The sequence below is a fragment of the Pseudomonas sp. AD21 genome, from assembly GCF_002878485.1.
GTDB lineage: Bacteria > Pseudomonadota > Gammaproteobacteria > Pseudomonadales > Pseudomonadaceae > Aquipseudomonas.
The window spans coordinates 113,250-169,617 of sequence record NZ_NQYG01000001.1; the positions used below are offsets into that span (position 1 = coordinate 113,250).

The window sequence follows — 56,368 nt, forward strand, 5'->3', positions numbered from 1 at the left end:
TGCATCACTAACGGTGCGTACAGACCGAGGTCAGTGGCATACAGCATCGAACGAATCATATGACCTCCTCGCGTGCCAACATGGCGGAGATTTGATTCAGCTTAGCAGTGCCTTGGCGAGTACGACGTGCGACCCAACGTCTTGAAGCACTGGGGCTTTAGATCGACGGTTCGTTGCTGATGCCGTGCGGCACGTGGCCGGTGGCGACCACTTCGCGGGCGAGCTCGCAGTGACCGGCCTGATCGTCGAAAAACACATCGGCAGCGAAGGCTTCAAGGAACGCCGATTTGGTCAGCCCGCCGAGGAACAACGACTCGTCGAGACGAATGTCCCACTCGCGCAAGGTGCGGATCACCCGCTCATGGGCTGGCGCCGAACGTGCGGTCACCAGCGCCGTGCGGATCGGGCAATCGTCCTCGGGGAACTCGCGCTGCAGCGCATTGAGCGCCGCCAGAAAGCCTTTGAACGGCCCGCCGTGCAATGGCTCGCGCGCCGCCTCACGCTCCTTGGCCTGAAACGCCTCCAGCCCGCCAGACTGATAAATGCGCTCGGACTCATCGGAGAACAACACCGCGTCGCCGTCGAAGGCGATACGCAGCTCATCGCTGGCGGCACGACTGGCACCACCGGACAAGATCGTCGCCGCAGCGAATCCGGCGTCCAGTGCGGCGCGCACATCTTCGGCGTGCGTGGACAGAAACAGATCACAGCCAAAGGCCTTGAGGTACGGATACGGACTGCGCCCGCCGACGAATGCCGCCCGGGAGATGTCCAGCCCATAGTGATGAATCGAGTTGAAAGCGCGCAGGCCGGTGTCGGCACTGTTACGCGAGACCAGAATCACCTCGACCCGGGCGCGGTCGAGGCGACTGTTGAGGCTCAGGAGTTTTTCCACCAGGGGAAAGGCATCGCCGGGAGCCAGAATCTCGTCTTCGTGTTCGATCTGATATTGCCGGTAGGCTTCGACGCCGCTCGACAGATAGATCTTGTGACTCTCGCTCAGGTCGAACAAGGCGCGAGACGAAATCGCCAGCACCAGCTTGTCATCGATGTTCTTGGCCATGCCTTTCCCCACTCCCCCAAAAAACCGACTCAGGTGTTGCGTCGGTCGATGAAACTCAACGTTCGATACAGCGCTTCGATACGCGGCAGTTCACACCCTGCCGCTTTGGCCGCCGCCAATGGCCGGGCATAAATCGCCTCCAGCTCCAGCGGCCGCTTGTGCAGGAAATCGTGGTACATGCTCGGCCAATAGTCGGGCATTTTCTCGGTCATCATGAACAGGTACTCGGCGTAACCCGGCGGCATGTCGTAGCCACAGGCCCTGGCGCCCTGCACCACTTCGGCCATCAAGGCCTGGATCAGTGCGCGACTGTCGGCGTCGGCCATCAGCGGCGTGGTGCTGGCACCGAGCAACACCGAGAGGCCGTTGTAGGGAATATTCCAGACCAGTTTCTGCCAGCGCGCCTGATGCAGATTGGGCATTGCCTGTGAATCGATGCCGGCGGCACGGAACAGCCCGGCGCCCTCATCGACGATCGCCATGCGCACCGCGTCATCCGCCGCCGGGCCGCTGTGGTAGCCGACGTTCACCGCCCCCAACGCCTGATGAGTAATGTGCCCCGGGCCTTCGCGGTGCACACAGATCAGGCACAGACCGCCGAGCAGATGCAGGAAGTCGGGCAGCAACTCCCGCAAGCTGTCTTCGACGTCCAGACCGTTTTGCAGCACCAGCACTTTCGCGCCGGGTTTGGCCGCAGCAATGATCGCCGGTGCCAGCCCGGCGCTGCTGGTGGTCTTGGCGCCCACCAGCAACCAGTCGCAGGCCGGCATGTCGTCAGCCTTTGCGTAGGCTTGCACCGGGTTCAGCGTCAGGGTGCCGTGGACCGCACTGTCCACCTGTAAACCGCGCTCGGCCACCGCAACGAATTCGCTGCGCAGTAAAAAGTGCACATCGAAACCGGCCCGCGCCAGCATCAATCCGTAGAACCCGCCAATTGCACCGGTGCCGATAATCCCGATCACCGGTTTGTTGTCTGCTCTCACCATCTATGGCAACTCCTCTGCAATTCGACCCAGCGCCTGCGCCACTGCCGTATTCAGCGCAGCGGCTGTCAGGCGCGTGTGCAATGCACCAAAGAACTCGCCGTCGCGCACCACGAACAGCGCCGGCAAATGAAAGACCTGATAGCGCTCCACCAACCCGCCGTTGTCGCCGGCATCGATCCAGCACAGGCGATCGACCGCCAGCTCGAACCCGGGCAGCACCTCACGGGCAAACCGGCAACTGGAGCAGCCGACATTGGTGAAAATCACCAGCGAAACGCCGCTCATCGCCAGCAGCCGCTGGTCGGCGTCGAAATCGGTCAGCTGCGATTCGACCACTATACTGGGGGAAACAATGTCAAATGGCCGACACAGGGAGTCTGTGCTCATGGGACGTTTCATTCCTCATCCGGACGAAGTGCCTGTCGAATTAACGTTACTCAAGCCCGAGTGCATTTCCAGGCAACAGCTGCACACTATCAGCCTCGGCGGGATCGCTTGCAATTATCACCGTGCCTGGCGCCACGGCACCGCCCTGCAAGTGCGCATGCCGACGCTCAACACCGACATTTGTTACCCGGGCTATGTGGCGTGGTGCCTGCGGCGCAAAAAGGGCTATCTGCTGGGGATCGCGTTCACCGATGAGCAGACGCTGTTCAGCGCCCGGATGGGCGAACAGGTGTGCCAGATCGAACGCTATTGCCGCATGAACGAGGCCCACGACGACCTGCAGGATATTCAGGCGCTGGCCCTGCAATGGGTCGAACAACACGCCGACGAGTTCTCTCACGACAGCGTTCGCAAGGCTTTTGCCCAGCCAGTGCTGGATTAAAGCGGCGTTTGCCCATTGTCGAGCCGCGTCTGACGCGCTAAGGTTCGGCTCCCCGACGCGCTTAAATCTGCTGTGCTCCGCCGCGCGGGGATCGCTGGCGGCCGGCACCCGTGACCTGACGAGTAAACGATGGCTGATTTACCGATCAACGACCTAAACGTCGCCTCTAACGAGACCCTGATCACTCCTGATCAGCTCAAGCGTGATATCCCTCTGAGCGACACTGCCCTGCGCACCGTCACCAAGGGCCGCGAAGTCATTCGCAACATTCTTGATGGCACCGACCACCGTCTGTTCGTAGTGATCGGTCCGTGCTCGATCCACGACATCAAGGCTGCCCACGAATACGCTGACCGCCTCAAGGAATTGGCGGCGGAAGTCTCCGATACCCTGTATCTGGTCATGCGCGTGTATTTCGAGAAGCCACGGACCACCGTCGGCTGGAAAGGCCTGATCAACGATCCGTACCTGGACGACTCGTTCAAGATCCAGGACGGTCTGCACATCGGTCGCCAGTTGCTGCTGGACCTGGCCGAGAAAGGCCTGCCGACCGCCACCGAAGCCCTCGACCCGATCTCCCCGCAGTATCTGCAGGACCTGATCAGTTGGTCGGCCATCGGCGCGCGTACCACCGAATCCCAGACCCACCGTGAAATGGCTTCCGGTCTGTCCTCGGCTGTCGGCTTCAAGAACGGCACCGACGGCGGCCTGACCGTGGCGATCAACGCCCTGCAGTCGGTTTCCAGCCCGCACCGCTTCCTGGGTATCAACCAGGAAGGTGGCGTGTCGATCGTCACCACCAAGGGCAATGCCTACGGTCACGTGGTGCTGCGTGGCGGCAACGGCAAGCCGAACTACGATTCGGTCAGCGTCGCCCTGTGCGAACAGGCGCTGAACAAGGCGAAGATCAAGCCGAACATCATGGTCGATTGCAGCCACGCCAACTCCAACAAGGATCCGGCCCTGCAACCGCTGGTGATGGAAAACGTCGCCAACCAGATCCTCGAAGGCAACCAGTCGATCATCGGCCTGATGGTCGAGAGTCACCTGAACTGGGGCTGCCAGGCGATTCCGAAAGACCTCGCCGACCTGCAATACGGCGTGTCGATCACCGACGCCTGCATCGACTGGGCCGCCACCGAGAACACCCTGCGCAGCATGCACGCCAAGCTCAAGGATGTTCTGCCGAAGCGTCAACGCAGCTGATCAGCGTTTCGCAGGCATAAAAAAACGCCGGGCTCAGCCCGGCGTTTTTGTGTGTAGGGTTTTATCAGATTTTCGCGGCGCGCTTCTGATGGCGCTCCATGTAGCGCTCGACGTAGGAGCACGACGGAATCACCGTGTAGCCCATTTCTTCGGCGTATTGCAGCGCGCTTTCAGTCAGCGCCGCCGCGATGCCCCGGCCACGCAGGGCGTTGGGCACGAAGGTGCGATAGATATCCAGGGTCTGTTTCCCCAGATCCATATAGGTCAGGTAGGCACGATGACCGTCCACATTGGTCTCGAACTGATGACCAGCCTGGTCATGGTGGATGGACAACGCCTCGCTCATCACTACTCCTCGCGGGTCTTGAATTCTGACCCCTACCTTACCGATGTTTTTCCGGCGAAGGAACATCTACGCCACCCCGTGCCTGATGGACACCGAGAAGAGCCACACCGATCTCGCGCAATCGAGCACGTGATAAATAGTAGGCACCATTGGCGAAAATGCTCAAGGTGCGCTCGTCATCATGCTCGTTGACCGGGTGACATCGATGGGCGTAGTGGCAGGCGTGGGGAAGATCTTCCCGAAACGCTCACCTGAACATTGCCGAATGTCGAGACTTAAGACGCAGCGTCTTGTTTAAAGTCACCTCAAGAGGGACAAAGATATGTGAGGCGTCATGCAAAATCGGAACAAAAGTGTAGACGAATTCATCTAGACAGACTTGGTGCAAGACCGGAAAAACTACACAGGGCAACGGGAACTTTTTCTCATTAGCTGGCTCAAGCCGGGGCTTGTAGCTGGATATTTTTTAAACAGGCCAGTTAAAAGTTGCTCGAAAAAGAATCAACGCCTACAATTTTTTTTGCTTCTTGCGCTACGTCAGTTTACTTACTACAAGTAATGGGTAGTATGTACGCCGGCTATTTCCTCAATCGGAGGAGAAAGCCACTTAATTGAAAGTCCTTGAAGGGGAACACGATGAACAACGTTCTGAAATTCTCTGCTCTGGCTCTGGCCGCAGTTCTGGCTACCGGTTGCAGCAGCGCATCGAAAGAAACCGAAGCACGTCTGACCGCTACTGAAGACGCAGCTGCTCGCGCTCAAGCTCGTGCAGACGAAGCATACCGTAAAGCTGATGAAGCTCTGGCTGCTGCTCAAAAAGCACAACAGACTGCTGACGAAGCTAACGAGCGTGCTCTGCGTATGCTGGACAAAGCTAGCCGCAAGTAATAATCCCTCGGGATTGTTATCAAGCCGACCCAGTTTCTGGGTCGGCTTTTTTGTGCCTGCAGCTTTTGTCCAGGCAATAAAAAACCCGCCGACGCTGCACGCGTCGGCGGGTCCGAATCCGACCTTACTGTTGCAGATCGATCGGCGCAGTCGAGACAATCGGTGCCGAGGTATTCGGCGTGCCGATTTCGGTTGGCAAGCCATCCTCTGCCGCCACTACATCGCGCACCACATCCCAGTTCACGCGCAGGTTATTGGTGATGTCTTCACGCTTGAGCATCGCGTTGATCACCGCCGTGTGCTTGTCGACCACCGACGGGTTGCCCTTGTCGTCGATCGGCGTGTGCGCTTCCAGATAGACCTTGCCGCCACTGCTGCCGAATTTGTACGCGTCGTTGAGGATGCGCACCGAGGTACCGACCGGCACCATGCTGGCCATTTCCAGCACGTTGTTGTTGAACATGCGGAAGCAACCGTGGCTGGTGCGCATGCCGATGCCGAACTTCTTGTTCGAACCGTGGATCAGGTAGCCCGGAGTACCCAAGGTGAATTTGAACGGGCCCAGCGGGTTGTCAGGACCGGCCGGCACCACGTTCGGCAGCGGATCACCATCCGCGGCGTGCTCGGCCTTGATCGAGGCTGGAGGGGTCCAGGTCGGGTTCGGTGTCTTGGCAGTGATCGAGGTGTGCGCAATCGGCGACCCCCAGCCTTCACGGCCGATACCCAGCGGGAAGGTGTACACCACGTTCCGACCTTTCGGGTAGTAGTAGAGGCGGTATTCGGCGAGGTTGATCACGATGCCTTCACGCGGACCCGGCGGCAGGATGAACCGCGTCGGCAGCACGATTTCCGTGCCGGCGCCCGGCAGCCAGGCATCGACGCCCGGGTTGGCCGCGACCATTTCCGAATAGCCCAGATCGTAGGTGGTGCCCAGGTCAGCGAAGGTATCTTCGTACTTGGCCTTGATCACCTGCACCTGGCCGATGATGTCCTCACCGGGTGGTGGCAGGGGAAACTCCAATGCAGCAACGGGACCGGCCACACACAGGGCGGCAAGTGACAGGCAGCGGGTGACGGCAGGAAAGCGCGGCAACATCCGGAAAATCCTTCGCATGATCAACAAGGGTATAGGAGCGCGATTGTACACCGCACCTCGGGAATTCGGGGAGACCACCCTGCTGCAGGCGACAAGGTGCTTTGGGTGGGAGCGGGCTTGCTCGCGAATGCGGTGTGTCAGGCAAAGCATTCGTTGAATGAAACACCGCATTCGCGAGCAAGCCTGCTCCCACAAGGTCAGAGCTCGAAACGCAGCTCAGGCCAGATCGGCGAGGTGCCACGCTTCTGCGATTCAAGGATTGCCCGGCACAACGAACACAGGCGCTGATCCTGAAACACCCGGCGATCGACACTCGACCAGCGCGGTTGCGCCGGCAGCAGGCTGCCACACAACGTCCGGTCTGCCGAGCCACCGAGTTCGAGCTGACGGGTCACCAGATGCACCCGCACTTCCTGGCAGGCGAACAGATCCAGCTGCTCGTCAGGCTCGATCAGTTGGTAGGCAAACAGGGACCAGGCAGAACGCGGCATCGGGGGCTCCAAATAAGGGGGCGCCACATTAGCCGAAAGCCTGTCGCTAGAAAAGCCTCATAACAGCGGTTTTAGTGTCGGCCAGACATTTTCCAGCAACTTGCCCTGAGCCCCGACAGCCGGGTGCAGACCATCAGCCTGCATCAGATCGGGATGGCCGCCCACGCCGTCGAGGAAAAACGGTACCAGCGGGATCTTTTTCTCATCGGCGAGTTTGCCGTAGACCTCGGCAAAAGCATCGGTGTAACGCTTGCCGTAGTTGGGTGGCAGTTGCATGCCGAGCAACAGCACCTTGGCGCCGTTCTGGCGGGAGCTGTCGATCATCGCCGCAAGGTTTTGTTGCAATTGCGTTGGCGGCATTCCGCGCAAGCCATCATTGCCGCCCAATTCGAGGATCACCAGTTCCGGCTTATGCTCTGCAAGCAGCGCCGGCAGGCGCGCCTGGCCTCCGGCACTGGTGTCGCCGCTGATCGAGGCATTGACTACTTTATCGTCAAAACCCTCCTGCTTGAGCCGTTGCTCGAGCAGCGATACCCACCCCAACCGGGTATCCAGTCCGAAACCGGCGCTGATACTATCGCCAACGATCAGGACAGTACCCGCCGCTGCGTTCTGGGCCATGCACATCAAGGCCAGGCCAGCACTCAAAAACCACACACGCATCGGATTCTCCATGGGCGCAAGCATTCTCACCGCGAAGAACCTTAGCAAAGTGGTTCCCAGCGCGGAAGGTGAACTGACCATCCTGCACGAACTCAGCCTGGAACTGAACAAGGGCGACAGCCTGGCCATCGTCGGCGCATCGGGTTCCGGCAAATCCACCCTGCTCGGCCTGCTCGCCGGCCTCGACTTGCCGAGCAGCGGCGAAGTCATCCTCGCCGGGCAAGGCCTGAGCAATCTCGACGAGGACCAGCGTGCGCGCATCCGCGCCGAACATGTGGGTTTCGTCTTTCAGTCGTTCCAGTTGCTCGACAGCCTCAACGCGCTGGAAAACGTCATGCTGCCGCTGGAACTCGACGGCCGCAAAGACGCCCGCGAACGCGCCACCGAACTGTTGCAACGGGTCGGTCTTGGCCAGCGCCTGACGCACTCGCCACGCCAGCTCTCCGGCGGCGAGCAACAGCGCGTGGCAATTGCCCGGGCCTTCGCTGCCGAGCCGGACGTGCTGTTCGCCGACGAACCCACAGGCAACCTCGACAGCCACACCGGCGAGCGCATCAGCGATTTGCTGTTCGAGCTGAACATGGAGCGCGGCACAACGCTGGTGCTGGTGACCCACGACGAACGCCTGGCCCATCGCTGCCGGCGCCTGATCCGACTTGAAGCCGGGCTGCTGGTCGCCCCTCTGGAGCCTTGATGGCACGTCTGCCGCTGTTGCGCCTGTTCAGCCTCGCCCTCCGCCAATTGCTGCGCGATGCCCGCGCCGGTGAGTTGCGTGTGCTGTTCTTCGCTCTGGTCGTCGCAGTGGCGGCGAGTACCGCCATCGGCTATTTCGGCGCCCGCCTCAACGGCGCCATGATGCTGCGCGCCACCGAATTCCTCGGCGCCGACCTGGTGCTTGAAGGCAGCTCGCCGGCGCGGGCGGAACAGATCAAGAGCGGCACCGAGCTGCGTCTGGCTCATGCGCAGATCGTCGAGTTTTCCAGCGTCATTGCCACCGACAACGGCATTCAGTTATCGAGCATCAAAGCGGTTGACCGCGCGTATCCGCTGCGCGGCGAACTGAAAAGTGCCTCCGCCCCGTTTGCCACTGAAACCTCTGGCGGCGAACCGCAACCCGGCGAAGCCTGGGTCGAAGCGCGCCTGCTGACCGCACTGGACCTGAAGATCGGCGACAGTATCGACGTCGGCATGAAGACCCTGAAGCTGACCCGCGTGCTGACTTATGAGCCAGATCGCGCCGGCAACTTCTACAGCCTCACGCCCCGGGTGATGATCAACCTCGATGACCTCGCCGCCACTGGCGTGGTGCAGCCCGGCAGCCGGGTCAGCTACCGCGAACTGTGGCGCGGCGAACCGCAAGCACTGGAAACCTATCGACAACTGATCAAACCCGGCCTGGCCGCCAATCAGCGCATTCAGGATGCCCGCGATGGCAATCGGCAGATCGGTGGTGCGCTGGGCAAGGCCGAGCGCTACCTGAACATGGCCAGTCTGGTCGCGGTGTTGTTGGCCGGTGTGGCAGTGGCACTGTCGGCCAACCGCTTTGCCAGTCGCCGCTTCGATGCCAGTGCACTGCTGCGCTGCCTCGGCTTGTCGCGTCGGGAAACCATGCTGTTGTTCAGTATTCAACTGACGGTACTGGGCTTGGGCGCCGCCCTCAGTGGTGCGCTGCTCGGCTGGCTGGCTCAATTGGGATTGTTTGCCCTGCTGCATGATCTGCTGCCGGCAGATGTACCGCCGGGCGGGCTGTTTCCGGCGATGGCCGGAATCGGTACCGGATTGGTGGCGCTCGCCGGGTTCGCCTTGCCGCCGCTTGCTGCGCTGGGCCGGGTGCCACCGCTGCGGGTGCTGCGTCGTGACATGCTGCCGATTCCCTCCAGCACCTGGATGGTCTACGGCGCGGCGCTGGGCGCACTCGGCCTGATCATGTGGCGCCTGAGCCTCGACCTGCTGCTGACCTTCGCCCTGCTCGGTGGCGGCGTCGTCGCAGCGCTGATTCTTGGCGGACTGCTGCTGTTGCTGCTGAACAGCCTGCGTCGTCTGCTGGCCCGGGCATCGCTGCCGTGGCGCCTGGGTCTGGGCCAGTTGTTGCGTCACCCGCTGGCCGCCGCCGGGCAATCGCTGGCGTTCGGTCTGATCCTGCTGTCGATGGCGTTGATTGCCCTGCTGCGCGGCGAACTGCTCGACACCTGGCAAAACCAACTGCCGAAAAACGCCCCGAACTATTTCGCCCTGAACATCCTGCCGGCGGACAAGCAGGCCTTCACCGATCATTTGGTCAACGTATCCGCACAAGCGGCGCCGCTGTATCCGGTGGTGCCGGGGCGGCTGATCAGCATCAATGGCGAACCGGTGCAGCAGATCGTCAGCAAGGATTCGGCCGGCGACCGCGCGGTTCAGCGTGACTTGAGCCTGACCTGGGCCGCCGACCTGCCGGCGGGCAACAAGCTCACGGCCGGTTCGTGGTGGACCGAGCAACCCTCGGATGACGTACCGGGCGTGTCAGTGGAAGGCAAAGTCGCCGAGAGCCTCAAGCTCAAATTGGGCGATCACCTGGTGTTCAGCGTTGGCGGGGTCAATCGTGAAGCGAAGGTCACCAGCCTGCGCGAGATCAACTGGGACAATTTCCAGCCGAACTTTTTCATGATCTTCCAGCCCGGCACGCTGAAGGATCTGCCAGCGACCTACCTGACCAGTTTCTACCTGGCGCCCGGTCATGATCAGCAGATCGTCGAGTTGTCGCGGGCATTTCCGGCCGTGACCATTCTTCAGGTCGAAGCGCTGCTGGAACAACTGCGCAGCATCCTCGCCCAAGTCACCCTGGCGGTGGAGTATGTGTTGTTGTTCGTGTTGGCGGCGGGGATGGCAGTGCTGTTCTCCGGCTTGCAGGCAACGCTGGACGAACGCATTCGCCAAGGCGCGCTGTTGCGCGCGTTGGGTGCGGAACGGCAGTTGCTGGTCAAGGCCCGGCGCATCGAGTTCGGCTTGCTCGGCGCGGTCAGCGGTTTGCTCGCGGCCATTGGTTCGGAAGTGGTGAGTCTGGTGTTGTATCGCTATGCGTTCGATCTGCCGTGGCACCCGCATCCATGGTTGTTGGTGCTGCCATTGATTGGCGCGGCGCTGATTGGCGGCGCGGGCGTGTTCGGTACACGCCGGGCGTTGAATGCGAGTCCGCTGACAGTCTTGCGCGAGGGTTGATAGACTCCTGCCTTCGTCACCACAAGAAGTTGCCATGAGCCGTTATCGCCCTCCCCGCACCGCCGGCACCGCGCTGATCACCCCAGAAGGTGAAGCGCGGATGCGCGCTGAATTCCATGAGCTGTGGCATGTGCGTCGCCCGCAGGTGACGCAATCGGTCAGCGAAGCCGCGGCTCAGGGCGATCGCTCGGAAAACGCCGAGTACACCTACGGCAAGAAGATGCTGCGCGAAATAGACAGCCGCGTGCGTTTTCTCACCAAGCGTCTCGAAGCCTTGAAGGTCGTCAGCGAAAAACCCAGCGATCCGAACAAGGTCTACTTCGGCGCCTGGGTGACCATCGAGGACGAGGACGGCAAGCAATCACGCTACCGCATCGTCGGCCCGGATGAACTGGATCTGAAGCTGGGTTTGATCAGCATCGACTCGCCGCTGGCCCGCGCCTTGATCGGCAAGGCGCTGGACGCCGAGGTTCGGGTGCAGACGCCAACCGGTGAGCAGTTTGTCTATATCGTGGCGATCGATTACCCGTAACGCGTTTCAGCGACGGGTGATCAGCCCCTGACGCGCAACACGGGTCAGCTGCTTGATCATTTCCGGAGCCTCTTCGGCGCTCGGCGCCTGAATCACTGCCAGATCGAAACTGTCGCTGGCAAAGCGTGCCAGGGACTCGCCGTGTTCGACAAACTGGATCAGGAACGCGGCAGGACCGCCGCTGCGGCGTGGCCAGCCATCGAGATAACGCAACAGCGTCGGCTGATGTTTGCCGCCAAGCAGGATTTTTGGATTGCGCTGGGTGATATGTGCCGTGATCGGCGCGGGACGTGCTGGAGGGCGTAGTGCATTCATCGTGTCGTGTCTCTGCCTCAAAAGTCTGCATGGCAGGTGAGAGGCAACACCGAACCAGCGCTTTAGCGGTATTTCGAAGCCCTGTTCCGGCTTCTGACGGCAACTGTCTGAGTCACCTGGCGCCCCGCAAGTAGCTGTTTAAATCGGCGCATGAGCAACATCCTAGAGAACGTGACCGATGAGTGTCAAGAATCAGCCACAACAAAAAAGGCCCGCACAATGCGGGCCTTTTGCTTGATCCAGAGCACTCAACCGGAGATGGCACGATCCACCGACAGCTTGCCGGCGCCTTCGATCAGCACCGCGATGCTGCCACCGAGCAATGCCAGCGCGAACTCATAACCGTTGTTGGTCAGGAACAGGCCGTTATGGATGTGCACCGAGAAGATCGCCACCAGCGACAGGAAGGTCAGTCCCAGCGCCGCCGGACGCACCAGCAGACCGATGATCAGCGCCAGACCGGCGAAGAACTCAGTGCCACCCGACAGAATTGCCATGACATAGCCCGGTGTCAGCCCCAGGCTTTCCATGTACTGCGCGGTGCCCGCCAGGCCGTAGCCGCCAAACAGACCGAAGAGCTTTTGCGAACCGTGAGCGGCGAAGATCACGCCAACCGCGATGCGCAGAATGGTCAGGCCGTAACCGGCGCGGGTGAACAAAACCTTGTTGATCAGAGAGCTCATGGGGCATTCCTTGTTTTGCGAGAAGTGTGTTGGGATTGGCCGCTATATTAATCAGTTAATTTCATGTTAAAAGCGCAATTATTCCGCCATAACAATCAAATTATTAGATCACTTGCGTGAGGCTACTTTCTGTCCCCGGGGCTCCAGTGACTCCCGTTCCCGGTCGAACGCCAAGTAATACTTGTTCACGCTATTAACATAGCTGACGGCCCCCATGCCCACCTGCTCCATGGCGATGCGCTCGACCTGGAAGAACCACTGGTTCGGGTTCAGCCCACGTCGCCGCGCCTCGGCACGCATGCCTTGCACACGCTCCGGGCCGATGTTGTAGGCCGCCAGGGTGAACGCCATGCGCTCGCGCTCATTGAGTTTCGGACTGTTGAAAAACTTGCGGCGAATCATCGCCAGGTACTTGGCCCCGGCCTGCACATTCGCATCGAGATTCTGGATGTTGTTCACCCCGACCCGTTGCGCCGCAGACGGGGTGATCTGCATCAGCCCGGTCGGGCCGCTGCCGCTGCGGGCGTTGGGTTGCAAGGCCGACTCCTTGAACGCCAGCGCCGCCAGATTCAACCAGTCCATGTTTTGCGCGTCAGCATGCTTTTGCAGGGTCGGGCGCAGTTTTTCCAGACGCTGACGGTCAGCCTTGGCCAACGGATAGTGCACTTGATAGAGGCGCCGATAGATCCGCAGAAACTCTGCATCTTCGTTCGACGGCTTCTTGTAGCCAACCAGGAAACGATCGATGCTCGCCCGCAGCATCGAGGCATCGCGGCGCACGAACCAGTATTCCTCACCCGGCTCGCTGATCATCAACTGCCGGTCAAGACGCAGTTTGGGCAGGATCTTGCCCCAGCGCTCGGCGATGGGTTGCTCGACGATGGTCAGGTGAAATATCCCGCCCTGGACCATCTCCAGCACGTCTTCGACGGCCAGCGTGGGATCGACCCACTCGATCTTGATCGGCGCCAGTTTGTGCAACGCAAGTTTCTGATTGAGCTGGCTGACCGCCTCCCCCGCCGCACTGCCGGTCGGCAAAGCGAGGGTTTTGCCGGACAGCTGTTCGACCTTGGTGTAGCGGCGCTCGCCCTTGATACCGACCAGCACCAGCGGCACATTGCGGGCAATCGGCTCACTGCTGGCGACCGCATGTCCCGATTGCAGATCAAGCAGTTCTCCAGGCGCTACCAGATCACCTTCACCACGCTGCAAGGCACCGAGCAGTTGATCCTTGGCTTTGGGAATGATCTTGAGGGTGACTTCCTGACCATCACGGGCATGGCCATTGAGGTATTGCTCGAAGGCGCGCAGGCGGTGGTATTCGACACCGATGGCCTGGCCCTGGACTTCACCGGAGCTGTTGCGGCTCTGGTTGACCAGCACTCGCAGCACGCGGCTGCTGCGGATCTCCGACAGGTCGCGGACCTTGGCGGCCGGCACGGCTTGCAATGGCCCGGGCAGGCGCGCTACCGCCGTTATCGGCAGCAGCAGCGACGCACACAACAGGAGCAAAACCGAGGGACGATGCATCCACTCTCCGGAAAGAATACGGGGCGTTTTTTACCGCTGAACGGTCAAAAACACCGACGAAAACAGAGCGCCTTGAGCGCTGGCAAAGTGCGAGAGACTGGCACAGTGATGGCATTTATGCCAACCCGGGCTGCGTCACGGCATCAAAAGACAGCTATAACTCTTTGTAGTTCTTGGCTTTTCTTATAAATCTACAGCTCTGGTATGCTTTCCGGCCTTCGGCCCGAGGTAGAACCATGCAACTCATCGATATCGGCGTCAACCTGACCAACCCAAGTTTCGCCGAAAAACATCAGGCCGTGCTCGACCGCGCCTACGCCGCCGGGGTCTGCCAACTGGTGCTGACCGGCACCAGCGTCGGGGGTAGCGAGCAGGCGCTGGAACTGTGCCAGCAACTGGATGACAGCGGGCAACGGCTGTTCGCCACCGCCGGCATTCACCCGCATTCGGCCAGTGACTGGAACGCTGACAGCGCACGTCGTTTGCGCAGCCTGCTGCATGAGAAAAACGTGGTTGCCGTGGGTGAATGCGGGCTGGACTTCAACCGCGATTTCTCTCCGCGCCCGCAACAGGAAAGGGTTCTGGAAGAACACCTGGCGCTGGCCGCAGAGCTGCAACTGCCGGTGTTCCTGCACGAGCGTGATGCCAGTCAGCGCCTGCTGGAAATTCTCCGGGACTTCCGCGATCAACTGCCCGCTGCCGTGGTGCACTGCTTTACCGGCGAGCAAAAAGCCCTGTTCAGTTATCTGGATCTGGACCTGCACATCGGCATCACCGGCTGGATCTGCGACGAGCGCCGGGGCACCCATCTGCACCCGCTGGTCAAGGAGATCAAGCGCGGACGGCTGATGCTGGAAAGCGATGCGCCGTACCTGCTGCCGCGCACTCTGCGACCGAAGCCGAAAAACGGCCGCAATGAGCCGGCGTATCTGACCGAAGTACTGCGCGAAGTAGCGCTGCATCGGGGCGAGAGCGAGGACGAACTGGCAGCGCACACCACGGCGTGCGCCCGCGCGTTCTACAACCTGCCCACCCTCCCCTGACACCCAAAAATCCCTTGTAGGAGTGAGCCTGCTCGCGATGAGGTCGTATCAGTCGACATCAATGTTGACGGATATAACGCTATCGCGAGCAGGCTCACTCCGACAAAAGCTGGGCCTGTTGACCCATATCAAGATCTTCAGATCTGCATAACGGCACAATGATGGCACCTTGCCAAAACTGTTTCCGCTATCAGAGAAGACCTCCATGGGTGCCTGGCTTAGCAATATCTCGCTGAAATACAAATTCTGGGCGGTCAACGCGGTCGCCTTCGTCACCACCCTGCTGCTGGTGCTGTACGCCGTGCAACTCGAGCAGCAAGCCCGCAGCCACGCCTCACAAGCTTCCGCTCAGGCCCAGGCACAATTGCTCAAGGCCTGGCCGACCGGGCAGGCCTTGCCCAAGGTTGACCAGGTGCTGACCTTCAAACGCGGGGAAGCGCCGCGCCTCAACGATCAACCCGTACTGGAGATCAGCGACAGCAACGGCTGGAACGAGATCAATCACCTGCCGCTGTTCGGCAACAACCCGTTGATGGGCGCCGAAGTATTCAGCCGCGCCGACGGCCAACAGGTCGCGGTTATCGCCTATGGTCCAAGCCTGGCGCAAGTATTCAGCGAGCGTTTTGCCAACTACGCGGTGGCGGTGTTCATCCTGATGCTGGCAATGCTCGGCGCTTCACAACTGCTGATCCGCTTCCTGCTCAGCCAGCTCAACACACTGAAAGACGTGATGTTGCATGTCGAGAAAAGCGGTGACCTCTCGGCCCGCGTACCCTTGGCCGGCAAGGATGAAGTCGGGCAGATGGCCAATGCTTTCAACGCGATGCAGGCCGGTTATCAGCGCGTGGTCACGACGGTCGCCAACACCGCGCGACAACTGGACGTCGGCGCCGCACGCCTGGCCTCAAGCATGAATGAAGTGCGCCACGGCATGCTCGGTCAGCAAAGCGAAACCGATCAGGCCGCCACCGCGATCAACGAAATGACCGCCACGGTTTATCACATTGCCCAGCACGTCGGCGCCACCCGCGATCTGTCGCAGACTGCCGATGGCCTCGCTGGCAGCGGCCAGCAAGTGGTCAGCCGTGTGCAACAGTCGATTGCCGGACTTTCCAGCGGTGTGCAGCAGACCGCCGAGATGATCCAGCGCCTGGCCGAGGACAGCCAGAAGATCAACGGCGTGGTCAGCGTGATTCACAGCATCGCCGAGCAAACCAACCTGCTGGCGCTGAATGCCGCCATCGAAGCCGCCCGGGCCGGCGAGATGGGCCGAGGCTTCGCGGTGGTTGCCGACGAAGTGCGCAATCTGGCAAAACGCGTGCAGACCTCCACCGATGAAATCACCACCATGGTCTCGGCGCTGCAGGCCGGCACCCGCGATGCGGTGGACTTCATGCAGGAGAGTTCGTACAAGGCCGATGACTGCGTGCAACAGGCGCAGGAGGCTGGCGAAGCACTGGCGGAAATCACCGGTGCTGTGGCGCAGATGCGCGAGAGCAACACCCAGATTGCGGTGGCGGCCGAGCAGCAGAGTCAGGTGGCCGAGGAGATGAATCGAGCGGTGGTGAGCATTCGTGATGTGACCGAGAACACCGTTCAGCAGACCGTGGATTCGGCGACGACCAGTAATGAACTCGCGACGTTGGCCGGGGAACTCAACAAGGCGATTGGGCAGCTCAAGCTGTAAGGGACTCATCGCGAGCGGGCTCACTCCTACAGGGGGATATGAGAACGCCACAAATCTCCTGTAGGAGTGAGCCCGCTCGCGATGGCGTCAGTTGAAGCACAATCGAACCCAGCCATTGGACCTATCACCGCAATAGCCAACCTTGATTCGCCGCACCACCCGCCCCGGCCTATTCTTCAATCATGTGTTCAACATGGATCGAGGAGTAGCAAACATGGGCAAACGTCACCCCAATCTTCCCGCGTGGCAATGGCGCGCGTACCCGAACAATCATCAGCACCCGACCAATCTGGTGTTGCACCTGATTGCCGTGCCGTTGTTCATCGTCGCGTTTCTGTTGATCGTGTCCGGGGTGTTCAGCCTGAGCCTGGCCAGCGTCGCCATTGGCGTGATCGGTATCGTCGCGGCGCTGGGTCTGCAGCGCCACGGCCACAGCCTGGAGGCGCAAGCCTCCGAGCCGTTCAGTGATCGCAAAGATGCCGTGTCACGCTTGCTGGTCGAGCAGTTCCTGACCTTTCCACGGTTTTTCCTCAGCGGCGGCTGGTGGCGCGCCTGGCGTGAGCGCCACCGTCGGCATTGATTCAGGCGAAGATCGTGACGGTCTGTCGGCTCATGGCGATCAACTCCCCTTCCGCGCTCCACAGTTTCGCGGCGACATGCCCGTAACCGTCGGCGGCGTATTCGATGTCGGCCAGGTATTTGCACCAGTCCAGCGTGCTCAAGTCGCGTAGCGGCTGAACGAATTCAATGGTCCAGGTCAACGTGCTACCCGGTGCCGGTTTCTTCAGATACGGCAACAATGCCGGCGGCCACGCATCCACCAGCGCCAGCAGATGCGCCTCATTGACCGGTTCTTCCTTGACGTCTCCACGCAACCGCACCCAACCGCCCATCTGCCGCGATGTGTTGCCGGTGAACGGCATGCCGCCGACACTCCAACGCATCGACAAGTGACGCATGAATTCCGGGGTCACGCCTTTGATGTAGGGCAATTCCTGGCATTCGTCCCAGTGTTTCATTTCGGCTGCCGGATAGGCGGCAACGGCCACTTCCGACGGTCGCGAAGCACCGAAGCTGCCTTGCACAATCGTCACCACCTGACCGTTCTGCACCGCACGGCCCAGCACCTGGCTGACCGCCTTGCCTTCACGCAATACATCGACTTCGAAACGCACCGGGACTTCCGGCTCCACCGGGCCGACAAAGGTGATTGCCAGCGAGCGCACCGGGCGATCTGCGGGCACCTTCGCGCGCATGGCTTCATATTGCAGCGCCGCCACCAGGCCACCAAAACTGGCCCGGCCCTGGCCCCACTCGGCAGGAATAGTCAGTTCTGGATCGCGGCGGACCGCATCGAGCAAATCGGAAAAGCGCATGACAACCTCGGGAAGCAAAAGTGAATGCAGCGATCTTAACCAGCATGGCAGAGCGCCGCAGCGTCTATTCCGGTCAAATGGACTGACAGAAAGGCCTTACACCGATATCAACCACACCGCAGATCCCTTGCAGGAGTGAGCCTGCTCGCGATAGCGGTCTGACATTCAACAGTCGCGTTGGCTGTCAGACCGCTATCGCGAGCAGGCTCACTCCTACAGAAGATATGTGCTGATATCGGGGTTATTTGAAGCAGCTTGAACTGAGTTTTTCGAGCACCCGATCCGCCTTGGCTTCGGCCTTGATCAGGCCTGCCTGCCAGGTCGCAACGCACGGTTGCAGATCACTTTCCTGCTCGGCCCGCGCCAGCCATTGCCAGCAATCGTGCCAGTCACCGAGCGCGCCCTGCGCCGACTTCAACCGCGCCAGCGCCGCTGCAGGCAGACGATCCAGCTCCGGATAAGCTTCGATGCCATAGCGCACGCGCTTGATCAGCAAGCGCAGGCGATGGCGGTCGTGGGCTGGATCATGCAGCGCCTCATCAAGTTTTTTCCATTGTTTGTGCAGGCGGTTTTCGATGCGCTTGGCCAAGCCCTTGAGCAGGCCCTGACGCTCAGATGCGCGCAGGAAACGCGGGAATGCGTCGAGCATCATCAGCAACGAATTGACTTCAGCACTCGCCGCCAGCGTCGGATAGGCGTCGGCCATTTGCGCCATGCGCCGTTGCGCCGCCTGCGCTTGATCGTGCTTGAGCAGATACGCCGCCAATACCTCGCGGTCACGCCACGGCGTGGTCAACTGGCCCACCGCTGATGCGGCACCTTCCAGTTGCTCCACGCCAGGCAAGCCGCGCAATGGCCGTAGCAGGCTGCGCAAGCGCCGCACCGTGGTGCGCAAATCATGCAGCGCTTCAGGGTCGGTGCGCGCGGTCAAGCGCGCCTGACAAGCCAGCAGCCGCACTTCCAGGCTCAGGACATGAGCCACCAACCGATCGACCAACGCAGACATCCCTTGCTCCTGATTCACATGGCTTGAAGGATGAGTCTGCCGTGAGAAGGCGGCCACATCCTTGCGTCAAGTCAGCAGCTTAGCGACCGGCGCGGGATTCGCGAATATAGAAACGGGCTTTCTCGGCCTTGTTGCTGCAGCCCTCGAAGCCTTCGAATTGCTGCTGGGTCTTGGCGGCCGTCAGCAACGACAGCGCCTTGGAGTAGCTGACCGTACCGGCAAAACCTTCGGCCTTGGCCAGGTCCAGTTCATGCCACGCCGCATCGAGCTGACTGCCACAGCTGTCACGATAAGCAGTCTTGCCAGCGCAACCGGCCAACGCCAGCGCGATCAACGGCACACAGATCCAGGCTTTCATCACTTACACCTCAAAATAGGTCAACAGTCGTGCAGTTAAGACGGTGCGGCGAGCAAAAAGTGCCTTGGCGCCCGATGAATCTGCGGTGCCCCAAGGATAGCGCCGAGCGGTCACGGAGTATCGAAAAAACGACGCCGCAGGCGCCCTGAACGACCCTGCCGATTGTCGCCCGCCCCCGGATGGGTGCATTGTGGAGCCTTGTCGGGAGGAAGTTTGATGAAAAAGCGTGTCGCACTGGTGCTGGGCTCCGGTGGCGCCCGGGGCTATGCCCATATCGGGGTCATCGAGGAGATCGAAAGACGCGGTTACGACATTGCCTGCATTGCCGGTTGTTCGATGGGCGCGGTGGTCGGCGGAATCTATGCGGCGGGCAAACTCGAGGAGTACCGCACCTGGATCGAATCGCTCGACTATCTGGATGTGCTGCGGCTGGTGGACGTGAGCTTCCGCCTCGGGGCAATTCGCGGCGAAAAAGTCTTCGGGCAGATCCGCAAGATCGTCGGCGAGATCAACATCGAAGACCTGCGCATCCCCTACACCGCGGTCGCCGCCGACCTCACCAACCAGCAGGAAATCTGGTTTCAGGAGGGCTGCCTGCATCAGGCGATGCGCGCCTCGGCAGCGATTCCCAGCCTGTTCACCCCGGTGATGCAGGGTAACCGGATGCTGGTGGATGGCGGCATTCTCAACCCGTTGCCGATCGTGCCGGTGGTGTCCAGCCACTGCGACCTGATCATCGCCGTCAACCTCAACGCGACCAACCAGCGGCATTACAAATTGCCGGTGATTCAGCGCCCGCCAGCCTTTCGCTCGCGCTTCGACAGCCTGCTCAGTTCGCTCGGTTCGAAGATGCCGTTCCGCCGCAAACAGGCCGAGCAGTTGTTGTTGCTCGAGCAGGAAGCCTTACGCGCGGAAGCGGCGGACATCAATCCGTGGCTGGAAGGCAGCGAGCCGGAAAGTCAGCAACCGGCAGCGGCCCCCGAGCGCGAAGGTGCGCCGAAATCCGCCACCGGTTCGTTCATCATCGACAACGTCGGGCCGGCGTCACTGCTGGACCTGATCAACCAGAGTTTCGAGGTGATGCAGACCTCGCTGGCGCAATACAAGATCGCCGGGTATCCGCCGGACATCCTGATCAACGTGCCAAAGCGCGTGTGCCGGTTTTTCGAGTTCTACAAGGCACCGGAACTGATCGCGCTGGGGCGCGAGATTGCGCGGGATACGCTGGATCGGTATGAGAGTGAACAGGGTTAAGGCCTGAAAGATCGCTGTTGAATGCAGTGCCCTCATCGCGAGCAGGCTCACTCCTACAAGGGATCTGCGAACGACGCCGACTCAATGTAGGAGTGAGCCTGCTCGCAATGAGGCCAGAAAAGACAACACAGAAACTACAGGCTGCCCTCACTCAACAACCGATACCCAACCCCCGCTTCTGTCACGATAAACCGTGGCCGCGTCGGATCATCCGCCAGCTTCTGGCGCAAGTGCCCGACCACAATCCGCAGGTAGTGACTGTCTTCGGTATGCGTCGGCCCCCAGATGTCCTTGAGCAATTGCTGCTGGGTGATCACCCGCCCCGGGTGCCGCGCCAGTTGCGCCAGCACCGCGTACTCCTTGCGGGTCAGCGCCACTTCGACGCCGTCGAGCAATACCCGCCGATAGGCCAGATCAACCGTCAACGGGCCGAACGTCAGGGCCGCCTGTTGCGCCTCGCCGGCCGGCGCCTGACGCAACAAGGCGCGGACCCGGGCGAGAAACTCCTGAATACCGAACGGCTTGGTCACGTAGTCGTTGGCGCCGCCATCCAGTGCCTGGACTTTCTGCCCTTCGCTGGCCCGCACCGAGAGCACCAGTACCGGCGCGGTGGCCCATTCGCGAAACTCGCGCAGCACCTGCTGGCCGTCCATGTCCGGCAGGCCCAGGTCGAGCACCAGCAAGTCGGGTTTGTTCAGCGCGGCCTGGGCCAGGCCCTCGGCGCCGGTCCCGGCTTCCAGCACTTTGTAGCCTTGTGAGGCAAGGCTGATGCGCAGGAATTTGCGGATCTGCGGTTCGTCATCGATGACCAAAATGGTCGCGGTCTGGCTCATGAATTCACATCAACACAAAAGATTGGCAAGAGAGTAGCGCAGCCGGGCTCAGGCTTCATTGTCCATCCCCGGTTGCGTCTGCAATGGCAGGTGCAGGGTGATGCTGGTGCCGCGTCCGCCGATGCCGTCGGCGACGCTGATCCGCCCGCCATGCGCGCCGACCATGCCCTGACAGATCGCCAGCCCCAGACCGGTACCCTGGCCACCGCGATCACCGCGGGCGGCGGTGTAGAACATGTCGAAAATTTTCGCCCGCTCGTCTTCAGGAATCCCCGGCCCTTCATCGCTGACCGTGAAGAAGATCTCTTCGGCATTCGCCCCGGCACTCAGTTGCAAACGCCCATGGGCAGGCGAGAACCGCGCAGCGTTTTCCAGCACATTGACCAGCGCCTGCTCGATCAACGCTGCATGAACGAACAGCAACGGCAACTCGGCGGGCACATCGGTGCTGACCTGCAACGGCGCCAGTACTGCACGCAGACGATTGAGCGAACTGCCGACAATGTCGGCAGGCGCCACCCAGTCGCGCGCCAGCTTCAACGCGCCGTGGCCGAGACGGGTCATGTCCAGCAGGTTCTGGATGTAGCGATCGAGGCGTTCGGCCTCATCTCGAGTGCCTTCGAGCAACTCGCGGCGATCTTCCAGCGGGATCGCTTCGCCGAGCGCCAGCAAACTATCGATGCTGCCGCGCATGGCGGTCAGCGGCGTACGCAGATCGTGAGACACCGAGGCCAGCAGCGCACTGCGCAATTGCTCGGTTTCGCCGTGCAGGCGTGCGGCTTCCAGATCGTCCGCCAGTTGCGCCCGGGCCAGCGCCTGAGCGAGTGGCTGACTCAACGCGGTGAGCAGGCGTCGACGTTGGCCGCTCAAGGTCTGGCCTTCTTTGGCGCAGACCCCGAGCAGCGCCAGCGGCCCGTCCTCCACCGACAGCGGCCACCACCACCAGCGACCGAGCGGCAGCGTGCCGGTGCCCATACCCGCCGGTTGATCGTGTTGCCAGGCCCAGTCGGCGGCGGCACGTTCGGATTCGGTAAACTCCAGCGGCCCGCCGGTCTCGACTTTCCAGCCGCCCTGGCCGTCACGGTTGAGCAGGCACAACTGCAGATCGCTCCAGCCATTGAGGTGTTGCGCGGCGGCGCTGACCACCGCCTGACGGTCGGTGGCGGCGGTGAGTTTGCGCGACAGGTCGAGCAGTTCGGTGGTCTCTTCCTGCGTGTCGCGCAGGGCCTGCAACTGCCGCCGCTGGCGGGCGGCCAGGTTACCGGTAAGTGCGGCCATCAGCAGGAAGAACAGCAAGGTCAGGACGTCTTCCTCGCGCTGGATGGCGAAGGAAAAATTCGGCGGAATGAACAGAAAGTCGTATGTCAGAAACGACAACGCCGCGCAGGCCAGTGCCGGCCCCAGGCTGCTGCGCACCGCCACCAGCAACACCGCCGCGAGGAACACCAGCGAGATGTTCGGCAGCGGCAACACACTCGACACCGCCCACGCCAGCGCACTGGCCAACACCGTGGCAACCAGTGCCAGTACATAGTCGAACCAGACCAGCGTCGGCGTCGCCCGCAGGCGCGGTTGCGGGTGTTCGTGGTCGTTGTCGAGGACGTTGATTTCCAGCCCGTGAGCCTGCCGCAGCAAACGCGCGGCGAGCCCGCCACCAAACAGGCGGCGACGCAGACTCGGTCGCGACTGGCCCACCAGCACCAGACTGGCGCGGCGTTCGGCGGCATGCTGAATCAAGGTCTTCGCCACTTCACCGGCACGCAGCAACACCACTTCGCCGCCAAGGCGTTCCGCCAACTGCTGGGCATTTTGCAGGCGCAGGCGCGACTGTTCATCGCGCACGGTGCCGTTGTCGACATGCACCAGGCTCCACGGCAAATGCCGACGCTGGGCCACGCGGCTGGCGTGCCGCACCAGGCGTTCAGCCTGCGCATCACCGTCGATGCCCACCAGCAAACGCCCGCGTACCGCCGGAGCAGCCTGACCGAGCTGACGATAGCCTTGCGCGAGATCGTTATCGACCTGCGCGGCCGCCGTTTGCATCGCCAGTTCGCGCAGCGCCGTGAGGTTGGTCTGGGTGAAAAACGCATCGATCGCTGCCCGCGCCTGTTCCGGCACGTAGACCTTGCCTTCGCGCAGTCGCTCCAGCAATTCGCGCGGCGGCAGGTCGATCAGCAGCAGTTCGTAGGCTTCCTGCAGCACCCAGTCCGGCAGGGTTTCACGCACCTGCACACCGGTGATACCACGCACCTGATCGTTGAGACTTTCCAGGTGTTGGACGTTGACCGTGGTGTAGACATCGATACCGGCGGCGAGCAGTTCCTGAATGTCCTGCCAGCGTTTGGCATGGCGGCTGCCGGGGGCGTTGGTGTGCGCCAGTTCGTCCACCAGCACCAGTTTCGGTTTGGCCGTGAGCAGGCCGTCGAGGTCCATTTCTTCGAGCATCACACCCCGGTATTCCGAGCGCACCAGCGGTTGCTGCGGCAAACCGCCGAGCAGTGCTTCGGTTTCCGCCCGGCCGTGGGTTTCAACGACGCCGGCGATGATTCTCACGCCTTGGCGCAATTGCGTGTGCGCGGCCTGGAGCATGGCGTAGGTCTTGCCGACACCGGGGGCGGCGCCGAGGAAGACTTTCAGCCGGCCACGGCCGTCTCGGGGCAGGTCTGCTAACAGTGCGTCGGCGCGGCCGGAGTCGCTCATGCTGGGAGTTCTCTCTTCCTGATTGATCGTTCCCACGCTCTGCGTGGGAATGCAGCCCGGGACGCTCTGCGTCCCATAAAAGCAGACGCAGAGCGTCTATTGATGCATTCCCACGCAGAGCGTGGGAACGAGCATCGACTACAGCTTTTCCAGCGCCATGTTCAATTCCAGCACATTCACCACCGGCGGCCCCACCAGCGGTTGTTCGATGTGCGCATCGAGCAGTTGCTGCAAGGTCGACACCGGCAGGTTGCGAGCTGCCGCGACACGCGCCAGTTGATAGGCAATTGCCGCCGGAGGCAAGTGCGGATCGAGACCGCTGCCGGAGGTGGTCAGCAACGCCAAGGGCACTGGCCCCTGGCCGGGCACCTGCAACTTGTTGGCGTCGTCGATCACCCGTGTGGCCAGCGCCGGATTGCTCGGCGCCAGGTTGCTGGCACTGCTGGAAACGGTGGCAAAAGCACCCGCCGAAGGACGCGGATGGAACCACGCATCACCGACGAAATCCTGAGCGATCAGCGCCGAGCCGCGCACCTTGCCGTCGGCATCGTGGACCAGACTGCCGTTGGCTTGTTCAGGGAAAGCGACCTGCGCAACGCCGGTCACCACCAGTGGATAAGCCACGCCGGTGATCAGGGTCATCAGCACCAGCAGGCTCAGGGCCGGACGTATCATTGTGGACATTGCAAAATCCTCGAATTCGTTGGGCAACTTGGGTGGAGTGTCAGGGAGATTTCTTCCCCCTCACCCCAGCCCTCTCCCCCAAGGGGGGAGAGGGGAAAGGGAGCCGATCCTGGTGTTGTTCAAGACCTGAGCTCGGCTCGGTATTTCAGGTCGATCCAGCTCCCGCAAACACCTCGGTCGGTCCCCTCTACCCCAGGAAGAAGGTTTAGGGTGAGGGGTTCTTTCAGTCTCAAACCAGATGCAGCGCCGTCAGCAGCATGTCGATCGCCTTGATCCCCACGAACGGCACCAGAATCCCGCCCAGTCCGTAGATCAGCAGGTTGCGGCGCAGCAATGCCGCGGCACTCGCCGCCTGCACGCGCACGCCGCGCAATGCCAGTGGAATCAACACCACGATGATCAAGGCATTGAAGACAATGGCCGAGAGGATCGCGCTCTGTGGACTGGTCAGGTGCATGATGTTCAGCACGCCCAGTTGCGGGTAAATCGCGGCGAACAGTGCCGGCAGAATCGCGAAGTATTTGGCGACGTCGTTGGCGATGGAAAAGGTCGTCAACGCGCCACGGGTCACCAGCAATTCCTTGCCGATCTGCACCACGTCCAGCAGCTTGGTCGGGTCGCTGTCGAGGTCGACCATGTTCGCCGCTTCGCGTGCGGCTTGCGTGCCGTCGTTCATCGCCATACCGACGTCCGCCTGGGCCAGCGCCGGGGCGTCGTTGGCACCGTCGCCGCACATGGCGACCAGACGACCGTCGTTCTGCTCAAGGCGAATGCGCGCCAGTTTCTTCTCCGGAGTGGCTTCGGCGAGCACGTCATCGACGCCCGCTTCAGCGGCGATGGCCGCTGCGGTCAACGGGTTGTCACCGGTGACCATCACGGTGCGAATCCCCAGTTTGCGCAGCTCGGCAAACCGCTCGCGAATGCCCGGCTTGACCACGTCCTTGAGGTGGATCGCACCGAGCAGTTTGCCGTCGGCGCAGACCAGCAACGGAGTACCGCCGCTCTGCGCGATCTTGTCGATTTCCCGCGACAGCGCAGGCGGCAGATCGGCACGTTGTTGGCCGAGGAAGGCCAGCAGCGAATCCACTGCACCCTTGCGGTAAACGCGGCCCTGATAGTCGACACCGGACAAACGGGTTTCCGCACTGAATGGCACGGCGGTCAGGCTGTCCAGCGTCGGCTCAGGCTGTGGGTGCAGACCGCGCAGGTATTCAACGATGGATTTGCCTTCAGCGGTGTCGTCCGCCAGCGAAGCGAACAAGGCGCCTTCGGCCAGTTCCCGACCATTCACACCAGGTGCGGCATACACCGCGCTGCAACGACGGTTGCCGAAGGTGATGGTGCCGGTCTTGTCCAGCAGCAGCACGTGCACGTCACCGGCCGCTTCCACTGCACGCCCGGATTTGGCAATCACGTTCAGCCGTACCAGTCGATCCATCCCGGCAATACCGATGGCGGACAACAGGCCACCGATGGTGGTCGGAATCAGCGTGACCAGCAGCGCCACCAGGAACACCAGCGGCAGGTTGCCGTTGGCGAAGTGGGCGAACGGCTGCAGGGTCACCACCACCAGCAGGAAGATCAGAGTCAGACCGATCAGCAGGATGTCCAGCGCCACTTCGTTCGGGGTCTTCTGGCGTTTGGCGCCTTCGACCAGCGCGATCATGCGGTCGAGGGTCGATTCACCGGGGTTGGCGGTGATCTTCACCAACAACCAGTCGGACACCAGGCGCGTGTTGCCAGTGACCGCCGAGCGATCGCCGCCGGACTCGCGAATCACTGGTGCCGACTCGCCAGTGATCGCCGCTTCGTTGACCGCCGCGATGCCTTCGATGACCTCGCCGTCACCGGGAATCATCTCCCCCGCTTCGACGCGCACCACATCACCTTTGCGCAGGTTGGCGGCAGGCACCACCTGGAAGCTGCCATTGGCCATTTTGCGCCGTGCGCTGAGGCCTTCGCTACCGGCCTTGAGACTGTCGGCGCGGGCCTTGCCGCGACCTTCGGCCAAGGCTTCGGCGAAGTTGGCGAACAGCACGGTGAACCATAGCCAGAGGGCAATCTGCGCGGCGACGAAAGTCGGCACGAGGTTGTCCGGAATGAAGCACAGCACGGTGGTGAAGATCGCCGTCAGTTCGACCACCAGCATCACCGGCGAGCGCACCAACTGACGCGGGTCGAGCTTGACGAACGCTTGCACCAGCGCCGGGCGCCACAGGGCTGAGATCGCGGTTTTCGGTGCTTCTGCCGACTTGGTCGGCACCGCAGGTTTTGCAGGAACATGCATATTCATGATGGATTCCTTAGAAGCCCAAGCTCAGGTGTTCGGCGATTGGCCCCAGCGCCAGGGTCGGCAGGAAGGTCAGGCCGCCCACCAGCAAAATGGTCACGGTCAACAGGGTCACGAACAGCGGGCCATGGGTCGGGAAGCTGTTCTGGCCAATCGGCGCGGTTTTCTTCATCGCCAGGCTGCCGGCCAGTGCCAGCACCGGCAGGATGTAACCGAAGCGGCCGATCAACATGCCCAGACCGAGCATCAGGTTGTGGAACGGCGTGTTGGCGCTCAGTCCACCGAACGCCGAACCGTTGTTGGCGCTGGCCGAGGTGTAGGCGTACAGCAATTGGCTGAAACCGTGCGGGCCGGGGTTACTGATGGTCGCCGCCGGGCCTGGCAGGGTCGCCGCAATCGCGCCGAGCACCAGGACGCCCACCGGCATCACCAACAAGGTCACCACCAGCAATTGCACTTCGCGCGCCTGCAGTTTCTTGCCCAGATATTCCGGCGTACGACCAATCATCAGGCCGGCGAGGAACACCGCGATCAGCACGTTGAGCAACATGCCGTAGAGCCCGGCACCGACGCCGCCGAAGATCACTTCGCCGACCATCATGTTGACCAGCGCGACCATGCCGCTGAGCGGGTTGAGGCTGTCGTGCATGCCGTTGACCGAACCGTTCGACGCCGCAGTCGTGGTCACCGACCACAGCACGGTGGCGGTGGTACCGAAGCGTGCTTCCTTGCCTTCCAGTGGCGCGGTCTGTTCGACCGCGACATTGTTCAGCGCCGGGTTAGGCTGATATTCGGCCCACAGCGATGTCGCGCCGCCGATCAGGAACAGTGCGAGCATGCAGGCGATAATCGCGCGGCTCTGACGCAGGTCTTTGACGTAGTGGCCGAAGGTGAAGACCAGCGCCACCGGGATCAGAATGATCGACGCCAGTTCGAACAGGTTGCTCCACGCGGTCGGGTTCTCGAACGGGTGCGCCGAGTTGACACCGAAGAAGCCACCGCCGTTGGTGCCCAGTTGCTTGATCGCAATCTGGCTGGCGGCCGGGCCGAGCGGGATCACTTGATCGACGCCCTGCATGGTCACGGCATTCACATATTGCGCGAAGGTCTGCGGTACGCCCTGCCACACCAGGTACAGCGCCAGCAGCAGGCACAGCGGCAGCAAGCCGTAGAGGGTGGCGCGGGTCATGTCGACCCAGAAGTTGCCCAGGGTCTTTGCCGACTTGCGACCGATGCCGCGGCACAACGCAACCAGCACCGCGAGACCGGTGGCGGCGCTGACGAAGTTCTGCACGGTGAGGCCAACCATCTGACTCAGGTAGCTTAGGGTTGCTTCACCGCTGTAGGACTGCCAGTTGGTGTTGGTCATGAAACTGACCGCGGTGTTGAACGCCTGGGTCCATTCCTGACCCGGCAAGTTTTGCGGGTTCAGCGGCAGGTGATCCTGGAACAACAGGATCGCGAACAGCAGCAGAAAACCGGCGAGGTTGAACGCCAGCAGTGCCAGCGTGTATTTCTGCCAGCTCTGTTCCGCCTGCGGATCAACCCCGGCAATGCGATAGCAACCGCGCTCGACCGGGCCGAGAATCGGCGTCAGCCAGGTGCGCTGGCCTTCCATCACTTTGTAGTAGAAGCGCCCGAGGAACGGCGCCGGCAGCAAGACCACCGCAAAAAACGCGAGGATCAGCCAATAGTCATAACTGTGCATAGCCGCTCCTAGTTCCGATCCGCGCGCAACAGCGCAACCAACAGATAAATGAACAGCCCGGCTGCCAGCAGCAGGGACACCCCGTCCAGAACGCTCATGGAAGATCTCCGTGTTACGGCTTATTGCCGCGTGTGGAGGCATTGTCGGAAAGAAGGCTGTAAAGGAACGAGACCGAGGGTGTTGGCTGGGCATAAAGAAAGCGTAAAGAGTGGGTTTATGCGGGCGTTACAGGTGAGTCTTGTGGTGTCTGGACGGGCCTCTTCGCGAGCAAGCCCGCTCCCACAGGGATATGCGCGACCGCATTTCAAAATGTGGGAGCGGGCTTGCTCGCGAAGACGGCAGCACGATCAACATCGCACCCAACTGGCGCACAAAAAGCAGTTATTGCGCCGCGAACATCCCCGATACGACAGCTTTCAACTCATTACGACTTGTTTCACAGCAATGGCACGCCCACTGCACACGCCCTCCCCCGAGCTTTCCAAACCGTTCAGGGAGCATGCGCATGAACACACAACTCAAACCCACGCTGGGCACATTGCACCTGTGGGGCATCGCCGTCGGGCTGGTGATTTCCGGCGAGTATTTCGGCTGGAGTTACGGCTGGGGCGTGGCCGGCACGCTGGGCTTTCTGGTGACCTCGTTCATGGTCGCCACCATGTACACCTGCTTCATCTTCAGCTTCACCGAACTGACCACTGCGATACCTCACGCGGGCGGACCGTTCGCCTACAGCCGTCGCGCGTTTGGTGAAAAAGGTGGGCTGATCGCCGGGCTGGCGACGCTGATCGAATTCGTCTTCGCACCGCCGGCAATCGCGCTGGCCATTGGCGCCTATCTGAATGTGCAGTTTCCGGCGCTCGATCCGAAACACGCGGCAGTCGGTGCCTACATCGTGTTCATGAGCCTGAACATCCTCGGGGTAAAACTGGCTGCGACGTTCGAGCTGATCGTCTGCGTGCTGGCGGTGATCGAATTGCTGGTGTTCATGGGCGTGGTCGCACCGGCGTTCAGCTTCAGCAGTTTTGCGCTCAATGGCTGGGCCGGTTCCGATGTGTTCGGTGCCCCGGCGATTGCCGGGATGTTCGCCGCGATTCCGTTCGCGATCTGGTTTTTTCTCGCCATCGAAGGCGCGGCCATGGCCGCCGAAGAAGCCAAGGATCCCAAGCGCACAATCCCCAAGGCTTACATCAGCGGCATCCTGACCCTGGTGTTGCTGGCAATGGGCGTGATGTTCTTCGCGGGCGGCGTTGGTGACTGGCGCACCCTGGCGAACATCAACGACCCGTTGCCGCAGGCGATGAAAACCGTGGTCGGCGACAACTCCGGCTGGCTGCACATGCTGGTGTGGATCGGCCTGTTCGGCCTGGTCGCGAGTTTCCACGGAATCATCCTTGGCTACTCGCGGCAGTTCTTCGCCCTCGCCCGCGCCGGCTACCTGCCGGCCTCGCTGGCGAAACTGTCGCGCTTCCAGACCCCGCACCGGGCGATCATCGCCGGCGGCGTGATCGGCATCGCCGCGATCTACAGCGACGGTCTGATCAACCTCGGCGGCATGACCCTGACCGCAGCGATGATCACCATGGCCGTGTTCGGCGCCATTGTGATGTACATCATGAGCATGCTCAGCCTGTTCAAACTGCGTAAATCCGAACCCAATCTGGAGCGTACTTTCCGCGCCCCGTGCTATCCGCTGGTGCCGATGATTGCGCTGGTGCTGGCAGTGGTGTGCCTGATCGCCATGGCTTGGTTCAACGCGCTGATCGGGCTGATTTTCCTTGGTTTCATGGCGGTCGGCTTCGGCTACTTCCTGCTGACGGGCCAGTTGCGCGCCAACGCTCCGGCCGATGCGATGCTGACCGGCCGCTGAGGGATTTCGGGTACACCGGGCATAACCGGCCTAGAATGGAACCACTGCGAACTCACTTCGCTCAAAGTGGTATGCAGCGTCGCTGGCGAAATCCTCGCCCGTCGAGCTGCCATTAAGGAGAGCCGTTATGCCCTGGTATGCCTGGTTGATTCTGGTCGTTGCAATCGGCTCGATCGTGGGTGGGTTGATGATGTTGCGCGACACCGCCAACAAGGTCGAACTGACCGATGAAGAACGCAAGCGCGTAGCGCAGCGCAATGCCGAAGCGGACATCAAGGACGCGCAGGATCGCTGAACGAAAAACCCCGCCGGAACAGGCGGGGTTTGTTTTTGTAAAGGATTTTACTGACTGCAAGGATCAGGTCGGACTGAGCAGCGTGCTTTTAAGAAATAGAAGTACAGTCACCATGTCATTTACCTTGGTTAAGATGGCGGTCTTGTTGCGGAGAGTTCCACATGCGTTACTCGCAAGATCATAAAGCTCAAACCCATCTACGGATTATCAAGGAAGCCTCGGCGCGATTTCGCAAGGACGGCATCGGTGGCACCGGTCTGCAACCCCTGATGAAAGCACTGGGGCTGACCCACGGCGGCTTTTACTCACACTTCAAATCCAAGGACGAACTGGTCGAAAAGGCCTTGCAGGAGGCGAGCGATCAAGTCGACGGTTTATGCGCCGAGATCTTTGCCCAGGCAAACCCGCTGCACGTATTTATCGATACCTATCTCTCCGAATGGCATCAGACCTCCCCACACGAAGGCTGCCCGCTGCTGACCATCTCTTCAGAATTGGGCCTGCGCGGACAACCAAGCCCGACCAGTGATCAGGTGCTCGGCAATCGCCTGGATCAGATCGCCAGCACCCTGAAAGACGACAACAGCGCCGACCAGGCCATTGTCATCATGTCGACGCTGGTCGGCGCGCTGTTGCTGTCACGCAGTGTCGCCGACGCCGAGTTGGCCCAACGTATCCTCGACGTCACTCGCGATCACCTCAAGCAGTCGCAGGACTAAGCCTGCCAGCGCTTGAACAGCACGCTGGCGTTCACCCCGCCAAAGCCGAAACCGTTGGACAGCGCATATTCGATCGGCATCGAACGCGCCTGGCCGTGAACGATGTCTACACCCGCGCTCGCAGGATCGGGATTGTCGAAATTGAGTGTCGGCGGCACAACCTGATCACGGATTGCCAACAGGGTGAAAATCGCTTCCAGCCCGCCTGCGGCCCCCAGCAAATGCCCCGTGGCCGACTTGGTCGACGTCACGGCGATTTTATTCTCGGTGCCGAACAACGCCTTGATGGCTGCCAGCTCGCCAAGATCGCCGACCGGTGTGGAAGTCGCATGCGCATTGAGATGCTGCACCTGATCGGGCGCAATACCGCCCTGAGCCAATGCCAGCGCCATGGCGCGACGTGCTCCGCTACCGTCCTCCGGCCCGGCGGTGAGGTGATACGCATCGGCGGTGGTGCCATAACCGACCAGTTCGGCCAAGGGCTGCGCTCCACGTGCCAGCGCATGCTCCAGCGATTCGATCACCAACAGGCCCGCGCCCTCGCCCATCACAAAGCCATCGCGCCCGCTGTCGAACGGTCGTGAGGCACGCTCGGGGGTGTCGTTGTAACCGCTGGACAGCGCCCGCGCTGCCGCGAAACCGGCCAGACTGACCCGATCGATGCACGCCTCCGCCCCGCCGCACACCGCGATGTCCGCTTCACCTGCACGAATCATCCGTGCCGCATCGCCAATCGCCTGCACTCCGGCAGCACAGGCGGTCACCGGTGCACCCAACGGGCCTTTCAAAGCGTGCCCGATCGATACGTGTCCAGCGGCAAGATTGACCAGAAACGATGGAATGGTGAACGGCGACAGACGACGCGGGCCGCGACTGTCGGTGGTGCGTACCGCGTCAGCTATCGCGCCGAATCCGCCAACACCGGAACCGATGATGGTCGCGGTGCGCACCTGATCCTGCTCCTCGGCCGGATGCCATCCGGCCTGCGTCAATGCCTGGCGCGCCGCTTCCATGGCAAACAGAATGAAGCGGTCCATCTTCTTTTGCTCTTTGGGTGGCGTGGCAAGGTCCGGATCGAAGCCGGCCTCGGTGTCCTCCGCCGCCGTTGGCACCATCCCGGCGACCCGGGTCGGCAAATCTGCGCTCACCGCGTCCGGCAAATTGCGCAAGCCCGAGCGCCCGGCCAGCAATCGCTGCCAGACCATTTCGACATCACTGCCCAAGGGAGAAACCAGGCCCATACCGGTGACAACAATTCGACGCTGACTCATACCGCAGTTACCTCTGATCAGTTTTTGTAGCGTTGGGCCGCCGAACTGCGCGACAGATTCGGAGCCATGACATGCCGGGCACGCACAAAGGCCTGCCATTCACCTTCGTCAGGCAGCGACGGGATAGTGATCAACTCGCCTTGATCCAGACCGGCCAGCGCCGCATCGACCATTTCACCGGCCTCCATCACCATCTCCGCCGGAATGCCATTGGCATCGATGCCCGAGCGCTCCCAGATTTCGGTGCGGGTAACGCCGGGTAATACCGCTTGTACCTTGACGCCGGTGCCTTCGAGCTCCGTATTCAGCGATTGAGTCAGGCTTAGAACATAAGCCTTGCTGGCGCTGTAGGTCGCGTTGAAACGCTCCGGAAACAGCGCCACCACCGAGGCAATGTTGATGATCGTGCCGCGACCGGCCTTCGTAAAACTGGCGGCAGCCGCCGAAGCCAGAAGGGTCACGGCGGTGACATTCAACTGAATCAGGCGCTCCAGTTGCTCAGCATCGGAATTGGCCAGCAGACCATCGGCCGCCACCCCGGCGTTGTTCACCAACAGGCTGATGCTCGAGTCACTGCGCAGACGCTGCTGGAGTTTCAGCAGATCGTCCTTTTGCGTCAGATCGGCCTTGAGCACTTCGACCTGACCCCCATGGGCCTCGCGCAACTGGCTCGCGGCGCTTTCCAGACGCTGCTGATCACGGGCGACCAACAGTAAATCAAAACCACGCGCTGCCAGCCGCTGCGCGTAAATGGCACCTATCCCGGACGAAGCACCGGTGACGACGGCTGTACCTTGAGACTGAACTGAACTCATTAGGGCGCTCCTGAAACACATTGGGATATGGGCCTCCAATGCTCACTGGCCTGGAGGTGACGGAAATTATTATAGGCATAATCCAAAAACAATATGATACCCATAATTTTCAGCTTGCCGATAAACGCAACCAGGCTCCCTTTGCCAAATCTCTGCGCCAGAAAACAGAAAGGCCGGTCAATGACCGGCCCCTTGGCGTTGAATAATCAGCTTAGTTCACTTCCAGCTTCTCGCGATTGCGATCCAGGATCGCCTTGCCGATGCCCTTGACTTCCAACAGCTCATCCACCGAGGCGAATGGCCCATTAGCATCACGATACGCAACAATCGCTTTGGCCTTCGCCTCGCCGATACCAGCCAACTCCTTTTGCAACGTAGCCGAATCGGCTTGGTTGAGATCAACTTTTGCGCTATGGGATGTCGACGTCGCGTCCATCGCGATCAGCACTTTGGCTGGTTCTGAAGGCACTACAGGTGCCGCAATCGCTGCGATCGAGGCACTGGCAAGGAAGGCAAAAAACAGAGATTTGAAGTAACCGGTACGCATAAGTGACGCTCCATCATCATTTGAGAAAGCAGCTTTTCCGAAGCTGCTCTTCAACAGTAGGTCATGACGCGTGCAAGTCAAAACTGCGTTCATTACAGAATGTGAAACAATTAGAGCTCGACCTGAAAATACCTGCTGATTGATTTTTGCAACGTCTCGCCAACGCTCAGCCCCCCGACACTTTTCACTGTTCGAGCAAAAAAACAGGGAATAGACTGGAGAGATCAAAACATTACGTCTACCCTAAATTATCGGCAAAAAAATGGGCGTACCGAGTCAGCACTATTGATCGAACACGCATTGAACACGACTGACGAAGCAAAAGTGGAATATACAAATTTATGGATATCTCTGCCCCGACAAAGACCAAGCCTGCTGGAACGAAGTTCGAATCAACTTTTGTCAATCAGGCCACAATCGATGAAGTCGTTGAACGTGTGACAACCGAGGGAAAAGTCTTGGGCGTGGGGGACGGTGGCCTGCACTTCGATAGCCGCCGTTTTGCAGTAACCATCGAATACATGAAGCGATTCGGATTACATTTGGGATATTGTGTTGAGATTGGTAGCCTTGAATATCTGAGCTCCCGTGTAATCTGGTCTTTTTTTCCCGAAGCGACAGTACGCGGAACCTCAAACGACCTGCGAAACGATCCATTACCTTATGCAGACAACTCTATTGATAATGTCATCTGCACGGAAGTCATAGAGCATATTTCCGATATCGATTACAAACAGGCAACCACCCTGGACGGTATCTTTTTCTTCCTCAACGAAATCCATCGAGTTTTACGTGTTGGCGGCCGCGCATTGATTACGACTCCCAATGCCAGCAGCCTCTGGGCACTCCAGCAAGCCTTGATGAAAAACGCGCCCTTGATGTACGACTGGCATTTCCGTGAGTTCACGAAGAATGAGATGAAGCAGATTGTCGAGCACACCGGATTCAACATCATCGCTCACAACACCGAGTTTGTATGGCATCTCTGGGACTTCAGTCCGCTTGAAAATTTTCTGAAGACGTCCAACTATGATTCATCAGACCGTGGCGATGACCAGTTCATTGTCATTGAAAAGACCAGCGAGCCCGTTAAAAAACCACACAACCTGATGCTTCCACAAAAACAGCCATGGGAAGAGCGAGGTTTGCGCTTGTTCAAGAACAATATCAAACGCAGATATTACAACTTGAAACTCTGGGCAAAGGTCAAATTGAGGAAGTTAACTTGACAGCACACCGTCTCGGAGGTGTGTAGCTCCATTGCTCGCTCGGTCCCTGAATAGGCGGACCGAGGAAAATTGGGCTGATCCACAAGCTCCGCGAGCTATCAGAAAGTATTTCCGATTACCTGGTCTACCCTGTCAATCAGGGTTCGAGAAGCCGCTGCTGGTAAATCCAGTCAACAATTTCGCCGTCCGGGGTATAACCATTCACCGTTTCGCGCAAGAGCAGGCGTACTCGTGCGTAGTCATCTTGTTCAACAGCGGCGAGCAGCTCGCTCAACCTTGCCTTGAGTACATCCCAAGGCAAATGGTCTTCTCGTGCAGTCATGATCATCGGGTGCTGAGTGGCAGCAACGTTATCTCCAATCAACAACTCTTCATACAATTTCTCACCTGGACGCAGCCCAGTAAACTCAATAGCGATGTCACCCTGAGGGTTTTTTTCCGAGCGTAGACTCAAACCAGACAAGTGAATCATCTTCTCTGCCAGTTCGGCGATCTTCACGGGCTCACCCATATCCAGGACGAATACGTCCCCCCCCTTCCCCATCGAACCGGCCTGGATAACCAGCTGCGCAGCTTCCGGGATGGTCATGAAATACCGGGTGATTTTCGGGTGCGTGACTGTCAGCGGACCACCTGACTTGATCTGACTGTGGAACAACGGAATCACCGACCCCGATGATCCCAGCACGTTACCAAAGCGCACCATGGTAAAACGGGTTTTGTTGACCCGCGAAACATTGGCTCGTTCACCAAAAAGTACGGGAGCGATTTCCCGACTCAGGGCCTGCAGGGTCAACTCTGCAAGACGCTTGGTGCTGCCCATCACATTGGTAGGGCGCACAGCCTTGTCAGTGGAAATGAGAACAAAGTTGGCAACACCCGACTGCAACGCAGCCTGTGCGGTGTTGAGTGTTCCAATAACGTTGTTCAATACGCCTTCGGCGATATTATGTTCGACCATCGGTACATGCTTGTAAGCTGCGGCGTGATACACGGTCTCCACGTTCCAGGTGTTCATGACATCCAGAAGTTTGTGGGGGTGACGTATTGACCCCAGAATCGGCAGCAACTGGACAGACGTTGATTCCCGGGCAGCCCGCTGCTCAAGCTCGGACAAAATGCTGTAAAGATTGAATTCGCTATGCTCGAAAAGTAAAAGAGTGGCGGGCCCGATGGAAAAAATTTGCCGGCAAAGCTCTGCCCCGATAGAGCCACCTGCTCCGGTCACCATTACTGTCTTGTCTTTGATACAGCGCGCCAACAGGTCGGGCTGAGCAGGTACCGGATCCCTTCCCAGCAGATCCGCAATATCCACCTCCTGGATATCCTCAACCTTGACCCTGCCGCTGGCCAGCTCGGTAAAGTTGGGAACACTACGCACGTGAAGAGGAAATTCCTCCAGCAGATTAAGAATTTCCCGGCGCCTGACCCTCGTGGAAGACGGCAGCGCCAGAAGAATTTCCTGCGCCCCAGTTACATCAATCATCTGCTGGATATGTTTAGGCTTGTACACCTGCAAGCCCGCGATCGAGCGCTCCGCAATACTCGCGTCATCATCGATGAAGGCGACAGGACGCATCACTCGCCCAAGACGCAGCGCGGCAACAAGCTGATTACCCGCGACCCCCGCACCGTAAATGGCAACCTTGGTCAGACCGTCATCGCGGTTGGTGAACGGAACATGCTGTGCCGCATTCAACCAGTCTCCTAGGAAATACTGACGCATGCACAAACGCAAGCCGCCGATGATGACCAGGCTCAGCCACCAGTAGTTGAACACTATCGAACGTGGAACCACTGTTTGATGATTGCTGTACCAATAAACAACTACCGACAGCAGAAGTGAAGAAAGACTGACGGCCTTGACGATCGCAATAAGAGCATCATTTCCGAAGTAGCGCATGACCGCACGGTACATTCCGAAACGGATGAAGAGAGGAATCGCAATAATGGGGGCGCAGATAAAAAGCCAAAAATGTGCTCTTACCGGGTTGTACATATCGTCAATGCCGAGGCGCACAATAAACGCCAGCCAGAGAGCCCCCCAGACCAGCACGATATCGCTAACCACCTGGATGAGTCTCTTCTTGCGTCTGGGCAACCCCAGCAAATACGCTCTAACTTTGCTCATAAGATCCTCAAGCACTACGATTTCATCCCTTTTTCCGTCCACTCCATGACGTCGTAGACGTAATACAGGAGTATCGACGAGTCCTTAAGGAGGACCTTCCAGCTCCCCTGCGTTAAACACCCAAGCCAATACCAACAATGGACTATAGGCCAGCAATAGTCCGATCGTACCGTCCAGGCCGTAAAGAGTAACGCAAAGGGCAATGGGTAGCAGCCAGCAAAGGTTGATCAATCCGACGGCCAACGTCACTGGCAAGTGCTTTCCGAAGCGACGCGAAGCAAACTGGTAGGCATGGCTACGATGGGCTTCATAGACTTTATCCCCACGAATCAGGCGCCGGATGAGGGTGAGTGTCGCATCAACAACAAAGACCCCCAACAAGATGAGCCATGCCCAGAGCAAGGGAGCTGAAACCCATCCAGCCTGAAGTGACAGGACACCAAACATCAAGCCCAGAAAACCACTACCGGCATCTCCCATGAAAATTCTGGCAGGTGGAAAATTCCAGAACAGGAACCCTGCAACCGCAGCGCCCAGCATCAACGGAGCCCAAATCGATCCGATTTGACCTGACAGCGCGTACAACAAGCATGCCGCGAAGCAAACACTGGTCGCTTCGACACCTGCTATCCCGTCGATGCCGTCCATGAAGTTATAAAGATTGAGCATCCACACCAGATACAGCAACGCCAGAACGGTGCCAATCCAACCCAGCTCGAGCACCGTGCCAAACACGTTGACTGCCGGCAAACCTCCCAGCCAGTACAAAGCCCATGCTGCGGCTAGAAAATGCCCGAGCAGGCGCCATCGCGCATCAATGTGACCATGGTCGTCCAGAAAACCGATCATCGCAACAATTGTCCCTGCTCCCGCGCAAGCCGCGAATACTGGCAGAGAAATCAGGTCGAAATATATCAGCCCTCCCAATGCTAGGAGAAACGTCACGACGATCGCTACCCCTCCACCCCGAGGCGTTGGCATGACGTGAGAGCTGCGCGCGTTGGGAATATCCACCAGGCTGCGGCTCAAGGCATACCGACGCATTGCTGCGGTAAGAAAAAAAGCAACCGCCACCGCCACGAAAGCAAACCAGGTCTGAGTCAAGATATCCTCGACTCCAGAAAATACTGCGCGGTTTTTTTCAGAGCCATATCGATGTTCAAGGGAGGAGTCCAGTCAAGAAGCTGCCGATTTTTACTGATATCCACCTGCAATGAATCGAACAGGCGCTGGGAAAGTGCCCGCCGCCCTAGCGACAAAGCCAGCACTTTCATCATCCATACGGGCAGCGGGATCAGGCGAGCTCGTTGATTCAATGCTTCACCGGTTTTACGTAAAAGTTCGGTAGTGGATACATCTTGACCATCACTGACAAGAAAGATCTGATCAGCAGCGGCGGGATGACTCAGGCAAGTCACGATCAGATCGACAACGTTATCCAGCGCTACAAGGCTGCGCTTGTTGTGAATCGCCCCAAAAGGTAACGGCACGCCCTTGTGGATCCAGTTCATCATACTCAGGAAGTTAGCTTTGACGCCCGGACCATAAATCAACACTGGGCGAATGATGACCACCTCCATGGAGGTAGTCGAAGACAGCGCTCGCAACTTCTGCTCTGCCTCAAGCTTACTGATGCCATAGGAATCAACCGGTGCTGGCAAGTCATCGGCGCAAAAAGGTTTGCCAGGTTCGGTGAACTCACCGTTGACCTTGATCGAGCTTATGAAGATGAACCGCTTTACACCGGCTGCGGCTGCTTGCCTGGCAAGATTGAGGGTGCCGTCCACATTGACCTTGCGAAACTCGGCCAACGGATCCGAACTCGACTCTTTCATGACATGCACTCGAGCCGCCGCATGAACCACCTTATCGACACCAGACAGTGCATGCCCCCAATGGGTATCAGCGTCCAGACCATCGATCTGCACTACTCGAACAGAGGGTGAGGCGGGTTGAAAACGATGATCTCTGACGGGTAAAACAACCGCCAACTCCATTTGCGTACTCAATCGTTCTGTCAGTGCGGCCCCAAGAAATCCGGTTCCTCCCGTTACAAGAATCGTCTCAGCACTCATTTCAATAACCCTGACAAAACAACACCTCACCCTACTACGGTCAATATTGGCACCCGCGCATCTCGAACTTGAACCACTTCCCGATCCCCGTGAAAGAGCAGGGACTCCCGGCACCGGCAAAGCGGCTTATCAAAAGCCGAACTCAATCTACACCCCGCTGAACAATGCTGCCGAGGAGAATCTCGCACTCCAGGAGTTTTTCTGACGAAACAGCTCTAAGTCATCGAGTGTGAATCTATAGGCCAGGGCAGCCTCGACTGTATGCAACAAGTGGGATGATTTGTCGGACGCATCCAGGCTGAAGACGCCTGCCTGTTGTGCATGAACGCGCATTTCACCGAAAGCCGAAGTAATGATCGGTAAGCCGAGCGCACGATATTCATAGTATTTGATTGGATCAACAGACTCTGTTAACTCCGTTATCTTGAAAGGAATCAACCCAACATCAAAGCCCTGCATGGCCGCAATGGCCTGAGCATGCGAACATTGCGGCAGCATCTCGACATTCGCCGGCAATGTGAACGGAGCAGGCGTATATACCGGACCAATCAAACGCACCGTCACATTGGCACATTCAGCCAAACGCCTGATCAGTTCCCAGTCAAACCATTTCCCGATCGTCCCTACATAACCCAAAATCCTGGAGGCAGGCCGACACATCAGGTCAACTGGAGGTAACACTTCTACCGCGCAAGCATTCTCGCACAAGCGAATATCTGCAGTTGGATGCATATCTTTTGCTCTATGCATCAGTAGCGTGGACGAAACAAGCACATGGTCCACGCTTCGGACTACCGCGCGCTCCTTACACTGCATCGAATACTTGGACAGGCCGCTGTAAAACGCAGGAAAGTCGTCCATCGAATCATAAATACTTTTCTCGAAAGCTCCCTCTTTCAAGAGCTGTAAAGCCAATGCCGAAGGTTTACCGATAACCAGACTGGTTGAGCCCAAACTGGCGAACGCGTTAATTTTTGCCACCAGTTCTCGACGCAGGTACCGATTGAAAACGTTCAAAACCGGAATTGGCTCCACCGGCAACGCCTTGACTGTCAAACACTCCAGCCAAGACTCTGTACGCCCGAGACGACCGGGGGCCGGCCGACGTGAAAAGTCTGACAGACTGGGCAAGCGAGTTGGATAAGGATCAACCCAAAGCACTTCTCCCTCAGAGATTTCGTGAAACCATTCCACAAACTTATGAGGACGTTGAGTAAAACTGTCCCAAGGTACAGGAGACAGATAGACCATACGTTTCAACGAAAATACTCCTTTAAGACTCCGACAATTCGCGAAGCTGACAGACCATCTCCATACGGAGATGCACCGATTGCCATCTTCTTGTACTCGTCCGGGATATTAAGGAGTTTTTCCGCCTCACGAACAATCAGTTCAACGTCAGTCCCCACCAATCTTGAACACCCCGCCGATATTGCCTCTGGCCGTTCGGAGCTTTCGCGCAAGACCAGCACCGGTTTTCCCAATGCCGGGGCCTCTTCTTGAACGCCGCCTGAGTCACTGATAATAAAATATGCACGTTTCATTGCCGCCACAAACTGCTGATAACCTAATGGTTTAATCAAATGGAGGTTGGCAATATTTCCCAACAGTTCATAGGCAACACTACTGATATTTGGATTGGGGTGAACCGGAAATAAAATTTCGACATTACGGTTATTCACCGCCAACTTCTTTATAGCAGTACAAATCTCAAGGAATGGATTGCCAAAATTTTCTCTGCGATGTGCCGTAACCAAAATCATACGTTTGGAGGAATCAAGACAGACTGAAAGTGGTTGATTTTTTTTGGCCGTATAATGCAACGCGTCAATGACCGTGTTACCTGTCAAGAAAACTCTGTTGGCAGGCGTACGCTCCGCAAGGAGGTTCTCCACGGCTCTTGAAGTCGGTGCAAAGTGCCAATGAGCTAACATACCGGTCATGACGCGGTTAGCTTCCTCAGGGAACGGGCTGTAGATATCGCCTGTTCTCAATCCCGCCTCAACATGACCAAACGGGATACCTGCGTAAAAGCTCGCCAGAGAAGCCGTCAGTACTGTGGTCGTATCACCTTGCGCAAGCACAGCGTCAGGTTTTTCGGCCAGAAGTACTTTTTCGACTTCAAGAAGCAATCTTCCCGTCAATGTACTTAACGACTGATTCGGCTGCATTATGTTCAGATCCACATCGGGAATTATGGAGAAATCCGCCAATGTCTGATCCAGCATATCCCGATGCTGAGCCGTCGCCAAAACCCTGACTTCCACCCACTCCTGCTCTTTCAGAGTAAGAATAATCGGAGCCATCTTGATGGCTTCTGGCCTTGTGCCAATAACGCACAGAATTTTTTTCCGGGGTAGGCTCAACATAAAAACAGCCGCGTCATATGAATAGGAAGTCTTCTAAAAGGGCCACCTTGACATTCGTCCAAGGTGATGCCCACACGTTATGCTTTTCAACCACACCCAACGGCTCAGTTGGAGTAGTCGACGAAATACTCAGGCTTATGCTTCCACTTACCCTTGAAGTAAGCCGAATTACGCAGGAACAAAGCTTTGTATTTGTCGCTTCCGCTATCAGCACCAGTGGTCTGATGCGGCTGGTGACGAATCCCCGAAAGGTCTCGGAAGGAAATCTCCATTCCCAGTGCACGAATCTGGAAACACAGATCCGTATCCTCGAAACAAGTCGGATCGTAGAACGTGTCGAACCCCTCGATGGCGTCGAATACAGAACGGTGCATAAAGAAACCACTGGTTCCCAGGAAACCGATATCCGAGCGATAACCGTCGCGAATCGCCTGCGGATTCATCGCCCTGTTCGGGCAGTAGTCGGCAATCATTCCACCCAGATCAGTACGAGTGGCGTCAAACCAACCGGCATTCCAGCCGATTACACCGACACTGGCGTGCCGCTCAAGAATGGACAGCGCCTCGGCGAAACCCGATGCACCAGTGAACCACTGATCGCTATCGAAAAAGGTAATGTACTTGCCGGTAGCGTGCGCGGCACCGAGATTACGGCCCGAGGAACAGCCATTTTCCGGATTTCTGATCAGTTTGACTTCCGGGAACTGTTGCTCGACTAACTCAGCACCGCCGTCAGAACTGGCATTATCAACGACGATGACTTCTTTGATATAGGCACCACAGTGTTGCTGCAGCGTTTCAAGGCACCGCGCAATTATACTTGCGTTGTTATGAATCAGAATGACTACGCTGACATCGTGACGAGAAACAGCAGGTACCAGTGCTTCCAGACGGGCCAGCCATGAGTTCTGCGACACGAACAAATCGTTTTTGAGAATGGCAGGGAAACGGCCGCTTGTATCACCCAACACTTCAGCTTCTGGAAGATAAAGGAAGTTGTTCAGCTGCGAAGCATTCACTTCCTGTGAGCTGATGATCGGTTTATTCAAGAACGCCCCGGCGTAAATCCCTTGAGGCAGACCTGTTTTACCTGCAATCGACTTCGAAAACGGAGAAAGCAAAAGATCGCTGTGGGCGATCAGTGCATTTGCATTGTTCAGGCACTCTTCAGGAAGTATCACGATGTTGGCTGGAAAGCTTTCGGAATGATTGAAAGCTCCCAACAGGAAAAAGGTAATCTGCGGATTCAGACTCGCTATGCGCTCGACGTATGCCCAGTCGACATTCGACTCCTCGCCAGGCGCAAAAACAATGGCCTTGGTGCCACTCACGCCTTGATACTGGTGCGGAGCCTGATAATTGCGATAGATATCGAAGTAGGTATGGCTGGCAGCCATCTCGATACAGAGAGTCGGTGTATTCGTGACTGTAGCAATATGAGCAGCAGTTTGGGTTGAGGCCACACAGATTGCACTCACCACGCTGGCCATTTCAGCAAACAGCGGCGCAGAAACAACCAACGGATCATTCAAAAGGTATGTTGACTCAAGAAATACCTTCAGCCCACGATTTTGAGCAAACTGAAGGTATGCCAGCACATTAGAGTCCAACACAAAATTCAGAACCACAGAGTTTTCTGAAAGCTGGGAGAACAGTTTTTCGACCGATAGTTCGCTCAGGCAAAGCTGTGAAAGGCCCGCGCACTGCTGAGCTGCAAAAGAGTTGGAGCGATCGGATTGAGCTTGAGTGATGTAAATCACTCGATGTCCGGCAGAAAGAGCAGCTCTTGCCAATTGCGCTGGACGATGATGCCCACCCAGCGACTGGAACGCATGCGATGCAAAAATAACGATTTCTTCATCGCGAAGCTTTGCAGCTGCCTCAAAAAGTGCGTGGTCAACCTCTACCTGAGTCATGGACTCTGAAGGTGTGATCACGGGCAACGGCATCTGTTGCGACAAGAGCATCTGACGACGCACTCTCAGCGCCGAAAGCAACGCTCGTGGGCCACCATTTTGCAGCAAATAGGTCGCGCGCTGAATTTTTCGAGTTAAGTTCTGCAAACTGCCTGACATTTTAGTTCCTGTTTTTTGCTTTGCGCTTTCGAGTTCTTGTAACTGTGTCGTCTGAGCGCCCAACGCTTGCTGCAGGCTAACGACAGTTTCCTGCATCGTGAGAAATTTCTGTTCAAAGTGATGCCGCTCATGCTCCGCATCATGAAGCTCTCGAGCTTTCAGTGTGACAGCTGCGGTTTGCTGTTGTTGCTTATGAAATAAACTTTCAAACTCAGCAGACTGCTGCTTGTGCTTCTGAACTTCCTTGTCCAGCTCTGCCATCTGTTGTTGCAGATTCTGTAGAGACTGCTTCAATTCATTCAGCTCAAGATCTTTTTTATGCAGCTGAAAATCTCGATAGCCCAACAAGTCATGGGCGTGAACGCTAGCGCGTTCGATAGTACGTTTTTGCCAGATAAGCTCCTGCAACCAGACAGACATCCAATCCAGATTGTGGCTAGACCATCGGCGGCGCTTCTCGCCACCGCCTCTGACCAACTCCAATGCCCTGATCAGAACATCCCTGTGAGCCAATGCAGAATTCTGCAGCGTCTGCAATACCTGTGCATCGATAACCCAGTCGACCTGATTATCGGTGAGCTTTTCAATTATTCGCTCGTATGCGCTCAGGGGACGCCTCAAATCAAGCCTCAGATCCTCAGGCACGTGTGCCATATTGTGCGCTTGAGTCATCTTGTCATCGTACTCAAGGAAAGCACAGGGCTTACCAAGAGCAAGCGACAAAATACTGCCATGCAGGCGCATCGACAGTACGGCATCACATTCATTGATCGCATTGACTACATCCGAAACAGCAATATGATCGATGATCTCATAGCTTATCCGTGGATCCAGACTGGCCGACAATTTTCCAAGGAATGGCTTATCAGAGCCTGCACGAGTCTCATCCAGCGAGTTTTGAAAGGCAAACCAGACACAGCTCCAGTTTTCCGGCAACCGGCTGTTGAGAGCAGAAACCAGTTTTTCTTCCCAGTCCTGATCCTTGTTCCACTCACGAATGATCAGGGCAAGCTTGCGCTTTTCAGCAGGCGTATCGTTGTCTGTCTTGGATACCAGACTGGTACGCACAACTTCACTGGCCGCAAACCAGCCCGGATCTGCAGCGACGAGAAGTTCACGAGTTACGCCGATCTTGCGCAGAAGCGCTTCGCTATGCACATCTCTGACAGACACGAAATCCGCGAGCGTAAAGACGTCTCGTACGACTTCCTGAGCATCATGACTCATCAAAGGCCCTACACCGTGAGCCAAGATCAGGGTTTTCACGCCATACTGGCGGGCGAGATAGAACGGTCGCGCATACTGTGCAATATCAAGCGCAGTCGCATCATAGAGTGCAGTGATGTTAAACGGATGATGGTCCTGAAAGATCCCTCCTCCTCCCATCACGAACAAATCGCAGTCAGCCAAAACCGAGGCAATTTCGCCCAGATTGTGAAAATCGACGGCAGCAACTCCGTAGACTTGAGCAGTGTGCAGGGGATTGAGACTTATAATCGTCAACTCGCCGCCAGCGTCGGCAACCCAGGCAGCAACAGCGCCAAGGAGCAGCTCATCGCCTATGTTGCTCGCACCGTACCATCCGCTAACCAGGACCTTCGGTTTATCCGTCATTATTTAACTCCGGCGACTAAACTGATGAAAGCGAAACAGTTGGGCATGGAGCCAACCAACCCGAACCGCTGCGTTCCTGAGGCAAGACATCGATGTGTCCGGCATAAGGAAGGCGCGAATGTCGCCGATATTCGCCCGTCTCGGTACTTCCGGCGCCAATTGCCAAAACATACCGATTGCCAGAGAAGGTCGCTTGACAACTCCAGGTCAACTGGTGGGTTCCTACCTCTAACCGACCCAACGGAACCTCCATACTTTGAGTAGTCGCACTCCAAAGCACGATGTCGTCGACACTTTTGATCTGAATACCAAAACAAGGCATCTCGATAGGCGTGCCGACCTTAAGACTGACCCGGACCAGGAACGCATCTCCGTATGAAAATGTGCTGCGCTGCTGTCCTTGTGCGTCGAAAATCTCCACTGCAAGGATAGCAATTTTCTCTTCCGATCCGCCCGGAACTTCTATGAATGCTTTGGATTCAACTTCTTGGAATGCCTGCACCTCGTCCTGCGTTCTTTCGACAAGTGCAATTCCGCCTTCCTCCTCCACCAAGTCATTGGCATAGTGTTTGACAACGTCACGGCAAACGCCATCCTCAACCAGCACTCCTCGTTTGAGATAAATGGCTCGATCGCAGTACTCAATCAAAGTATTCGTCGAGTGAGTAACCAAGAGGATCGTCGTGCCCTTCTTTTGCAGATCACGAATGCGAGTCAAACACTTGGTCTGAAAGGCCGTATCACCAACCGCGAGCGCTTCATCGACAACAAGAATATCGGGAGAGGTGTGAATCGCAGTGGCAAACGCCAAACGTACAAACATACCGGAAGAGTAAGTCTTTACCGGTTGTTCGATAAACTCGCCAATATCTGCAAACGCAGCGATGTCAGCGAAACGCCTACGCATTTCTTCTTGGGAAATACCGGCGATACTTCCGGAAAGAAAAACATTATCGCGGCCTGAAAATTCCGGATTAAATCCGGCCCCAAGTTCGAGCAAGGCGGCAATTCGACCATTAATGTCAACGCGCCCTCCCGTAGGGGTCAAAGTGCCACAAATCATCTGCAGAAGCGTAGATTTACCGCAACCGTTGCGACCAATAATCCCAACGGTTTCACCGCGGCGTAGCTGAAAGGAAACGTCATGCAGCGCCCAGAAGTCGTGCATGAAACTGCTTGGTTTGAGCCCAATGGCGCGCTGTAGACGAGGTACAACAAACTGCATGAAGCGATGTGCCGGCTTGTCGTAAATGTGAAAACACTTCGAAAGCCCAGCCACGTCGATAAGGATATCGTTAGAGGACATCACTGAATCCCTTCCGAGTTTTGTTGAAGAACCACAAGCCTGTGCTACATGTAAAAATGCCTACTCCCGCCAGAATGAGTAGTGCATGCATATCAGGCTGTGATCCGTAAATCAGCACCTGCCTGGCCTGCTCAATAACCAGCGTCAGAGGGTTAGCCATCATATAAGGGCGAAAGCGCTCCGGAATCGACTCGATCGAATAGAATACCGGCGAAAGAAACATCATGATGGCAGTAATCATTCCAACCAATTGGGCGATATCTCTAAAGAACACTCCCAGCGCGGAGACAAACCAGGAAAGCCCCACTAAAAACAATACGAACGGGACAAGAATCAACGGCAAATAAACCAACGTCCACTGCAACCCTCCGGTTAAAAACAGCTGCAACCCCATGAGCACAAGCAGGCCCGTGAAGAAGTGAAATAGTCCTGCCCCAATGATTGTCCAAGGTAAAATCTCAAGAGGGAAAATGACCTTTTTGACATAATTGCTGTTCGCCACAATCAGCGTCGCCGACTTACCCAAACACTCAGCAAAAAGACCATGGATGAGCATCCCGACGAAAAGCAGGATAGTGTAGTCCTGAGTGTCGGTCGCCACACCTCCCCAACGAGCCTTGAAAACTGTTCCAAAAACGAAGCTGTAAACCATCAACATCGCCAGGGGGTTGATAAAGGACCAAATGATGCCTAAAAATGACCCACTGTAGCGAAGACTGATTTCTCGCCGAACGAGCTGCCAGATAAGCTCACGGCTTTTTACGAAGCTCCGGGAACCGAATGCAAGAGTTCTAATCATGGGCTTTTTTTTCATCTCAATTCGAGTGCTGGCTCAAACCGAGGCCAGCAGTTTTTGATAAATCCGATCCTTTTCTTCAATGCAGTCCTGCAAGTTGTACTTCTCTACAAGAAGTTGTTTGCAAGCCCTTGAAAGCCTTGAGCGTTGCTCTGGGTCGGCTGCAAGTTGAAGAATGGCATCGGCAAATGACTGAGCATCATCACGAACCACGATGTCCAGGCCATCTGTTGCGCCCAACCCTTCGCAGCCCTTGCTGGTACTTAGAACAGGAATACCGTTGCTCATTGCCTCGAGTATCTTTACTCGCACACCACCACCCGACAGCAATGGAACGAATAGAAGATGTGAGCTATCGAGCATGTCTTCCAGAGAGTCGACGAACCCATGCACGAAAATATTGCGTCCGTCATCGACAGCTTTCAATTCATCCGGCGGAGCTGCGCCCAGAAAGTGCAGGCGAATATTGAGGGCTACAAGCTTGTCAGCGATGAGCGGCAGAATGGACCTTACAAACCAAAGAACACCTTCAGCATTCGGGTGCCACCAGAAGCCGCCCATCCACAACAAATTGACGTGCCCATCAGGCTTGTCATCATAGTTGCTGGCCTTAACGGGCAGACAGAGGGGAATATAACTCTTATCCACCACCGCAGTAACACGATCCATATCACTCTGAGAAATGAAAGTCATTGCATCAAACTTCCATTTATTATCTATTTCAACTTGATGCGTATTGCGTCGACTGCATCGCGCTACACTTTCGACTGCCGCTTTTTTCCAGCCGGTCAGGTGCTGCGGAATCCAGAACGGAAAAATATCCGACTCAATATTATGACTAACCAGAACAGCGGGGACTTCCGATATAAATTTCTTGAAAAAAGCCAAGTGACTGGAGTGAATCTCAAGCGCCTGGATATTATGCTGCTTTACAATTCGGCGTGCGTTTCTAACAGCACTGACACTGTAATAACTTGCATCCATGAACGGCAAACCATGGTACAGATGCACCAAACTATGAACAATTCTGCCAAGAGTACCTTTCTGCGAAGGCATCTGCGCCCTAGGCTCAACATGCACGCTACGGAAATAGCGGTCATAAAGATCCTTATGCTGCTTAATATGCTCCACCTCATCAGAGCCTCCGATAGTATACAAATGCAGATCGTATTTCTCGGCGAGCGGTATCAGTGTATTGGTGATGTATATAGGCGCGCCAGAAGTGGCAGGCAGGGGTGGTGAAAGAGTAAAAATCAGCAGGCTTTTCTTAACTGGATTTAACATGGGACTCATCAAAAATATCTGTATCGAAGAAAGGAGAGAAATTTGTCAAATAGGTCAGATTACGATTACGCTCACCAATGACTCGAGCTGGTACGCCACCGACTACCGCATAATCGGGCACTGAACGGGTCACAACAGCTCCAGCTGCTACAACCGCACCTTCGCCCACAGTGACTCCGGGCAAAATCACTGCTCTTGCGCCAATCCAAGCGTGATCCTGGACAATGACAGGGGCACCGATAGCAGAAAATTCCGGGGAGTTATGATCGTGATGCAGACTCAAAAGGCACGCCTGGAATGACACATTCACGTTATTCCCAATGTGCACACCCGCCCTGCCATCCAAATAAATCTCACGATTAATGACGCAATTATCACCAATACTGACCTGGCACCTACTGTGGTAACCCGTCAGGAAAACCCTCATACTTATATGAGTATCATTCCCAATTGAAACCCCCAAAATGCGTCGATAATAGGCTTTCCGCACCGATTCGAAGGGAATCTTCGCGATAATATTATTGGCGACGAAGTATTTTGCCGCTGCAAACACATAGTAGGCGCTGGACTTCAGCAGGGCCTGCTTGAGCCTGACCTTCAACTTACTTGACATATCCTTTCCCGAAGTGAAGCGTTCGTATGAGCCTTTGTCTACAGCCTTTATTCATCCGAGCCCATGAAGCGAGCCAGACACCCAGTCCTTAAAATGGTGGCTACCCGCCTGAATTGGGCCGCATAGTGTAATCCAATATCAACGGAGGTGGTATTGGATTCCTGAGAGGCTACAAGCGATTTACCACCGCTGCGGCGACCAAAATGACGTTTTCTGCGGTAGACTGACGAAAGATACCTGCACGTTTAAAGCAGAACAGCCTCATGAGCAAAGCCGAACGGCGAGCCTTTTGAAACATATCGACCCGCTTCAGATGTTCCATTTGCAAATCCTGGCGAAAATGCTCCAGCGCGGTCAAATTAGCGGTATTCCAAATCTGAAAGGTTCCATCAAATATTTTTTTAAGCCGTAACAAGCGCTCACTCAGTCGACGATTAGACCCCATCAAGTTATTTGAATGCTGCCGATAATCAACCTGCGGCACTGGATCATAGTGAACGTTGCCACCACTACCACTCACCAGCAAGTAAGCCCACCAATCGTGTGAAATAATCACTGAAGCAACTGGGGTTTTTGCAATTAAACATCTTGCTGATTCGTTGAGCACCATTGTATTGCCACCAGCAATACTTTGAACCAACGCATTTTCGAAACATGGACGAACCGAGAATACCGCCGAATAACCTATCTCGACACCACACTCATCAACCAGGCGCGTCCGCGAGCAATAAAGTGCAGACAAGCCTTCCTTGCTCTTTTCCAAGCAACTCACTGCACTGGATAGTTTGTCCTTGGACCAGATATCATCCTGATCACAAAATGCGAAATAGCTTGCCTGTATTTCTTTACGCCGGATTAAAGACAAGAAGTTTGCTGCGAACCCTTCGCCTGGCCCCTGGTAAATCCTCAAGCGTCCGCCTAGGCGCTGGCGATAGCACTCAAGGATCTCCAAGGTGCCATCACTGGAGCCGTCATCCGACGCATGGATCTCCCAGTTTTGGTATACCTGCTCAATCAAAGACTCTAACTGAGCCTTTAAATACTGCGCGCCGTTGTAAGTTGATAGCAGAATAGCGACACGACCAGCACTCGGGCGATCACCTGCAGCATCAACAACACTTAATGAATCAGGCATTGAAAAGGCAACCAAAATTCTTGAATAACACTAAAAAATCGGACGAGGAACTCTCCCCGTCCAATTCCCGATTACCAGGATCAGTTTTTCAAGCACTCACTACTTAGCTGTGAGTGCAGAATCCACTCGACCGTAGTTATCTTCAAATCGAACAATGTCGTCCTCTCCGAGATAATCACCGCTTTGCACTTCGATCATAACAAGATCAATAACACCCGGATTTTGCAAACGGTGTTTATGGCCTGCTCGGATAAATGTCGATTCGTTAGTATTAAGCATCAGCTCCTGCTGATCGTTTACCACTACCGCCATCCCGGAAACGACAATCCAGTGTTCACTGCGATGATGATGCATCTGTAGAGACAGCGAAGCCTTGGGTTTCACGACAATACGCTTGATCTTGAAGCGCTCGCCATTCTCCAGCGTCGTGTAAGTGCCCCAAGGACGATGCACCGTTCTGTGCAGTAAGTGTGCGGTATGCCCACTGGCCTTGAGTTGACCGACAATATGCTTCACATCTTGCGCATAATCTTTATGTGCAATCATCACGGCATCTGGGGTATCAATCACCAGCAAGTTCTCAACACCTACGAGCGCAGTGAGACGCCCCTCACTATTGACGTAGTTATTGCTGGAACCGTGCGAAAGCACCTCACCCTCAAAACGATTGCCGTCCTGATCAGGCTCGGTCAACTCGCTGACTGCATTCCAGGATCCGATATCACTCCAACCAATGTCGCATGGAATGGTCGCTACCTTGGCAGATCGCTCCATTAGCGCATAGTCGACGGAAATGTCCGGTACCTGCGAGAAGGCAGCCGCATCAAGGTTCAGGCAACGATATTTGTCAGACGACGTGACCCGGGATTTTTCAATTGTCTTTGCCACCGCCTCAAGAACCTCAGGAGCATGCTTACGCAGCTCCTCGAGAACGGTTCCGACCTGAAAGCAAAACATCCCGGAATTCCAGTAATAGTTACCGGCACTTACGTATCCTTTGGCGGTTTCCAGATTGGGCTTCTCAACGAACCGCGCGACCTTCAAGCCACCGTCGAGCGGCGCACCCGCTTGCGCTTCAATGTAACCGAACCCAGTCTCCGGATAAGTAGGCTGAATGCCAAAAGTAACCAGCCAGCCCTCAGCAGCCAAAGCCATCGCATCTGCCACTGCTGCGGCAAAAGCCTTTTCATTCTTGATCAGATGATCAGCTGCCAGAACCAGCATTTGGGCGTCCAGACCATGCGACGCTTCCAATTGAAGCGCAGCTGCAGCAACAGCAGCAGCAGTATTACGCCCAAAAGGCTCGAGAATGAATCCCTGCGAATGCCCTGCAGCATTGACAGCGCCGTACTCGTCTTCCGTCTTGAACAGCAGCTCGCGATTTGTCACGGTCAGAATCTCTGCGACATCCTTCAACCGCGAAGCTCGCAGGAAAGTCTTCTGGATCAGATTCTGACCATCCGGCAGAGCCATGAAAGGCTTGGGATGGGCCTCTCGCGAAACAGGCCACAATCGGCTGCCCACGCCGCCAGACAAAATTACGGGAATCAGTTCCATTCTTAAAATCCTCGCTCACCCCTCCTGTGTCGATGAAACCACGGAGAGAATATTGTTTACATTCTGGATTCCATTGCACCGTCCCACGGCACCAATGCTTTCTACCAACTCAGGTCGGTGCTATATATTCGTATGCATTAATGCACTCAACAGCCTTCACTGTTCGGTGCATCAGCGTCAAAATTCATGACTTTATTTTAACAGACGAGAGATCAAGCCTGAAAAAAACAAAAGCCTGCTCATTAGCGCATGCGAAAAAACGGCCTCATCACCGCCTTGCTCCGAACCCGTCCCAAGCCAACCCAACCCAACCAACCTCAGAACAACCATCAGAGAGAGCCGTTCAAGAGCCTTTGCAGATACTGTCCGTAGCCCGTTTTCTTCAGGCGCTCGGCCTGAACCTTCAACATGTCATCAGTGATCCAGCCGCTGTTGAATGCTATCTCTTCAAGGCAAGCCACTTTCAGGCCTTGCCGCTCTTCAATGGTACGGACGAAATGACTCGCCTCCAGTAGAGACTCATGCGTTCCAGTATCCAACCAGGCAAAACCGCGACCTAGGATTTCTACGCTGAGCGCCTTACGCTCCAAGTAAGCGAGATTAACGTCGGTTATTTCCAACTCCCCCCTCTCTGAGGGCTTGATACGTTTAGCAATTTCAACAACATCATTGTCGTAGAAATAGAGGCCGGTAATTGCATAGTTGGACTTTGGTTTCAGAGGCTTTTCTTCAATACTGAGCGCACGGCCATTGACATCAAAGTCAACAACACCAAACCGTCCTGGGTCGGACACGTGATAACCGAAGACTGTAGCCCCCGTACTCTGAAGACTGGCCGCTCGTAAATTATCCGAGAAATGCTGCCCATAAAAAATATTGTCGCCCAGAATCAAACAGCATGGGTCTGTCCCGATAAACTCTTCGCCGATTATAAACGCCTGCGCAAGACCATCAGGATTGGGCTGTTCTGCGTAAGTCAGGGTTATGCCATATTGACTACCATCCCCCAACAACTTGCGAAAGCACGGCAAATCCTCGGGAGTGGTGATTATCAAAATTTCACGCATACCTGCCAGCATCAACACAGACAGCGGGTAAAAGATCATCGGCTTGTCGTAGATAGGAAGCATCTGCTTGGACACACCCAGCGTCAACGGATGCAAACGGGTACCCGAACCACCGGCGAGGATGATGCCCTTGCGATTTTTTGCGGTCATTTATTTAGAACTTCCATAAGCATTCGGGTTACACCACTTCGCCAATCCGGCAAGCACATAGAAAATTTGTCACGCAGCATCTGCGTATTCAATCGTGAATTCAGGGGGCGCCGAGCAGGTGTCGGATAGGCGATTGTATCGACAGGGTTTACCACTTCTACCCGAAGCTCCTCGCCATGTCTTTTGGCAAAGTCAAAAACATAATCAGCATAGCCATACCAAGAAACTTCTCCAGCAGCCGCCAAATGATAAAGCCCGGACAACTCCGGACACCGAAGCACATTCTGGATGGCTAACGCAGTGACATCTGCAATCAAGTCAGCACCGGTAGGCGCGCCTACTTGATCCGCGACAAGATTCAGACTTTCATGCTCCTTTGCCAACCTCAGCATGGTTTTGGCGAAGTTATTACCGCGGGCGCCATACACCCAGCTTGTGCGAAAGATAAGATGCCTGCAGCCGGAATCGATGATTAATTGCTCACCTGCAAGCTTACTGGCGCCGTAGTGATTCACCGGGGCCACAGCATCAGTCTCGAGCCAAGGCAAGCTCCCCCGACCATCGAAGACGTAATCTGTCGAATAATGAATCAGCCACGCTCCAAGCGCTTTCACCTCTTCTGCCAATACCCCGCTGGCTCGACCATTTACAAGGTCAGCCAACTCAGTCTCGGTTTCGGCCTTATCGACTGCCGTGTAAGCAGCCGCGTTGACTACAATATCGGGCTTCAGTGCACGAATCGTCGCTCGCAGAGCATCAATATTACTCAAGTCTCCGCAGAGACCATCTGTCACATGGCGATCAAGGGCGATCAACTCCCCGAGCGGTGTCAGAGAACGCTGCAACTCCCAGCCTACTTGCCCATTTTTCCCCAAGAGAAGAATTTTCATGCCTTGCCCGAACGATCCGTATAGTTCTGATCAATCCACTGCTGATAGCTACCACTTTTCACGCGCACTACCCATTCAGCATTATTCAGATACCACTCCACGGTCTTGCGGATTCCAGTCTCAAACGTTTCCACCGGCGACCAACCGAGCTCGCGCTGAATCTTGCTTGCATCTATAGCGTATCGCCGATCATGACCTGGACGGTCCTGCACGTAAGTTATCAAGCCGGCATGAGGACGATGAGCCGATTGCGGACGCAGCTCATCAAGCAGTGAGCAAAGGGTATGCACCACTTCGATATTCTGCATCTCGTTGTGACCACCGATGTTGTAGGTCTCGCCGACGACGCCTTCAGTGACGACTTTATAGAGCGCACGAGCATGATCCTCAACATACAGCCAATCACGCACCTGATTACCTTTGCCATAGACCGGTAACGCCTTGCCTTCCAAGGCATTGAGTATGATCAGCGGAATCAGCTTTTCCGGAAAATGATAGGGCCCGTAGTTATTCGAGCAGTTGGTGACTAAAATTGGCAAGCCATACGTGCGAGCCCAAGCGCGAACCAAGTGATCGGAGCTGGCCTTACTGGCCGAGTACGGCGAACTTGGCTGATAAGGCGTAGTTTCGGTGAACAGATCTTCGGGACCGTCCAGATCACCATACACCTCATCAGTCGAAATATGATGAAAACGAAAGCCTGCCTTCCGCTCCTCATTCAGCGCACTCCAGTAATTACGTGCGGCCTCCAGGAGCGTGTAGGTACCGACAATGTTGGTCTGAATGAAGTCCGAAGGGCCGGAGATGGATCGATCTACGTGGGATTCCGCGGCCAAATGCATGATCGCGCCGGGCTGGTGCTCGCGCAAAATTCGATCAATTTGATCGCGATCACAAATGTCTACGCGCTCGAAGGCATAGCGGGCACTTTGACTCACCTCTGCCAATGACTCCAGATTACCGGCGTAAGTCAGCTTGTCGACATTAACGACAGCGTCGCCGGTATTGGAAATGATGTGACGGATGACTGCTGAGCCAATAAACCCGGCGCCGCCGGTTACTAGAATTTTCACGCGGTACCATGCCCTTGCGCTGCTGACAGCGCCTGAAGGAGCGCCGTCCAATCCATGAATGCAGAAGCCTTCTATCACAGACCTCTGTCAAATTCAGCCTAATTCGATGAAGTTATTCACCGCTCAGGCAAGGATCGCATTTTACAGGTAAATAGGCGCTTTACTATTGGATACAGACAATCCGCAGAGCAAAGCCAAGAGCACCGTCACTGCGCCAAGGGCTTGCGCGCAACTCGAGATGGGCGAGCCAAAAACCAACCAACTATCGGCCCGACCACCATTCCGACAAGCAGCGCCAGAACGACTATCAGGGAAACTGGCAACTGAGGCCCAGCCCACCCCAAAAACAATAACGCTACAGGCTGCTGATTCTCGAGCACGAACGCCAGAATCACCAATACCAACAATAAAATGAAAACACCAAGAAGTATGCGCTTGAGGTTACGCATGAGTAACTCCTTGAGAAATAGCGACTGTCAAACCCCCTCCTCCTCTTCCTCGTTCACTCGATCGCGCAATTCCTTGCCCGGCTTGAAATGCGGAACAAACTTGCCGTCCAGACTGACAGACTGCCCAGTCTTCGGGTTACGACCGACGCGTGGCGCACGGTAATGCAGAGAGAAGCTGCCAAACCCACGGATCTCGATGCGATCACCAGTGGCCAGACATTGGGACATTTGTTCAAGCATGGTCTTGATGGCCAGCTCCACATCCTTGGATGA

The 56,368-nt window shown here is 57.1% G+C and carries 54 protein-coding genes (2 of these 54 only partly in view); 14 read left to right on the forward strand and 40 right to left on the reverse strand.

The genetic code is table 11. The annotated features are described in order from the left end of the window. The 4 genes from PseAD21_RS00525 to PseAD21_RS00540 all read right to left on the reverse strand — a co-directional run. Positions 1 to 59, reverse strand: the beginning of a protein-coding gene (locus PseAD21_RS00525) for a universal stress protein (RefSeq protein WP_102354035.1). Its footprint begins 445 nt before the window's first position; only the first 59 of its 504 coding nucleotides appear in the window; its start codon is at positions 57 to 59; the stop codon falls past the left edge of the window. Positions 60 to 157: 98 nt separating this feature from the next. Then, positions 158 to 1,063: a 5'-nucleotidase gene (locus tag PseAD21_RS00530; RefSeq protein WP_102354036.1), complete on the reverse strand. Its 906-nt coding sequence runs from the start codon at positions 1,061 to 1,063 to the stop codon at positions 158 to 160. A 29-nt stretch (positions 1,064 to 1,092) separates the two neighbouring features. Continuing rightward, on the reverse strand, positions 1,093 to 2,049 hold the full coding sequence (locus PseAD21_RS00535) for a putative 2-dehydropantoate 2-reductase (RefSeq protein WP_102354037.1): 957 nt from the start codon (positions 2,047 to 2,049) through the stop codon (positions 1,093 to 1,095). Continuing rightward, on the reverse strand, positions 2,050 to 2,436 hold the full coding sequence (locus PseAD21_RS00540) for a co-chaperone YbbN (protein ID WP_102354038.1): 387 nt from the start codon (positions 2,434 to 2,436) through the stop codon (positions 2,050 to 2,052). It lies immediately after the preceding gene. On the opposite strand from PseAD21_RS00540, the gene PseAD21_RS00545 reads away from it, so the two are divergent. Both PseAD21_RS00545 and PseAD21_RS00550 read left to right on the forward strand, forming a co-directional pair. Beyond that, complete coding sequence (locus PseAD21_RS00545) at positions 2,435 to 2,878, forward strand: PilZ domain-containing protein (protein ID WP_102354039.1); 444 nt, start codon at positions 2,435 to 2,437, stop codon at positions 2,876 to 2,878. The genes PseAD21_RS00540 and PseAD21_RS00545 overlap by 2 nt on opposite strands. A gap of 129 nt (positions 2,879 to 3,007) precedes the next feature. Beyond that, on the forward strand, positions 3,008 to 4,084 hold the full coding sequence (locus PseAD21_RS00550; RefSeq protein ID WP_102354040.1) for a 3-deoxy-7-phosphoheptulonate synthase: 1,077 nt from the start codon (positions 3,008 to 3,010) through the stop codon (positions 4,082 to 4,084). A 64-nt stretch (positions 4,085 to 4,148) separates the two neighbouring features. Here the strand turns inward: PseAD21_RS00550 and PseAD21_RS00555 are convergent, their stop codons facing one another. Further along, entirely contained in the window at positions 4,149 to 4,430 is a 282-nt protein-coding gene (locus tag PseAD21_RS00555; RefSeq protein ID WP_025113131.1) for a GNAT family N-acetyltransferase, read from the reverse strand. Between the two features lie 636 nt (positions 4,431 to 5,066). Here PseAD21_RS00555 and oprI point away from each other — a divergent pair. Then, positions 5,067 to 5,318, forward strand: a complete 252-nt coding sequence (oprI, locus tag PseAD21_RS00560) for an outer membrane lipoprotei OprI (protein ID WP_025113130.1) — start codon at positions 5,067 to 5,069, stop codon at positions 5,316 to 5,318. Positions 5,319 to 5,442: 124 nt separating this feature from the next. Here oprI and PseAD21_RS00565 read toward each other — a convergent pair whose 3' ends face one another. The 3 genes from PseAD21_RS00565 to PseAD21_RS00575 form a co-directional block, all read right to left on the reverse strand. Beyond that, a complete protein-coding gene (locus PseAD21_RS00565) occupies positions 5,443 to 6,414 on the reverse strand; it encodes a L,D-transpeptidase family protein (RefSeq protein ID WP_102354041.1) in 972 nt (323 codons plus the stop codon). A 197-nt stretch (positions 6,415 to 6,611) separates the two neighbouring features. Further along, a complete protein-coding gene (locus tag PseAD21_RS00570; protein ID WP_007955656.1) occupies positions 6,612 to 6,905 on the reverse strand; it encodes a hypothetical protein in 294 nt (97 codons plus the stop codon). A gap of 57 nt (positions 6,906 to 6,962) precedes the next feature. After that, positions 6,963 to 7,568, reverse strand: coding sequence for an arylesterase (locus PseAD21_RS00575; protein ID WP_102354042.1), 606 nt, complete (start codon positions 7,566 to 7,568; stop codon positions 6,963 to 6,965). Positions 7,569 to 7,578: 10 nt separating this feature from the next. Between PseAD21_RS00575 and PseAD21_RS00580 the strand changes: the two genes are divergently transcribed. From PseAD21_RS00580 to greB, 3 genes are read left to right on the forward strand one after another with little or no spacing between them, the layout of a single operon-like run. Then, positions 7,579 to 8,262 (forward strand): ABC transporter ATP-binding protein, encoded by a 684-nt coding sequence (locus PseAD21_RS00580; protein WP_102354043.1) that lies wholly within the window; start codon positions 7,579 to 7,581, stop codon positions 8,260 to 8,262. Further along, positions 8,262 to 10,766, forward strand: coding sequence for an ABC transporter permease (locus tag PseAD21_RS00585; RefSeq protein WP_102354044.1), 2,505 nt, complete (start codon positions 8,262 to 8,264; stop codon positions 10,764 to 10,766). The genes PseAD21_RS00580 and PseAD21_RS00585 overlap by 1 nt, the downstream gene beginning before the upstream one ends. Before the next feature lie 34 nt (positions 10,767 to 10,800). Next, on the forward strand, positions 10,801 to 11,298 hold the full coding sequence (gene greB, locus PseAD21_RS00590) for a transcription elongation factor GreB (protein WP_003226818.1): 498 nt from the start codon (positions 10,801 to 10,803) through the stop codon (positions 11,296 to 11,298). Positions 11,299 to 11,304: 6 nt separating this feature from the next. On the opposite strand, the gene PseAD21_RS00595 is transcribed toward greB, so the two are convergent. The 3 genes from PseAD21_RS00595 to PseAD21_RS00605 form a co-directional block, all read right to left on the reverse strand. Beyond that, the gene (locus tag PseAD21_RS00595; RefSeq protein WP_102354045.1) at positions 11,305 to 11,613 is read right to left on the reverse strand and encodes a hypothetical protein; all 309 of its coding nucleotides are present in this window, start codon (positions 11,611 to 11,613) and stop codon (positions 11,305 to 11,307) included. A 248-nt stretch (positions 11,614 to 11,861) separates the two neighbouring features. Further along, positions 11,862 to 12,296 carry a DoxX family protein gene (locus PseAD21_RS00600; protein WP_102354046.1) on the reverse strand — a complete coding sequence of 145 codons (435 nt, stop codon included), beginning with the start codon at positions 12,294 to 12,296 and terminating at the stop codon, positions 11,862 to 11,864. A 108-nt stretch (positions 12,297 to 12,404) separates the two neighbouring features. Further along, on the reverse strand, positions 12,405 to 13,826 hold the full coding sequence (locus PseAD21_RS00605; RefSeq protein ID WP_102354047.1) for a transglycosylase SLT domain-containing protein: 1,422 nt from the start codon (positions 13,824 to 13,826) through the stop codon (positions 12,405 to 12,407). A gap of 236 nt (positions 13,827 to 14,062) precedes the next feature. Here PseAD21_RS00605 and PseAD21_RS00610 point away from each other — a divergent pair, with 236 nt between their 5' ends. The 3 genes from PseAD21_RS00610 (at position 14,063) to PseAD21_RS00625 (ending at position 17,136) form a co-directional block, all read left to right on the forward strand. Further along, a complete protein-coding gene (locus tag PseAD21_RS00610; RefSeq protein WP_102354048.1) occupies positions 14,063 to 14,869 on the forward strand; it encodes a TatD family hydrolase in 807 nt (268 codons plus the stop codon). Positions 14,870 to 15,074: 205 nt separating this feature from the next. Next, a complete protein-coding gene (locus PseAD21_RS00620) occupies positions 15,075 to 16,556 on the forward strand; it encodes a methyl-accepting chemotaxis protein (protein ID WP_102354049.1) in 1,482 nt (493 codons plus the stop codon). Positions 16,557 to 16,770: 214 nt separating this feature from the next. Further along, the gene (locus PseAD21_RS00625) at positions 16,771 to 17,136 is read left to right on the forward strand and encodes an Mpo1-like protein (protein ID WP_047295495.1); all 366 of its coding nucleotides are present in this window, start codon (positions 16,771 to 16,773) and stop codon (positions 17,134 to 17,136) included. Position 17,137: 1 nt separating this feature from the next. Here the strand turns inward: PseAD21_RS00625 and PseAD21_RS00630 are convergent, their stop codons facing one another. The 3 genes from PseAD21_RS00630 to PseAD21_RS00640 form a co-directional block, all read right to left on the reverse strand. After that, a complete protein-coding gene (locus tag PseAD21_RS00630; protein WP_102354050.1) occupies positions 17,138 to 17,932 on the reverse strand; it encodes an acyl-CoA thioesterase II in 795 nt (264 codons plus the stop codon). Positions 17,933 to 18,173: 241 nt separating this feature from the next. Next, positions 18,174 to 18,938: a CHAD domain-containing protein gene (locus PseAD21_RS00635; RefSeq protein WP_102354051.1), complete on the reverse strand. Its 765-nt coding sequence runs from the start codon at positions 18,936 to 18,938 to the stop codon at positions 18,174 to 18,176. A 79-nt stretch (positions 18,939 to 19,017) separates the two neighbouring features. Continuing rightward, entirely contained in the window at positions 19,018 to 19,296 is a 279-nt protein-coding gene (locus PseAD21_RS00640) for a hypothetical protein (RefSeq protein ID WP_007963692.1), read from the reverse strand. A 216-nt stretch (positions 19,297 to 19,512) separates the two neighbouring features. On the opposite strand from PseAD21_RS00640, the gene PseAD21_RS00645 reads away from it, so the two are divergent. Further along, the gene (locus tag PseAD21_RS00645) at positions 19,513 to 20,550 is read left to right on the forward strand and encodes a patatin-like phospholipase family protein (protein WP_102354052.1); all 1,038 of its coding nucleotides are present in this window, start codon (positions 19,513 to 19,515) and stop codon (positions 20,548 to 20,550) included. 134 nt (positions 20,551 to 20,684) lie between these two features. Here the strand turns inward: PseAD21_RS00645 and PseAD21_RS00650 are convergent, their stop codons facing one another. The 6 genes from PseAD21_RS00650 to kdpF form a co-directional block, all read right to left on the reverse strand. Then, a complete protein-coding gene (locus PseAD21_RS00650; protein ID WP_102354053.1) occupies positions 20,685 to 21,383 on the reverse strand; it encodes a response regulator in 699 nt (232 codons plus the stop codon). Positions 21,384 to 21,431: 48 nt separating this feature from the next. After that, a complete protein-coding gene (locus tag PseAD21_RS00655; protein WP_102354054.1) occupies positions 21,432 to 24,083 on the reverse strand; it encodes a sensor histidine kinase KdpD in 2,652 nt (883 codons plus the stop codon). Positions 24,084 to 24,221: 138 nt separating this feature from the next. Then, on the reverse strand, positions 24,222 to 24,767 hold the full coding sequence (kdpC, locus tag PseAD21_RS00660; RefSeq protein WP_025113113.1) for a potassium-transporting ATPase subunit KdpC: 546 nt from the start codon (positions 24,765 to 24,767) through the stop codon (positions 24,222 to 24,224). Between the two features lie 229 nt (positions 24,768 to 24,996). After that, entirely contained in the window at positions 24,997 to 27,060 is a 2,064-nt protein-coding gene (gene kdpB / locus PseAD21_RS00665) for a potassium-transporting ATPase subunit KdpB (RefSeq protein ID WP_102354055.1), read from the reverse strand. Positions 27,061 to 27,070: 10 nt separating this feature from the next. Next, positions 27,071 to 28,765, reverse strand: a complete 1,695-nt coding sequence (gene kdpA, locus PseAD21_RS00670; protein WP_102354056.1) for a potassium-transporting ATPase subunit KdpA — start codon at positions 28,763 to 28,765, stop codon at positions 27,071 to 27,073. 8 nt (positions 28,766 to 28,773) lie between these two features. After that, positions 28,774 to 28,863, reverse strand: a complete 90-nt coding sequence (kdpF, locus tag PseAD21_RS00675; RefSeq protein WP_007963673.1) for a K(+)-transporting ATPase subunit F — start codon at positions 28,861 to 28,863, stop codon at positions 28,774 to 28,776. A 407-nt stretch (positions 28,864 to 29,270) separates the two neighbouring features. Here kdpF and eat point away from each other — a divergent pair, with 407 nt between their 5' ends. The 3 genes from eat to PseAD21_RS00690 all read left to right on the forward strand — a co-directional run bounded on the left by eat (position 29,271) and on the right by PseAD21_RS00690 (position 31,649). Next, positions 29,271 to 30,635, forward strand: coding sequence for an ethanolamine permease (eat, locus tag PseAD21_RS00680; protein WP_102354057.1), 1,365 nt, complete (start codon positions 29,271 to 29,273; stop codon positions 30,633 to 30,635). 127 nt (positions 30,636 to 30,762) lie between these two features. Beyond that, positions 30,763 to 30,930: a DUF2897 family protein gene (locus PseAD21_RS00685; protein ID WP_003226857.1), complete on the forward strand. Its 168-nt coding sequence runs from the start codon at positions 30,763 to 30,765 to the stop codon at positions 30,928 to 30,930. Positions 30,931 to 31,091: 161 nt separating this feature from the next. Then, on the forward strand, positions 31,092 to 31,649 hold the full coding sequence (locus tag PseAD21_RS00690; RefSeq protein ID WP_102354058.1) for a TetR/AcrR family transcriptional regulator: 558 nt from the start codon (positions 31,092 to 31,094) through the stop codon (positions 31,647 to 31,649). Here PseAD21_RS00690 and fabF read toward each other — a convergent pair. The 3 genes from fabF to PseAD21_RS00705 all read right to left on the reverse strand — a co-directional run bounded on the left by fabF (position 31,646) and on the right by PseAD21_RS00705 (position 34,282). Next, positions 31,646 to 32,920: a beta-ketoacyl-ACP synthase II gene (fabF, locus tag PseAD21_RS00695; protein WP_102354059.1), complete on the reverse strand. Its 1,275-nt coding sequence runs from the start codon at positions 32,918 to 32,920 to the stop codon at positions 31,646 to 31,648. The genes PseAD21_RS00690 and fabF overlap by 4 nt on opposite strands. 17 nt (positions 32,921 to 32,937) lie before the next feature. Next, entirely contained in the window at positions 32,938 to 33,735 is a 798-nt protein-coding gene (locus tag PseAD21_RS00700; protein ID WP_102354060.1) for an SDR family oxidoreductase, read from the reverse strand. A 211-nt stretch (positions 33,736 to 33,946) separates the two neighbouring features. Then, the gene (locus tag PseAD21_RS00705) at positions 33,947 to 34,282 is read right to left on the reverse strand and encodes a helix-hairpin-helix domain-containing protein (RefSeq protein WP_102354061.1); all 336 of its coding nucleotides are present in this window, start codon (positions 34,280 to 34,282) and stop codon (positions 33,947 to 33,949) included. Between the two features lie 341 nt (positions 34,283 to 34,623). Between PseAD21_RS00705 and PseAD21_RS00710 the strand changes: the two genes are divergently transcribed. Beyond that, positions 34,624 to 35,511 (forward strand): methyltransferase domain-containing protein, encoded by an 888-nt coding sequence (locus PseAD21_RS00710; RefSeq protein WP_102354062.1) that lies wholly within the window; start codon positions 34,624 to 34,626, stop codon positions 35,509 to 35,511. A 136-nt stretch (positions 35,512 to 35,647) separates the two neighbouring features. On the opposite strand, the gene PseAD21_RS00715 is transcribed toward PseAD21_RS00710, so the two are convergent. The 17 genes from PseAD21_RS00715 to ihfB form a co-directional block, all read right to left on the reverse strand. After that, entirely contained in the window at positions 35,648 to 37,642 is a 1,995-nt protein-coding gene (locus PseAD21_RS00715) for a nucleoside-diphosphate sugar epimerase/dehydratase (protein ID WP_102354063.1), read from the reverse strand. A gap of 84 nt (positions 37,643 to 37,726) precedes the next feature. Further along, positions 37,727 to 38,746: a glycosyltransferase family 4 protein gene (locus PseAD21_RS00720; RefSeq protein WP_102354064.1), complete on the reverse strand. Its 1,020-nt coding sequence runs from the start codon at positions 38,744 to 38,746 to the stop codon at positions 37,727 to 37,729. Next, positions 38,743 to 39,717, reverse strand: coding sequence for an SDR family oxidoreductase (locus PseAD21_RS00725; RefSeq protein WP_102354065.1), 975 nt, complete (start codon positions 39,715 to 39,717; stop codon positions 38,743 to 38,745). Before PseAD21_RS00725 ends, PseAD21_RS00720 begins: the two co-directional genes overlap by 4 nt. A gap of 147 nt (positions 39,718 to 39,864) precedes the next feature. Next, on the reverse strand, positions 39,865 to 40,977 hold the full coding sequence (locus tag PseAD21_RS00730) for a glycosyl transferase (RefSeq protein WP_218244964.1): 1,113 nt from the start codon (positions 40,975 to 40,977) through the stop codon (positions 39,865 to 39,867). After that, positions 40,974 to 42,086 carry a non-hydrolyzing UDP-N-acetylglucosamine 2-epimerase gene (gene wecB / locus PseAD21_RS00735; RefSeq protein ID WP_102354067.1) on the reverse strand — a complete coding sequence of 371 codons (1,113 nt, stop codon included), beginning with the start codon at positions 42,084 to 42,086 and terminating at the stop codon, positions 40,974 to 40,976. The genes PseAD21_RS00730 and wecB overlap by 4 nt, the downstream gene beginning before the upstream one ends. 104 nt (positions 42,087 to 42,190) lie before the next feature. After that, complete coding sequence (locus PseAD21_RS00740; RefSeq protein WP_102354068.1) at positions 42,191 to 45,775, reverse strand: polysaccharide pyruvyl transferase family protein; 3,585 nt, start codon at positions 45,773 to 45,775, stop codon at positions 42,191 to 42,193. A 16-nt stretch (positions 45,776 to 45,791) separates the two neighbouring features. Then, complete coding sequence (locus PseAD21_RS00745) at positions 45,792 to 47,081, reverse strand: ABC transporter ATP-binding protein (protein ID WP_102354069.1); 1,290 nt, start codon at positions 47,079 to 47,081, stop codon at positions 45,792 to 45,794. Then, positions 47,071 to 47,895 carry an ABC transporter permease gene (locus PseAD21_RS00750; protein ID WP_102354070.1) on the reverse strand — a complete coding sequence of 275 codons (825 nt, stop codon included), beginning with the start codon at positions 47,893 to 47,895 and terminating at the stop codon, positions 47,071 to 47,073. Before PseAD21_RS00750 ends, PseAD21_RS00745 begins: the two co-directional genes overlap by 11 nt. Positions 47,896 to 47,913: 18 nt before the next feature. Continuing rightward, positions 47,914 to 49,161 (reverse strand): glycosyltransferase, encoded by a 1,248-nt coding sequence (locus tag PseAD21_RS00755; protein ID WP_102354071.1) that lies wholly within the window; start codon positions 49,159 to 49,161, stop codon positions 47,914 to 47,916. Beyond that, positions 49,145 to 49,774, reverse strand: coding sequence for a DapH/DapD/GlmU-related protein (locus PseAD21_RS30150; RefSeq protein WP_102354072.1), 630 nt, complete (start codon positions 49,772 to 49,774; stop codon positions 49,145 to 49,147). Before PseAD21_RS30150 ends, PseAD21_RS00755 begins: the two co-directional genes overlap by 17 nt. Before the next feature lie 169 nt (positions 49,775 to 49,943). After that, the gene (locus PseAD21_RS00765) at positions 49,944 to 50,909 is read right to left on the reverse strand and encodes a glycosyltransferase family 2 protein (RefSeq protein ID WP_102354073.1); all 966 of its coding nucleotides are present in this window, start codon (positions 50,907 to 50,909) and stop codon (positions 49,944 to 49,946) included. Positions 50,910 to 51,008: 99 nt separating this feature from the next. Beyond that, a complete protein-coding gene (locus PseAD21_RS00770) occupies positions 51,009 to 52,466 on the reverse strand; it encodes a mannose-1-phosphate guanylyltransferase/mannose-6-phosphate isomerase (protein WP_102354074.1) in 1,458 nt (485 codons plus the stop codon). A 329-nt stretch (positions 52,467 to 52,795) separates the two neighbouring features. Continuing rightward, a complete protein-coding gene (gene rfbA / locus PseAD21_RS00775) occupies positions 52,796 to 53,683 on the reverse strand; it encodes a glucose-1-phosphate thymidylyltransferase RfbA (RefSeq protein ID WP_102354075.1) in 888 nt (295 codons plus the stop codon). Then, positions 53,680 to 54,573, reverse strand: a complete 894-nt coding sequence (gene rfbD / locus PseAD21_RS00780) for a dTDP-4-dehydrorhamnose reductase (RefSeq protein WP_102354076.1) — start codon at positions 54,571 to 54,573, stop codon at positions 53,680 to 53,682. The genes rfbA and rfbD overlap by 4 nt, the downstream gene beginning before the upstream one ends. Further along, a complete protein-coding gene (gene rfbB / locus PseAD21_RS00785) occupies positions 54,570 to 55,646 on the reverse strand; it encodes a dTDP-glucose 4,6-dehydratase (protein WP_102354077.1) in 1,077 nt (358 codons plus the stop codon). Before rfbB ends, rfbD begins: the two co-directional genes overlap by 4 nt. A gap of 206 nt (positions 55,647 to 55,852) precedes the next feature. Beyond that, complete coding sequence (locus tag PseAD21_RS00790; protein ID WP_102354078.1) at positions 55,853 to 56,095, reverse strand: LapA family protein; 243 nt, start codon at positions 56,093 to 56,095, stop codon at positions 55,853 to 55,855. Positions 56,096 to 56,122: 27 nt separating this feature from the next. Continuing rightward, positions 56,123 to 56,368: the 3' portion of an integration host factor subunit beta gene (gene ihfB, locus PseAD21_RS00795; RefSeq protein WP_003189779.1), read on the reverse strand. 51 nt of this gene lie beyond the right edge of the window; the window shows 246 of its 297 coding nt (coding positions 52-297); the start codon falls outside the window, past its right edge; the stop codon is at positions 56,123 to 56,125.

Excerpts from the sequence above, each read along its gene's own strand:
- PseAD21_RS00530 (WP_102354036.1), bottom strand. The coding sequence starts at position 1,063 with ATGGCCAAGAACATCGATGACAAGCTGGTGCTGGCGATTTCGTCTCGC.
- PseAD21_RS00535 (WP_102354037.1), bottom strand. The coding sequence starts at position 2,049 with ATGGTGAGAGCAGACAACAAACCGGTGATCGGGATTATCGGCACCGGT.
- PseAD21_RS00545 (WP_102354039.1), top strand. The coding sequence starts at position 2,435 with ATGGGACGTTTCATTCCTCATCCGGACGAAGTGCCTGTCGAATTAACG.
- PseAD21_RS00540 (WP_102354038.1), bottom strand. The coding sequence starts at position 2,436 with ATGAGCACAGACTCCCTGTGTCGGCCATTTGACATTGTTTCCCCCAGT.
- PseAD21_RS00550 (WP_102354040.1), top strand. The coding sequence starts at position 3,008 with ATGGCTGATTTACCGATCAACGACCTAAACGTCGCCTCTAACGAGACC.
- PseAD21_RS00555 (WP_025113131.1), bottom strand. The coding sequence starts at position 4,430 with ATGAGCGAGGCGTTGTCCATCCACCATGACCAGGCTGGTCATCAGTTC.
- oprI (WP_025113130.1), top strand. The coding sequence starts at position 5,067 with ATGAACAACGTTCTGAAATTCTCTGCTCTGGCTCTGGCCGCAGTTCTG.
- PseAD21_RS00565 (WP_102354041.1), bottom strand. The coding sequence starts at position 6,414 with ATGTTGCCGCGCTTTCCTGCCGTCACCCGCTGCCTGTCACTTGCCGCC.
- PseAD21_RS00570 (WP_007955656.1), bottom strand. The coding sequence starts at position 6,905 with ATGCCGCGTTCTGCCTGGTCCCTGTTTGCCTACCAACTGATCGAGCCT.
- PseAD21_RS00575 (WP_102354042.1), bottom strand. The coding sequence starts at position 7,568 with ATGCGTGTGTGGTTTTTGAGTGCTGGCCTGGCCTTGATGTGCATGGCC.
- PseAD21_RS00580 (WP_102354043.1), top strand. The coding sequence starts at position 7,579 with ATGGGCGCAAGCATTCTCACCGCGAAGAACCTTAGCAAAGTGGTTCCC.
- PseAD21_RS00585 (WP_102354044.1), top strand. The coding sequence starts at position 8,262 with ATGGCACGTCTGCCGCTGTTGCGCCTGTTCAGCCTCGCCCTCCGCCAA.
- greB (WP_003226818.1), top strand. The coding sequence starts at position 10,801 with ATGAGCCGTTATCGCCCTCCCCGCACCGCCGGCACCGCGCTGATCACC.
- PseAD21_RS00595 (WP_102354045.1), bottom strand. The coding sequence starts at position 11,613 with ATGAATGCACTACGCCCTCCAGCACGTCCCGCGCCGATCACGGCACAT.
- PseAD21_RS00600 (WP_102354046.1), bottom strand. The coding sequence starts at position 12,296 with ATGAGCTCTCTGATCAACAAGGTTTTGTTCACCCGCGCCGGTTACGGC.
- PseAD21_RS00605 (WP_102354047.1), bottom strand. The coding sequence starts at position 13,826 with ATGCATCGTCCCTCGGTTTTGCTCCTGTTGTGTGCGTCGCTGCTGCTG.
- PseAD21_RS00610 (WP_102354048.1), top strand. The coding sequence starts at position 14,063 with ATGCAACTCATCGATATCGGCGTCAACCTGACCAACCCAAGTTTCGCC.
- PseAD21_RS00620 (WP_102354049.1), top strand. The coding sequence starts at position 15,075 with ATGGGTGCCTGGCTTAGCAATATCTCGCTGAAATACAAATTCTGGGCG.
- PseAD21_RS00625 (WP_047295495.1), top strand. The coding sequence starts at position 16,771 with ATGGGCAAACGTCACCCCAATCTTCCCGCGTGGCAATGGCGCGCGTAC.
- PseAD21_RS00630 (WP_102354050.1), bottom strand. The coding sequence starts at position 17,932 with ATGCGCTTTTCCGATTTGCTCGATGCGGTCCGCCGCGATCCAGAACTG.
- PseAD21_RS00635 (WP_102354051.1), bottom strand. The coding sequence starts at position 18,938 with ATGTCTGCGTTGGTCGATCGGTTGGTGGCTCATGTCCTGAGCCTGGAA.
- PseAD21_RS00640 (WP_007963692.1), bottom strand. The coding sequence starts at position 19,296 with ATGAAAGCCTGGATCTGTGTGCCGTTGATCGCGCTGGCGTTGGCCGGT.
- PseAD21_RS00645 (WP_102354052.1), top strand. The coding sequence starts at position 19,513 with ATGAAAAAGCGTGTCGCACTGGTGCTGGGCTCCGGTGGCGCCCGGGGC.
- PseAD21_RS00650 (WP_102354053.1), bottom strand. The coding sequence starts at position 21,383 with ATGAGCCAGACCGCGACCATTTTGGTCATCGATGACGAACCGCAGATC.
- PseAD21_RS00655 (WP_102354054.1), bottom strand. The coding sequence starts at position 24,083 with ATGAGCGACTCCGGCCGCGCCGACGCACTGTTAGCAGACCTGCCCCGA.
- kdpC (WP_025113113.1), bottom strand. The coding sequence starts at position 24,767 with ATGTCCACAATGATACGTCCGGCCCTGAGCCTGCTGGTGCTGATGACC.
- kdpB (WP_102354055.1), bottom strand. The coding sequence starts at position 27,060 with ATGAATATGCATGTTCCTGCAAAACCTGCGGTGCCGACCAAGTCGGCA.
- kdpA (WP_102354056.1), bottom strand. The coding sequence starts at position 28,765 with ATGCACAGTTATGACTATTGGCTGATCCTCGCGTTTTTTGCGGTGGTC.
- kdpF (WP_007963673.1), bottom strand. The coding sequence starts at position 28,863 with ATGAGCGTTCTGGACGGGGTGTCCCTGCTGCTGGCAGCCGGGCTGTTC.
- eat (WP_102354057.1), top strand. The coding sequence starts at position 29,271 with ATGAACACACAACTCAAACCCACGCTGGGCACATTGCACCTGTGGGGC.
- PseAD21_RS00685 (WP_003226857.1), top strand. The coding sequence starts at position 30,763 with ATGCCCTGGTATGCCTGGTTGATTCTGGTCGTTGCAATCGGCTCGATC.
- PseAD21_RS00690 (WP_102354058.1), top strand. The coding sequence starts at position 31,092 with ATGCGTTACTCGCAAGATCATAAAGCTCAAACCCATCTACGGATTATC.
- fabF (WP_102354059.1), bottom strand. The coding sequence starts at position 32,920 with ATGAGTCAGCGTCGAATTGTTGTCACCGGTATGGGCCTGGTTTCTCCC.
- PseAD21_RS00700 (WP_102354060.1), bottom strand. The coding sequence starts at position 33,735 with ATGAGTTCAGTTCAGTCTCAAGGTACAGCCGTCGTCACCGGTGCTTCG.
- PseAD21_RS00705 (WP_102354061.1), bottom strand. The coding sequence starts at position 34,282 with ATGCGTACCGGTTACTTCAAATCTCTGTTTTTTGCCTTCCTTGCCAGT.
- PseAD21_RS00710 (WP_102354062.1), top strand. The coding sequence starts at position 34,624 with ATGGATATCTCTGCCCCGACAAAGACCAAGCCTGCTGGAACGAAGTTC.
- PseAD21_RS00715 (WP_102354063.1), bottom strand. The coding sequence starts at position 37,642 with ATGAGCAAAGTTAGAGCGTATTTGCTGGGGTTGCCCAGACGCAAGAAG.
- PseAD21_RS00725 (WP_102354065.1), bottom strand. The coding sequence starts at position 39,717 with ATGAGTGCTGAGACGATTCTTGTAACGGGAGGAACCGGATTTCTTGGG.
- wecB (WP_102354067.1), bottom strand. The coding sequence starts at position 42,086 with ATGTTGAGCCTACCCCGGAAAAAAATTCTGTGCGTTATTGGCACAAGG.
- PseAD21_RS00740 (WP_102354068.1), bottom strand. The coding sequence starts at position 45,775 with ATGACGGATAAACCGAAGGTCCTGGTTAGCGGATGGTACGGTGCGAGC.
- PseAD21_RS00745 (WP_102354069.1), bottom strand. The coding sequence starts at position 47,081 with ATGTCCTCTAACGATATCCTTATCGACGTGGCTGGGCTTTCGAAGTGT.
- PseAD21_RS00750 (WP_102354070.1), bottom strand. The coding sequence starts at position 47,895 with ATGAAAAAAAAGCCCATGATTAGAACTCTTGCATTCGGTTCCCGGAGC.
- PseAD21_RS00755 (WP_102354071.1), bottom strand. The coding sequence starts at position 49,161 with ATGTTAAATCCAGTTAAGAAAAGCCTGCTGATTTTTACTCTTTCACCA.
- PseAD21_RS30150 (WP_102354072.1), bottom strand. The coding sequence starts at position 49,774 with ATGTCAAGTAAGTTGAAGGTCAGGCTCAAGCAGGCCCTGCTGAAGTCC.
- PseAD21_RS00765 (WP_102354073.1), bottom strand. The coding sequence starts at position 50,909 with ATGCCTGATTCATTAAGTGTTGTTGATGCTGCAGGTGATCGCCCGAGT.
- PseAD21_RS00770 (WP_102354074.1), bottom strand. The coding sequence starts at position 52,466 with ATGGAACTGATTCCCGTAATTTTGTCTGGCGGCGTGGGCAGCCGATTG.
- rfbA (WP_102354075.1), bottom strand. The coding sequence starts at position 53,683 with ATGACCGCAAAAAATCGCAAGGGCATCATCCTCGCCGGTGGTTCGGGT.
- rfbD (WP_102354076.1), bottom strand. The coding sequence starts at position 54,573 with ATGAAAATTCTTCTCTTGGGGAAAAATGGGCAAGTAGGCTGGGAGTTG.
- PseAD21_RS00790 (WP_102354078.1), bottom strand. The coding sequence starts at position 56,095 with ATGCGTAACCTCAAGCGCATACTTCTTGGTGTTTTCATTTTATTGTTG.